At 62.4% G+C, this 56,657-nt stretch carries 53 protein-coding genes and 4 pseudogenes (1 of these 57 running past the window's edge); 39 read left to right on the top strand and 18 right to left on the bottom strand.

Annotation, left to right across the window (positions count from 1 at the left end; genetic code table 11):
* The 3 genes from ACSQ76_RS00285 to ACSQ76_RS00275 all read left to right on the top strand — a co-directional run.
* A protein-coding gene (locus ACSQ76_RS00285; protein WP_437154994.1) for an ABC transporter ATP-binding protein crosses the window boundary here: on the top strand, window positions 1-1,178 show its 3' portion. It extends 670 nt beyond the left edge of the window; the window shows 1,178 of its 1,848 coding nt (coding positions 671-1,848); its start codon lies beyond the left edge, outside the window; it ends in the stop codon at window positions 1,176-1,178.
* Between the two features lie 3 nt (window positions 1,179-1,181).
* The gene (locus ACSQ76_RS00280) at window positions 1,182-2,405 is read left to right on the top strand and encodes a class I SAM-dependent RNA methyltransferase (protein WP_437154993.1); all 1,224 of its coding nucleotides are present in this window, start codon (window positions 1,182-1,184) and stop codon (window positions 2,403-2,405) included.
* A gap of 78 nt (window positions 2,406-2,483) precedes the next feature.
* The gene (locus tag ACSQ76_RS00275; RefSeq protein WP_437154992.1) at window positions 2,484-2,993 is read left to right on the top strand and encodes a L,D-transpeptidase family protein; all 510 of its coding nucleotides are present in this window, start codon (window positions 2,484-2,486) and stop codon (window positions 2,991-2,993) included.
* A 9-nt stretch (window positions 2,994-3,002) separates the two neighbouring features.
* Here ACSQ76_RS00275 and ACSQ76_RS00270 read toward each other — a convergent pair whose 3' ends face one another.
* Window positions 3,003-3,521, bottom strand: coding sequence for a CAP domain-containing protein (locus ACSQ76_RS00270; RefSeq protein ID WP_437154991.1), 519 nt, complete (start codon window positions 3,519-3,521; stop codon window positions 3,003-3,005).
* Between the two features lie 169 nt (window positions 3,522-3,690).
* Between ACSQ76_RS00270 and ACSQ76_RS00265 the strand changes: the two genes are divergently transcribed.
* Window positions 3,691-4,287: a L,D-transpeptidase gene (locus ACSQ76_RS00265; protein ID WP_437154990.1), complete on the top strand. Its 597-nt coding sequence runs from the start codon at window positions 3,691-3,693 to the stop codon at window positions 4,285-4,287.
* A 242-nt stretch (window positions 4,288-4,529) separates the two neighbouring features.
* Here ACSQ76_RS00265 and hemH read toward each other — a convergent pair whose 3' ends face one another.
* On the bottom strand, window positions 4,530-5,591 hold the full coding sequence (gene hemH, locus ACSQ76_RS00260; protein WP_437154989.1) for a ferrochelatase: 1,062 nt from the start codon (window positions 5,589-5,591) through the stop codon (window positions 4,530-4,532).
* A 28-nt stretch (window positions 5,592-5,619) separates the two neighbouring features.
* Window positions 5,620-6,465, bottom strand: coding sequence for a methyltransferase domain-containing protein (locus ACSQ76_RS00255; protein WP_437154988.1), 846 nt, complete (start codon window positions 6,463-6,465; stop codon window positions 5,620-5,622).
* Between the two features lie 47 nt (window positions 6,466-6,512).
* Between ACSQ76_RS00255 and ACSQ76_RS00250 the strand changes: the two genes are divergently transcribed.
* The 4 genes from ACSQ76_RS00250 to ACSQ76_RS00235 are packed head-to-tail and all read left to right on the top strand — an operon-like array spanning window position 6,513 to window position 8,777.
* A complete protein-coding gene (locus tag ACSQ76_RS00250; RefSeq protein ID WP_437154987.1) occupies window positions 6,513-7,211 on the top strand; it encodes a double zinc ribbon domain-containing protein in 699 nt (232 codons plus the stop codon).
* Between the two features lie 35 nt (window positions 7,212-7,246).
* Window positions 7,247-7,504: a glutaredoxin 3 gene (gene grxC / locus ACSQ76_RS00245; protein ID WP_437154986.1), complete on the top strand. Its 258-nt coding sequence runs from the start codon at window positions 7,247-7,249 to the stop codon at window positions 7,502-7,504.
* Window positions 7,501-8,331: a carbon-nitrogen hydrolase family protein gene (locus ACSQ76_RS00240; RefSeq protein ID WP_437154985.1), complete on the top strand. Its 831-nt coding sequence runs from the start codon at window positions 7,501-7,503 to the stop codon at window positions 8,329-8,331. Before grxC ends, ACSQ76_RS00240 begins: the two co-directional genes overlap by 4 nt.
* The gene (locus ACSQ76_RS00235; protein WP_437154984.1) at window positions 8,322-8,777 is read left to right on the top strand and encodes a MarR family winged helix-turn-helix transcriptional regulator; all 456 of its coding nucleotides are present in this window, start codon (window positions 8,322-8,324) and stop codon (window positions 8,775-8,777) included. Before ACSQ76_RS00240 ends, ACSQ76_RS00235 begins: the two co-directional genes overlap by 10 nt.
* A gap of 9 nt (window positions 8,778-8,786) precedes the next feature.
* Here ACSQ76_RS00235 and ubiG read toward each other — a convergent pair whose 3' ends face one another.
* Window positions 8,787-9,530: a bifunctional 2-polyprenyl-6-hydroxyphenol methylase/3-demethylubiquinol 3-O-methyltransferase UbiG gene (ubiG, locus tag ACSQ76_RS00230; protein WP_437154983.1), complete on the bottom strand. Its 744-nt coding sequence runs from the start codon at window positions 9,528-9,530 to the stop codon at window positions 8,787-8,789.
* A 48-nt stretch (window positions 9,531-9,578) separates the two neighbouring features.
* Here ubiG and pip point away from each other — a divergent pair, with 48 nt between their 5' ends.
* The 5 genes and pseudogenes from pip to infB all read left to right on the top strand — a co-directional run bounded on the left by pip (window position 9,579) and on the right by infB (window position 16,085).
* A complete protein-coding gene (pip, locus tag ACSQ76_RS00225) occupies window positions 9,579-10,553 on the top strand; it encodes a prolyl aminopeptidase (RefSeq protein WP_437154982.1) in 975 nt (324 codons plus the stop codon).
* 177 nt (window positions 10,554-10,730) lie between these two features.
* A complete protein-coding gene (rimP, locus tag ACSQ76_RS00220) occupies window positions 10,731-11,303 on the top strand; it encodes a ribosome maturation factor RimP (RefSeq protein ID WP_437154981.1) in 573 nt (190 codons plus the stop codon).
* Between the two features lie 4 nt (window positions 11,304-11,307).
* A complete protein-coding gene (gene nusA, locus ACSQ76_RS00215; RefSeq protein ID WP_437154980.1) occupies window positions 11,308-12,933 on the top strand; it encodes a transcription termination factor NusA in 1,626 nt (541 codons plus the stop codon).
* 25 nt (window positions 12,934-12,958) lie between these two features.
* Window positions 12,959-13,584, top strand: a pseudogene (locus tag ACSQ76_RS00210) (RNA-binding protein).
* Window positions 13,585-13,589: 5 nt separating this feature from the next.
* Window positions 13,590-16,085, top strand: a complete 2,496-nt coding sequence (infB, locus tag ACSQ76_RS00205) for a translation initiation factor IF-2 (RefSeq protein ID WP_437154979.1) — start codon at window positions 13,590-13,592, stop codon at window positions 16,083-16,085.
* 119 nt (window positions 16,086-16,204) lie between these two features.
* On the opposite strand, the gene ACSQ76_RS00200 is transcribed toward infB, so the two are convergent.
* The 3 genes and pseudogenes from ACSQ76_RS00200 to ACSQ76_RS00190 all read right to left on the bottom strand — a co-directional run bounded on the left by ACSQ76_RS00200 (window position 16,205) and on the right by ACSQ76_RS00190 (window position 18,774).
* Window positions 16,205-16,603, bottom strand: coding sequence for a (deoxy)nucleoside triphosphate pyrophosphohydrolase (locus ACSQ76_RS00200; protein ID WP_306127285.1), 399 nt, complete (start codon window positions 16,601-16,603; stop codon window positions 16,205-16,207).
* Window positions 16,604-16,658: 55 nt separating this feature from the next.
* Window positions 16,659-17,887, bottom strand: a pseudogene (gene argJ / locus ACSQ76_RS00195) (bifunctional glutamate N-acetyltransferase/amino-acid acetyltransferase ArgJ).
* Window positions 17,888-17,889: 2 nt separating this feature from the next.
* Entirely contained in the window at window positions 17,890-18,774 is an 885-nt protein-coding gene (locus tag ACSQ76_RS00190; RefSeq protein WP_437154978.1) for a peptidylprolyl isomerase, read from the bottom strand.
* Window positions 18,775-18,959: 185 nt separating this feature from the next.
* On the opposite strand from ACSQ76_RS00190, the gene secA reads away from it, so the two are divergent.
* From secA to ACSQ76_RS00175, 3 genes and pseudogenes are all read left to right on the top strand, one after another.
* Entirely contained in the window at window positions 18,960-21,680 is a 2,721-nt protein-coding gene (secA, locus tag ACSQ76_RS00185; protein WP_437154977.1) for a preprotein translocase subunit SecA, read from the top strand.
* Window positions 21,681-21,789: 109 nt separating this feature from the next.
* Window positions 21,790-22,995, top strand: a complete 1,206-nt coding sequence (locus tag ACSQ76_RS00180; RefSeq protein ID WP_437154976.1) for a hypothetical protein — start codon at window positions 21,790-21,792, stop codon at window positions 22,993-22,995.
* Between the two features lie 22 nt (window positions 22,996-23,017).
* Window positions 23,018-24,575 (top strand): annotated as a pseudogene (locus ACSQ76_RS00175) (substrate-binding domain-containing protein).
* 3 nt (window positions 24,576-24,578) lie between these two features.
* Here ACSQ76_RS00175 and radC read toward each other — a convergent pair.
* The 3 genes from radC to dnaK form a co-directional block, all read right to left on the bottom strand.
* Window positions 24,579-25,337: a RadC family protein gene (gene radC, locus ACSQ76_RS00170; protein WP_437154975.1), complete on the bottom strand. Its 759-nt coding sequence runs from the start codon at window positions 25,335-25,337 to the stop codon at window positions 24,579-24,581.
* 168 nt (window positions 25,338-25,505) lie between these two features.
* Window positions 25,506-26,675, bottom strand: a complete 1,170-nt coding sequence (gene dnaJ, locus ACSQ76_RS00165; protein ID WP_306127292.1) for a molecular chaperone DnaJ — start codon at window positions 26,673-26,675, stop codon at window positions 25,506-25,508.
* Between the two features lie 65 nt (window positions 26,676-26,740).
* Complete coding sequence (gene dnaK / locus ACSQ76_RS00160; protein WP_306127293.1) at window positions 26,741-28,657, bottom strand: molecular chaperone DnaK; 1,917 nt, start codon at window positions 28,655-28,657, stop codon at window positions 26,741-26,743.
* 211 nt (window positions 28,658-28,868) lie between these two features.
* Between dnaK and ACSQ76_RS00155 the strand changes: the two genes are divergently transcribed.
* The gene (locus tag ACSQ76_RS00155) at window positions 28,869-29,477 is read left to right on the top strand and encodes an alpha-ketoglutarate-dependent dioxygenase AlkB family protein (RefSeq protein ID WP_437154974.1); all 609 of its coding nucleotides are present in this window, start codon (window positions 28,869-28,871) and stop codon (window positions 29,475-29,477) included.
* A 13-nt stretch (window positions 29,478-29,490) separates the two neighbouring features.
* Here ACSQ76_RS00155 and ACSQ76_RS00150 read toward each other — a convergent pair whose 3' ends face one another.
* Window positions 29,491-30,102, bottom strand: a complete 612-nt coding sequence (locus ACSQ76_RS00150) for a COG3650 family protein (RefSeq protein WP_437154973.1) — start codon at window positions 30,100-30,102, stop codon at window positions 29,491-29,493.
* Window positions 30,099-30,920: an ABC transporter permease gene (locus ACSQ76_RS00145; protein ID WP_306127296.1), complete on the bottom strand. Its 822-nt coding sequence runs from the start codon at window positions 30,918-30,920 to the stop codon at window positions 30,099-30,101. Before ACSQ76_RS00145 ends, ACSQ76_RS00150 begins: the two co-directional genes overlap by 4 nt.
* A gap of 139 nt (window positions 30,921-31,059) precedes the next feature.
* On the opposite strand from ACSQ76_RS00145, the gene cysQ reads away from it, so the two are divergent.
* The 8 genes and pseudogenes from cysQ to ACSQ76_RS00105 all read left to right on the top strand — a co-directional run bounded on the left by cysQ (window position 31,060) and on the right by ACSQ76_RS00105 (window position 40,053).
* Window positions 31,060-31,857, top strand: a complete 798-nt coding sequence (gene cysQ / locus ACSQ76_RS00140) for a 3'(2'),5'-bisphosphate nucleotidase CysQ (protein WP_306127297.1) — start codon at window positions 31,060-31,062, stop codon at window positions 31,855-31,857.
* On the top strand, window positions 31,857-32,657 hold the full coding sequence (locus tag ACSQ76_RS00135; protein ID WP_437154972.1) for a 3-deoxy-manno-octulosonate cytidylyltransferase: 801 nt from the start codon (window positions 31,857-31,859) through the stop codon (window positions 32,655-32,657). The genes cysQ and ACSQ76_RS00135 overlap by 1 nt, the downstream gene beginning before the upstream one ends.
* Window positions 32,658-32,773: 116 nt before the next feature.
* Window positions 32,774-33,673 (top strand): UTP--glucose-1-phosphate uridylyltransferase, encoded by a 900-nt coding sequence (locus tag ACSQ76_RS00130; RefSeq protein WP_437154971.1) that lies wholly within the window; start codon window positions 32,774-32,776, stop codon window positions 33,671-33,673.
* Window positions 33,674-33,692: 19 nt separating this feature from the next.
* Window positions 33,693-34,676 carry a UDP-glucose 4-epimerase GalE gene (gene galE, locus ACSQ76_RS00125; RefSeq protein ID WP_437154970.1) on the top strand — a complete coding sequence of 328 codons (984 nt, stop codon included), beginning with the start codon at window positions 33,693-33,695 and terminating at the stop codon, window positions 34,674-34,676.
* Between the two features lie 39 nt (window positions 34,677-34,715).
* A complete protein-coding gene (locus tag ACSQ76_RS00120) occupies window positions 34,716-35,738 on the top strand; it encodes a glycosyltransferase family 2 protein (RefSeq protein WP_437154969.1) in 1,023 nt (340 codons plus the stop codon).
* 182 nt (window positions 35,739-35,920) lie between these two features.
* Window positions 35,921-36,907 carry a glycosyltransferase family 2 protein gene (locus ACSQ76_RS00115; protein ID WP_437158127.1) on the top strand — a complete coding sequence of 329 codons (987 nt, stop codon included), beginning with the start codon at window positions 35,921-35,923 and terminating at the stop codon, window positions 36,905-36,907.
* A 13-nt stretch (window positions 36,908-36,920) separates the two neighbouring features.
* Complete coding sequence (locus ACSQ76_RS00110) at window positions 36,921-38,621, top strand: DUF5927 domain-containing protein (protein WP_437154968.1); 1,701 nt, start codon at window positions 36,921-36,923, stop codon at window positions 38,619-38,621.
* Window positions 38,622-40,053, top strand: a pseudogene (locus ACSQ76_RS00105) (sulfotransferase family 2 domain-containing protein).
* Here ACSQ76_RS00105 and ACSQ76_RS00100 read toward each other — a convergent pair.
* From ACSQ76_RS00100 to ACSQ76_RS00075, 6 genes are all read right to left on the bottom strand, one after another.
* Window positions 40,041-40,505 (bottom strand): PTS sugar transporter subunit IIA, encoded by a 465-nt coding sequence (locus tag ACSQ76_RS00100; RefSeq protein WP_306127304.1) that lies wholly within the window; start codon window positions 40,503-40,505, stop codon window positions 40,041-40,043. The pseudogene ACSQ76_RS00105 and the gene ACSQ76_RS00100 overlap by 13 nt on opposite strands.
* Before the next feature lie 48 nt (window positions 40,506-40,553).
* Window positions 40,554-41,117, bottom strand: a complete 564-nt coding sequence (gene hpf, locus ACSQ76_RS00095; protein WP_437154967.1) for a ribosome hibernation-promoting factor, HPF/YfiA family — start codon at window positions 41,115-41,117, stop codon at window positions 40,554-40,556.
* Window positions 41,118-41,345: 228 nt separating this feature from the next.
* Complete coding sequence (gene lptB / locus ACSQ76_RS00090; protein ID WP_437154966.1) at window positions 41,346-42,104, bottom strand: LPS export ABC transporter ATP-binding protein; 759 nt, start codon at window positions 42,102-42,104, stop codon at window positions 41,346-41,348.
* Window positions 42,105-42,602, bottom strand: a complete 498-nt coding sequence (gene lptA, locus ACSQ76_RS00085; RefSeq protein WP_306127307.1) for a lipopolysaccharide transport periplasmic protein LptA — start codon at window positions 42,600-42,602, stop codon at window positions 42,105-42,107.
* Window positions 42,599-43,222, bottom strand: coding sequence for an LPS export ABC transporter periplasmic protein LptC (lptC, locus tag ACSQ76_RS00080; protein ID WP_437154965.1), 624 nt, complete (start codon window positions 43,220-43,222; stop codon window positions 42,599-42,601). The genes lptA and lptC overlap by 4 nt, the downstream gene beginning before the upstream one ends.
* Before the next feature lie 2 nt (window positions 43,223-43,224).
* Complete coding sequence (locus ACSQ76_RS00075; RefSeq protein WP_437154964.1) at window positions 43,225-43,836, bottom strand: ribonuclease D; 612 nt, start codon at window positions 43,834-43,836, stop codon at window positions 43,225-43,227.
* Between the two features lie 129 nt (window positions 43,837-43,965).
* Between ACSQ76_RS00075 and ACSQ76_RS00070 the strand changes: the two genes are divergently transcribed.
* The 14 genes from ACSQ76_RS00070 to ACSQ76_RS00005 all read left to right on the top strand — a co-directional run.
* Window positions 43,966-45,771, top strand: coding sequence for an alpha/beta fold hydrolase (locus ACSQ76_RS00070; protein WP_437154963.1), 1,806 nt, complete (start codon window positions 43,966-43,968; stop codon window positions 45,769-45,771).
* A 213-nt stretch (window positions 45,772-45,984) separates the two neighbouring features.
* Entirely contained in the window at window positions 45,985-47,172 is a 1,188-nt protein-coding gene (locus ACSQ76_RS00065) for a tyrosine-type recombinase/integrase (RefSeq protein ID WP_437154962.1), read from the top strand.
* Between the two features lie 71 nt (window positions 47,173-47,243).
* Complete coding sequence (locus tag ACSQ76_RS00060; RefSeq protein WP_437154961.1) at window positions 47,244-47,453, top strand: helix-turn-helix transcriptional regulator; 210 nt, start codon at window positions 47,244-47,246, stop codon at window positions 47,451-47,453.
* A complete protein-coding gene (locus ACSQ76_RS00055; RefSeq protein ID WP_437154960.1) occupies window positions 47,450-48,073 on the top strand; it encodes a hypothetical protein in 624 nt (207 codons plus the stop codon). The genes ACSQ76_RS00060 and ACSQ76_RS00055 overlap by 4 nt, the downstream gene beginning before the upstream one ends.
* Before the next feature lie 97 nt (window positions 48,074-48,170).
* Window positions 48,171-48,350 (top strand): helix-turn-helix transcriptional regulator, encoded by a 180-nt coding sequence (locus ACSQ76_RS00050; RefSeq protein ID WP_437154959.1) that lies wholly within the window; start codon window positions 48,171-48,173, stop codon window positions 48,348-48,350.
* A gap of 103 nt (window positions 48,351-48,453) precedes the next feature.
* Window positions 48,454-48,840 carry a hypothetical protein gene (locus tag ACSQ76_RS00045; RefSeq protein WP_437154958.1) on the top strand — a complete coding sequence of 129 codons (387 nt, stop codon included), beginning with the start codon at window positions 48,454-48,456 and terminating at the stop codon, window positions 48,838-48,840.
* Complete coding sequence (locus ACSQ76_RS00040) at window positions 48,837-49,106, top strand: hypothetical protein (RefSeq protein ID WP_437154957.1); 270 nt, start codon at window positions 48,837-48,839, stop codon at window positions 49,104-49,106. Before ACSQ76_RS00045 ends, ACSQ76_RS00040 begins: the two co-directional genes overlap by 4 nt.
* Window positions 49,099-51,063 carry a bifunctional DNA primase/polymerase gene (locus ACSQ76_RS00035; RefSeq protein WP_437154956.1) on the top strand — a complete coding sequence of 655 codons (1,965 nt, stop codon included), beginning with the start codon at window positions 49,099-49,101 and terminating at the stop codon, window positions 51,061-51,063. The genes ACSQ76_RS00040 and ACSQ76_RS00035 overlap by 8 nt, the downstream gene beginning before the upstream one ends.
* A gap of 176 nt (window positions 51,064-51,239) precedes the next feature.
* Complete coding sequence (locus ACSQ76_RS00030; protein ID WP_437154955.1) at window positions 51,240-51,671, top strand: DUF5681 domain-containing protein; 432 nt, start codon at window positions 51,240-51,242, stop codon at window positions 51,669-51,671.
* Window positions 51,668-51,901 (top strand): hypothetical protein, encoded by a 234-nt coding sequence (locus ACSQ76_RS00025; protein WP_437154954.1) that lies wholly within the window; start codon window positions 51,668-51,670, stop codon window positions 51,899-51,901. The genes ACSQ76_RS00030 and ACSQ76_RS00025 overlap by 4 nt, the downstream gene beginning before the upstream one ends.
* Window positions 51,902-52,056: 155 nt before the next feature.
* A complete protein-coding gene (locus ACSQ76_RS00020) occupies window positions 52,057-52,524 on the top strand; it encodes a hypothetical protein (protein ID WP_437154953.1) in 468 nt (155 codons plus the stop codon).
* Between the two features lies 1 nt (window position 52,525).
* A complete protein-coding gene (locus ACSQ76_RS00015; protein WP_437154952.1) occupies window positions 52,526-53,803 on the top strand; it encodes a hypothetical protein in 1,278 nt (425 codons plus the stop codon).
* The gene (locus tag ACSQ76_RS00010; RefSeq protein ID WP_437154951.1) at window positions 53,803-56,397 is read left to right on the top strand and encodes a hypothetical protein; all 2,595 of its coding nucleotides are present in this window, start codon (window positions 53,803-53,805) and stop codon (window positions 56,395-56,397) included. The genes ACSQ76_RS00015 and ACSQ76_RS00010 overlap by 1 nt, the downstream gene beginning before the upstream one ends.
* A partial coding sequence (locus tag ACSQ76_RS00005) for a hypothetical protein (protein ID WP_437154950.1) occupies window positions 56,394-56,657 on the top strand: 264 nt, incomplete at its 3' end. The genes ACSQ76_RS00010 and ACSQ76_RS00005, both read left to right, overlap by 4 nt.

Here is a 56,657-nt window from a genome sequence, read left to right as displayed (position 1 = left end):
TAGTGGATGCCTATACCAACATTCATTCGGTGAAGCTGTTCGCGCACAATACGCGCGAGGTGGAATACGCCAAGGACGCTATCGAACACGCGCGGCAGACCTTTCAGAACGAAATGCGGATCTACACGGTGATGGACGTGGTTCTGACGCTGTTGAACGGTCTTTTGATCGTGGCGGTCGTCGGCTGGGCGTTCTGGTTGTGGATGCAGGGGCAGGCGAGTGTCGGCGTGGTGGCCGCGGCGACTGCGCTGACCCTGCGGCTGAATGCGATGACCGGGTGGATCATGTGGGCGCTGACCTCGTTTTTCCGGCAGCTGGGGGTGGTGGCCGAAGGGATGGAGACGATTGCCCAGCCAATCTCGCTGGTGGACGCCAAGGATGCCAGGCCGCTGGACATGCGGGACGGCCGACTCGAGCTGCGGGAGCTGACACACCATTTCGGGCGCGCGAGTGGCGGTCTCGACCGGGTTTCGCTGAGCATTCAGCCGGGCGAGAAGATCGGGCTCGTGGGTCGGTCGGGGGCCGGGAAATCGACCCTCGTCAAGCTGCTTTTGCGGTTTTACGATGCCGAGAAGGGCCAGATCCTGATCGACGGCCAGGACATCCGCGAGGTGACGCAGGACAGTCTGCGCGACCGGATCGGGATGGTGCAGCAGGACAGTTCACTGCTGCATCGCTCGGTGCGGGACAATATCCTGTATGGCAAGCCCGAGGCGAACGAGGCGCAGATGCTGGAGGCGGCGAAGAAGGCCGAGGCGCATGAGTTCATCCTCGACCTGCAGGATCCGCAGGGGCGCAGGGGCTATGACGCCCATGTGGGCGAGCGCGGGGTGAAGCTGTCGGGCGGGCAACGGCAGCGGATCACGCTCGCGCGGGTGATCCTGAAGGACGCGCCGATCCTGCTGCTGGACGAGGCCACCAGTGCGCTGGACAGCGAGGTGGAGGCGGCAATACAGGAGACGCTCTATGGCATGATGGAGGGCAAGACCGTGATCGCGATTGCCCACCGCCTGTCGACGATCGCGCAGATGGATCGCATTATCGTGCTGGATCAGGGTCGAATTGTCGAAGAAGGCGGGCATGCCGAACTGCTGGCGCAAGGCGGGCTTTACGCCCGGTTCTGGAGCCGTCAGTCGGGCGGATTCATCAATGCGGACGAGGACGAGGCGGCGGAGTAGGGCATGTCCGAATTCGTGATCGAACGGTTGGGGCATCTTGGCGACGGGATTGCCGAGGGGCCGGTCTATGTGCCCGGCGCGCTGCCGGGCGAGCGGGTGACCGGCACATTCGAGGGCAATGTGCTGCGCGATGTGAAGATCGTGGAGCCGTGCGGGATGCGGGTGAAGGCACCGTGCCGGCACTACAAATCGTGCGGCGGTTGCCAATTGCAGCACGCCGACGACGCCTTCTTGGCCGAGTGGAAGATCGGGATCGTGCGCGAGGCGCTGGCGGCGCAGGGGATCGAGACCGAGATGCGTGAGATCGCGGTTTCCCCTGCAAATGCGCGGCGCAGGGCCGGGTTTTCGGCGCGGCGCACCAAGAAGGGTGCGACGGCAGGGTTTCACGCCAAGGGATCGGACCTGATCGTGGAACTGAGCGAGTGCCACGTGTTGGCGCCGGAATTGCTGGAGGGCGCCCGAGCGGCGCAGGAGCTGGCCCGGATCGGCACCAGCCGGAAAGGCGAGTTGAGCGTGGCGGTCACGCTGTCCGAGGCGGGGCTGGACGTGCGCGTGGAGGGCGGCAAGCCGCTGGATGGCCCGCTGCGGATCGCACTGGCGCAACTGGCCGAGGCCGATGACCTCGCAAGGCTGGCCTGGGACGATGAAACCGTGGTCACCCGGCGACCGCCGATACAGGACTTCGACGGGATCGCCGTAACGCCGCCGCCGGGGGCGTTCCTGCAGGCCACCAAGGACTCCGAGCGGCTGTTGCAGGACGAGGTTGCGGCGATCTTGGCTGGAGCAGAGCCAGTTATCGACTTGTTCGCCGGCTGTGGCACCTTTGCCCTTCCACTGGCGCGGGAGCGGGCGGTGCACGCAGTGGAAGGCAGCGCGGTGATGACGCGGGCGCTGGATGAAGGGTGGCGGCACAGTGAACGGCTGAAGCAGGTCACGGTCGAGGCGCGGGACCTTTTCCGTCAGCCCATCCTGGCCGAAGATCTGAAGCGCTTTGGTGGCGTCGTGATCGACCCGCCACGGGCCGGAGCCGAGGCGCAGTGCCGTGAGTTGGCCGCGGCGCAGGTGCCCGTAATCGCCTATGTGTCCTGTAATCCGGTGACGTTCGCCCGCGATGCGGAGATCCTGACCGACGCAGGCTACGTGGTGGAGTGGGTCCGCCCGGTGGACCAGTTCCGATGGTCAGTCCATGTTGAGCTTGTTGCAGCAATTCGCCGCAAAATAAGCTGACCGGCGTAAATTTGAAATGACGCGGCGGGGTTGACGCTGTAAAACGCGATCAGGGACAGGCAACAGGTTTATCGAGCAATGAATCGCAGGAATTTCCTACTTTTGTCGGTCGCCAGCGCGTTTCTGACGGCCTGCGGATCCAAATTCAAATCGTATGACGGGCCGGAGGTGACGCAGGTCCTGATCAGCAAGAGCCGGCGGCGGATGTATCTTTTCCACCACAACAAGGTGCTGAAAGCGTATGACGTCGACCTGGGCTTTACGACAGCAGGCCACAAGCAGTTCGAGGGCGATGGCAAGACGCCGGAGGGCGATTATTTCATCGACCGGCGCAATCCGAACAGCTCGTTCCACCTGTCGCTGGGGATCTCGTACCCCAACGAGGCGGACCGTGCCTTTGCCAAGGCGCATGGCAAAAAGCCGGGTGGGGATATCTTTATTCATGGCGAGCCCAATGACCTGGGCTGGATCCGCAAACGCCGGTTGGGACGCGATTGGACCGCCGGGTGCATTTCCGTCCGGAACAAGGAAATGGAAAAGATCTATGCGATGGTGCGCACAGGCACCCCGATCCGCATCCTGCCGTGAGCGGTGGGCCTAGCGGCCCATCACCAGCGTCCACCAGATCTTGCCGTTGCGCTCCTGTTCCCACGAGAACCCCATTTCGCGGGCTTCGGGCGCCATGATGACCTGCTTTGTCGAGGGTTCGTCCATCCAGGCGGTCAGGGTCTCGAGCTCGGTTTCGTAGGTTTCCGAGATGTTCTCGCCCACCAGCTGCCCGGTGTAGCCGACGCGGCGGACACGATCGATCGGCGAGGAGCCGTCGGAGCCGAAATGCCAAGGGCGGTTCTGGACCGACATATCGCGCGAATGGGTGGCGGCGGCGGCGTTGAGTTGCGCGTTCAGCTGAACGGCAGGGCGCCCGGCGGCCTGGCGCAGGGCGTTGACGGCATCGAGCATCCGGTACTGGATCTCGGCGGTCTGGCCCGGGCGGATGCGGTAAACCTGGGGCAGCGGTTCGCCGTTCGGGCCGACGGCACCGGACTCGGGCGGCGGCGGAGCACAGGCCGACAAGAACACAAGTGCGGAAACCAGCAGGCCAAATATACGCGTCATCAGTGTCTACCACCCAGAAGTTCGTTCGACTCGCCTCTTAGCGTGGCTTGCGTGACGTTTCAAACCCACATCCGCCTCGGGTGGGCGAATGTTGCCGGTTTGATTTGCGACTGAGGCATTCGCGCCATAAGCTGAAAACAATGTACAAGCAGACAGTCGGGAGGCAAACATGTCCCGTGATCCCAAAACCTCGTTCAGCCGCCGTGCTTTTCTGGCCGGAACCGCCGCAGCATTTGGCGCGCCCGCGCTGGCCCAGACAGGTCCGACCACCACCGAGATGGAAACCAAGATCACCCAGTCGGTGCAGCGCAACATCTCGAGCTTTCGCGCCGCGGACTGGCGGCCGCATTTCAGCAGCCTGAGGAATGGCGCGATCCTGGTCGATATTTCGTCCCGCGCGCTGCATTTCTGGGACGAGGACGGGCAGACAAAATTCCTGTTCCCGTCGAGCATCCCGATGTCCGAGGAGTTGACGCGGCGCGGGCGCACCCGCGTGGTGCGCAAGGTGGAGGGGCCCGACTGGCGTCCGACGCCGTCGATGCTGAAGCGGAACCCGAACTGGCCGTCCTACGTGCCGCCGGGGCCGGACAACCCGTTGGGGACACATGCGCTGTATCTGGGATGGACCTATTACCGGATCCACGGCACGCATGACACGCGCAAGATCGGAAGGCGGTCCTCGAACGGGTGTATCGGGCTTTACAACGAGCATATTGCGCAGTTGTTCGCCCGGGCCGAGGTCGGCACGCAGGTTCTGGTGATCTGAGGCATTTTGCGCTGGAATAGAGACGAAGGAGGGCAGCGTTTCGGCGCTGCTTTTTCGTGGACGGGTCTCGCGTGAGCCCGCGCGGAATCAAGGCCGCAGGCCGCCGCGCGATCGCCAGACCGCCCCGGGCTGGCGATTGGGTCAGGTTGGCGCGTCGGTTCGAGGTCTTGCGGATGTGGCCGCCATAAACTGCCCTGAACACATGTCAGGTCGCCATTGCGCGGTCTGGCAATCGCGCAGCTCTAATCCAGCCAGCCCTTGAGGTTGTCCTCGATCACCGTGCTCAGCGCCTTGATATGGGCGTCGCTGTCGTTGAGGCAGGGAATGTAGAGGAACTCCTCGCCGCCAGCCTCCTCGAAGCTTTCCTTGATCTCTTCGTTGATCTCTTCGAGCGTCTCGATGCAGTCGGCGGAAAAGGCAGGGGCGATGACGGCGATGTTCTTCTTGCCGTCCTCGGCCAGCTTGGCGACGTGTTCGACCGTGTAGGGGCGCAGCCATTCCTCGGGGCCGAAGACCGACTGAAACGTGGTGGTGATCTGGGTGTCGTCCCAGCCAAGACGCTCCCTCAGAAGTCGCGTCGTTTTCTGACACTGGCAGTGGTATGGGTCGCCCTGTTTCAGGTAGCGCTGCGGCATACCGTGATAGGAGACGACGAGGATTTCCGGCTTCTTGTCAGTCTCTGCATAGGCCTTTTCGACCGATTGGGCCAACGCCTCGATATAGAGCGGATGCTCGAAATAGGGTTCGACCACGCGGGCGATGGGCTGCCAGGTTTCGTCCATCAGGGCGCGGAAGAACTGGTCATTCGCGGTAGCGGATGTGGCCCCGGCATAATGTGGGTAGAGCGGGAAGAAGAGGATGCGGGTGCAGCCGGCCTCGACCAGCGCGCGGACCTTGGACTTGGTCGAGGGGTTGCCGTAGCGCATGCAGAAATCGACCATGACGTTGTCGCCATAGCGCGCTTTCAGTGCTTCAGACAGTTTCGTCGTCTGGTCGCGGGTGATGGTCATCAGGGGGCTTTCGCCCTTGTCCTCGTTCCAGATGGATTTGTACGCCTCGCCGCTGGTGAACGGACGCTTCGACAGGATCACCAGTTGCAGAAGCGGCTGCCAGAGCCAGGGCGAATAGTCGATGACGCGGCGATCCGACAGGAACTCGTTCAGGTAGCGCCGCATGGACCAGTAGCCGTAATCGTCGGGCGTGCCGAGGTTGGCGATGAGAACGCCCGTCTTGGGCTCCGGAATGGCCGGATGGTCGGACGGGGCATGGACAGGACAGGTCTTGTTCTTGGCGGCGTCAAACATGGCGGGCGTCTTTTCTGGTCGGATTGGATCACGGACACATAAAGGATTGCGGTCGGTCGTCAATCTTTGAGGGGGTCTCGGACGTGCCGAGCGCATCGGCGAGACGTGTTGTCGCGCTGCCGGGGCGGAGGGGCTGCGGTTGGTCTTCGGACGGGGCCCAGCCAGTGAGGGTGATCAGTTCGAACGTGGCGGGGATGCGGCCGTCGGGGGTGCCGAAGGTCTCGGCGTAAAGGTCGGCGGCGCGCAGGAGGACGTCGCGGCGGGAGAAATTGCGCGGCCGGGCGTCGAGCGCGTTAGCCTCGCCCATGGCACGCAGGTCGTGCATCAGGGCGATGAGGCTTTCGTAGCTGGCCTCGAGCGGCAGGGTGTCGGCCACGGGCAGGGCAAAGCCGGCGCGTTGCAGGAGCGCGCCGAGATCGCGGATATCGCCCATGGGCAGGACCCGGGGGGAAAGGCCGCCGCGCAGGTCGGATTCGGCTTGGGCGAGGACAGCGCGCAACTGGTGCAAGGTCTGGCCGCCGAAGAACACCGCGATGAACAGGCCATCGGGGCGCAAGGCGCGGCGGCACTGGATCAGTTGGCCGACCGGGTCGTCGGCCCAGTGCAGGGACATGGCGTGCAGGATCAGGTCACGCGATTCAGGCTCTAACGCAAGAGTTTCGGCGTCTTCGATAATCTGCGCGTCGGGAAACGCGGCCTGCCACGGGTCGGGCAGGCCGGTGACAATGCTCGTATCCGTAAAGGATTTTTTAACGAAACTCAGCCGATCCTTGACCTCGTCGACCGCGGTCTCGTGCAGGAACAGCGCGGGGTTGCGGCTGGCCCGTTGGCGGTTGCGCATGAGGGCTGTGCGATCGGTGAGAGTTCTGGTCATGGTGGCTAAATAGAGTGGCTTTCGAGGCAATTCAAACGGCGCTTCGCGTGGTCTATCCCCCGCGCTGCACATTGTGTGGCGGGCTGGTGGACAGCGAGTTCGGCCTGTGCGGGCCGTGCTGGCGCGATACGCCGGTGGTGTCGGGGCTGGTCTGCGACCTGTGTGGCTGCCCCCTGCCCGGCGAGGAGGCGGTTGGGGACGCGCGGTGTGACGACTGCCTGCGGGTGGCGCGGCCCTGGCAGAAAGGGCGGGCGGCGCTGATCTACAAGGACAACGCGCGCAAGCTGGTGCTGGCGTTGAAGCATGGCGACCGGCATGACGTGGTGCCGCTGGCGGCGACCTGGATGAAGCGGGCGGCGGGACCGCTGCTGGTGCCGAACTGCCTGTTCGTGCCGGTGCCGCTGCACTGGACGCGGCTATTGAAGCGGCGGTTCAACCAGTCAGCCCTGCTGGCGCAGGCGGTGACGAAAGAGGTGAACGCGGCGTGGTGCCCCGACGTGCTGGAGCGGGTGAAGCGCACGCCGTCCTTGGATGGGTTGGGAATGGAGGCGCGGTTCGCGACGCTGGATGCGGCGGTCGGCCTGCGGCAGGGGCGGCGCGTGAGGATACAGGGGCGCGCGGTGATATTGGTGGATGACGTGATGACGTCGGGCGCGACGCTGGCGGCCTGCGCGGGCGCCTTGCTGGCGGGAGGCGCGGCGGAGGTCAGGACACTGACACTGGCGCGCGTGGTCAAGGATGCTTAAGTAGGGTCCAACCACGGAAAGGATTGGACCCTGTCATGAGACCCGTCGAAATCTACACCTCGCAGCTTTGTGGATTCTGCCACGCGGCCAAGCGGTTGTTGTCGCAAAAGGGCGTCGAGTACAACGAGATCGACGTGGGGCGGGAGCCCGAGAAGCGGGCCGAGATGACGCAGCGTGCCAAGGGCGGGCGGACGGTGCCGCAGATTTTCGTGGGGGACGTGCATGTGGGCGGCTGTGACGAGCTTTACGCGATGGACCGGGCGGGCAAGCTGGATGCGTTGCTGAAGGCATGAAAACGGCTCTGATCCAGCTGAATTCGTCCGATAGCCCGGACGAGAACCTGCCGGTCACGCAAGGCTTGATCGACGAGGCGGCGGCGGGGGGCGCGGGGTTCGTGCTGACGCCGGAAGTGACGAATTGCCTGTCGGCGAGCCGGACGCGGCAGAAGGAAGTTCTACGCCACCAGGAGGACGACGCGACGCTCGCGGGCCTTCGGGAGCAGGCGGAACGGTTGGAGATCTGGCTGCTGATCGGGTCGATTGCGGTCAAGACGGATGACGCTGACGGGCGCTTTGCCAACCGGTCTTTTCTGATCGACTCCAAGGGCGGGATCGCGGCGTGGTATGACAAGGTTCACATGTTCGACGTGAAAGTTTCCGAGACCGAACAGTACCGGGAATCGGCCGGCTATCGCCCGGGCGACCGGGGTGTGATGGCGGAGACGCCGTTCGGCACGGTCGGCCTGACCGTATGCTATGACCTGCGGTTTCCAAAGCTGTACCGGCGGCTGGCGCAAGCGGGCGCGGAGATCCTGACAGTGCCGTCGGCCTTTGCCGTGCCCACGGGTGAGGCGCATTGGGAGACGTTGCTGCGTGCGCGGGCGATCGAGACGGGGTGCTACGTTCTGGCCCCGGCACAGACCGGGCAACATTCGGCCACGCGGGGCAAGGAACGCCGCACTTATGGGCATTCGCTGGCCGTGGGGCCGTGGGGTGACGTATTGGCAGATGCCGGAACGGCCCCGGGTGTGGTATTCGTGGATGTGAACCGGGACGAGGTGACCCAGGCACGGGCGCGGATACCGGCAGTAAACAGTGAGGTCGATATCACTTGGTCGTAACCACGGATAACACGCTGCATTCGATTGCCGTTTCGCTGTTCAGCGAGGTTCTGGCAAACGAGCAGCTGATCCGGAGCCGGCTGAGCCGGGTGCTGCCGAAAGGCATGGAGATCTCGCATTTCTCGGTGCTGAATCACCTGGCGCGGGCCAATGGCGAGCGGAGCCCGGCGCAGCTGGCCAAGAGCTTTCACGTCACGCGCGGGGCGATGACCAACACGCTGAGCAAGCTGGAATGGGCCGGGTATGTGCATATCCGGCCCGACTGGGACGATGCGCGGCGCAAGATGGTGTCGATAAGTCCCGCTGGTACGCGAGCGCGGGACGCGGCGATTTCGGCCATCATGCCGTTGATCACCGAGGTGGTGAGCGAGCTGGGCGAGGGCAACGTGCGTGCCACCCTCCCCGTGCTGCGCGAAATGCGGGCGAAGCTGTCGGACGAAAGTTAGGCTCTACCCTTAGGGTTTCAGGCTGGTCGTGACGTAGTTCACGGCCAGGTCGCGATCCGACAGGGACCAGGACCAACTGAGCGGGTTGAAGACAAACCCCTTGCGGTCGACCGGGTCGAGGCCTGCGTCGCGCAAAAGACCGTACAGCTCTTCCGGGGTAATGAACTTGGTCCAGTCATGGGTGCCTTTCGGCAGCCAGCGCATGATGAACTCCGCCCCGACGATGGCGGCGGCAAAGCTCTTGGCGGTGCGGTTGAGGGTGGAGCAGATGTGCAGACCGCCCGGTTTCAGCAGGCGCTGGCAGGCGGTGAGATAGGTGGCAGGGTCGGCCACATGCTCGACCACTTCCATGTTCAGAACAACGTCGAACTGCTCGCCCGCCGCTGCCAGATCCTCGGCGGTGGTGTTGCGGTAGTCGATGTCGAGGCCGGATTGTGCGGCGTGGACCTGTGCCACGGGGATGTTACCCGCTGCGGCGTCGGCGCCGACGACCGTCGCGCCAAGGCGGGCCATCGGTTCGGCAAGCAAGCCGCCACCGCAGCCGATATCCAGAAGCCGCAGGCCGGTGAAGGGTTTCGACGTTTTCAGGTCGCGGTCGAATTCGGCGGCGATCTGCGACGTAATGTAATCCAGCCGGCAGGGATTGAGCATGTGCAGCGGCTTGAACTTGCCGTTCGGGTCCCACCATTCGGCGGCCATCGCCTCGAACTTGGCGACTTCATCGGTGTCGATCGTGGTCGAGTTGGGTTGCATTCCGCGTTCCATGTGCTCAATGTCTCAGACGGTCTATATAGGGCATTCATGGACAAGTTTTCGAGCCAAAAGAACGCAGCGCAGTTCCTCTATCCGTCGATCGAGCCGTTCGACCGACGGATGATGGACGTGGGCGACGGGCACACGATCTATGTCGAGCAGTCGGGCAACCCCGAGGGCACGCCGGTTGTCGTGCTGCATGGCGGGCCCGGTGGCGGATGCAGCCCGGCGATGCGGCGGTATTTCGATCCGAACCATTACCGGATCGTGCTGTTCGACCAGCGCGGCTGTGGCCGGTCGAAGCCCCATGCGAGTGTCGAGGACAATACGACCTGGCATCTGGTGGCGGATATCGAGCGAATCCGGGATGCGCTGGGCATCGAAACGTGGATCGTCTTCGGCGGAAGCTGGGGCGCGACGCTGGCGCTGATCTATGGTCAGAGCCATCCCGAGGCGGTGGCGCATCTCGTGTTGCGGGGCGTCTTTACCATGACGCAGCGGGAGCTGGACTGGTTCTATGGCGGCGGTGCCGGGCGGTTCTGGCCCGAGACCTGGGCAAAGTTCAGAGCGCTGATCCCCGAGGATGAACGGGGCGACATGATCGGGGCCTATAACAAGCGGCTGTTTTCCGGCGACCGGGCCGAGGAAGTGCGCTTTGCCAAGGCGTGGAGCGCTTGGGAAAATGCGCTGGCGACGGTCAATTCCAACGGTCACAGCGGCGACAGCCCGGCGGATTACGCCCGCGCCTTTGCACGGCTGGAGAACCATTATTTCCGGCACGGCGGCTTCCTGGGGCAGGACGGTTACATCTACGATAACATGGACAAGCTGGCGGACACGCCCGGCGTGATCGTGCAGGGGCGGTACGACATGATCTGCCCGCCCGAGGCGGCGCACCGGCTGGCGGGGCTATGGCCCAAGGGCGATCTGCGGATCATTCCGGTGGCGGGGCACGCCCTGTCCGAGCCGGGGATCAGTGCCGAGCTGGTGAAGATCATGGACCGGATGGTGACCGGGCGATAAGGTCCTGATCGAGAGCATACCGGAGGCAGTTTCTGTATGTCCCGGCTTTAGCCCTTGCAGACTCATCCATCACGACGTATATGCCCTTTCAACAGCGGCGCGCTGGGGTCCACACCCGGCGCTCCACCGGGAAAGATCGACGGGCCGCGCGCCCGTTTTTTTGTGTTTGAAAGACCCATGAGCAACGACCTGATTGCGAAAACCTCGATGGATCGGCGGCTGGCCGAGATCGTCACCCCTGTCATAGAGGACATGGGATTCGAGCTGGTGCGCGTGCGTCTGATGGGCGGCAAGACCGCCACGCTTCAGATCATGGCCGAGCGGCCCGAGGGCGGCATCGAGGTGGACGAGTGCGCCGAGATTTCCACCGCCATCAGCGCCGTGCTGGATGTGGAAGACCCGATCGTCGATGAGTACACGCTGGAAGTGTCCAGCCCCGGCATCGACCGGCCCCTGACCCGGCTGAAGGATTTCGACGAGTTCGAGGGCTACGAGGCGAAGCTGGAGACCCACGAGCTGATCGACGGGCGCAAGCGGTTCAAGGGCGTTCTGGCCGGGACCGAGGGCGGCGAGGTGCTGATCAACGTCGAGGAAGGCACGATCGGGCTGCATTTCGATTGGCTGGCGGATGCCAAGCTGGTTCTGACCGATGAGCTGATCAAGGACATGCTGAAGGCGCGCAAGGATGCGGGCGTTCTGAACGAAGACAATTTTGACGACATAGAGACTGACTCGTCCGAGGAGACCTGAGACAATGGCTATTACCTCTGCCAACCAGCTTGAGCTTTTGCAGACCGCCGAGGCGGTGGCGCGGGAGAAGATGATTGACCCGGGCCTTGTGATCGAGGCGATGGAAGAGAGCCTCTCGCGCGCGGCCAAGAGCCGTTACGGCGCCGAGATGGACATCCGCGTCAGCATCGACCGCAAGACCGGCAAGGCGACGTTCACCCGCGTGCGCACCGTGGTCGAGGACGAGGAGCTGGAGAACTACCAGGCGGAGTTCACCGTCGAGCAGGCCAAGCAATACCTGGACGACCCCAAGGTCGGCGACACCTTCGTCGAGGAAGTGCCCCCCGTGGACATGGGCCGGATCGCCGCGCAGAGCGCCAAGCAGGTGATCCTGCAGAAGGTGCGCGAGGCCGAGCGTGACCGGCAGTACGAGGAATTCAAGGACCGGGCCGGCACGATCATCAACGGCGTGGTCAAGCGCGAAGAATACGGCAACGTCATCGTCGACGTGGGTGCGGGCGAAGCGATCCTGCGCCGGAACGAGAAGATCGGGCGCGAAAGCTATCGCCCGAACGACCGCATCCGGTGCTACATCAAGGATGTGCGCCGCGAGGCCCGTGGGCCGCAGATCTTCCTGAGCCGCACCGCGCCCGAGTTCATGGCGGAACTGTTCAAGATGGAAGTGCCGGAGATCTATGACGGCATCATCGAGATCAAGGCCGTGGCCCGTGACCCGGGCAGCCGCGCCAAGATCGCGGTGATTTCCTATGACAACTCGATCGACCCGGTGGGCGCCTGCGTGGGTATGCGCGGCAGCCGCGTGCAGGCCGTGGTGAATGAGCTTCAGGGCGAGAAGATCGACATCATCCCGTGGAACGAGGACCAGCCGACCTTCCTGGTGAACGCGCTGCAGCCCGCCGAGGTGAGCAAGGTGGTTCTGGACGAGGAAGCCGAGCGAATCGAGGTCGTGGTGCCCGAGGACCAGCTTTCGCTGGCGATTGGCCGTCGCGGTCAGAACGTGCGGCTGGCCAGCCAGCTGACCAACCTCGACATCGACATCATGACCGAGGCCGAGGACAGCGAACGCCGTCAGAAGGAATTCGAAGAGCGTACCAAGCTGTTCATGGACACGCTGGACCTGGACGAGTTCTTTGCGCAACTGCTGGTGTCGGAAGGCTTCACCAACCTCGACGAGGTCGCCTATGTCGAGATCGACGAGCTGCTGGTGATCGACGGCGTGGACGAGGACACCGCCAACGAATTGCAGGCGCGCGCCCGTGACGTTCTGGAAGCACAGGCCAAGGAGGCGCTGGAGAAGGCCCGCGCGCTGGGCGCCGAGGACAGTCTTATTGAATTCGAGGGCCTGACACCCCAGATGGTACAGGCACTGGCCGAGGATGGCGTGAAGACGCTGGAAGACTTTGCCACCTGCGCAGACTGGGAACTGGCGGGCGGCTGGACCACCGTGGACGGTGAGCGCGTCAAGGACGATGGCGTTCTGGAACCTTTCGAAGTGTCGCTGGAAGAGGCGCAGGACCTGGTGATGACCGCGCGGGTCATGCTGGGCTGGGTCGATCCGGCGGATCTGGAAGCCGAGGCCGAAGAAGATGCCGACGCCGAAAGCGAAACTTTCAAGGAGGCCGGGGCCTGATGCGTCAGGCCTCGTAGGCGCTGATATGGGGCGCGGTGGGCAGCCCAAGGACCGGACGAATGGTCCCGAGCGCAAGTGTATTGCAACGGGCGAGGTGCGTCCGAAGCATGGATTGATCCGGTTCGCCATCGGTCCCGAGGGGCAGGTGGTGCCGGATATCCTGGAGAAGCTGCCGGGCCGGGGCATCTGGGTAAGCTCGACGCGGCAGGCGCTGGAAACGGCCGTGAAGAAAGGGCTGTTTTCGCGCAGCGCCAAGCAAAGAGCGTCACGGTGCCCGAGGATCTGGTCGACCAGGTCGAGGCAATGCTGGCGCGGCGGGTCGTGGAACTGCTGAGCCTGGCGCGCAAGGGCGGGCAGGCGGTGGCCGGATACGAGAAGGTCAAGGACTGGCTGGCCAAGGAAGAGGCCGAGGTTCTGATCCAGGCCAGCGACGGGTCCGCGCGCGGGAAGACGAAACTGAGCACGCCCTATGGCGGCAGCTGGATCGGCTGGGTGACAGCGGATGAGCTGGGCCAGGCCTTCGGGCGTGAAACAAGCATCCATGCCGCACTCGCTGCTGGCGGTTTGTGCGAACGTGTTGTAGAGGAGGCGGCAAGACTCAAGGGCTTGCGCGTCACGGACGGGGACCGACCCCGCCGGAAAGGAAGTTGAGATAGATGAGCGACAACGACGGAAAGAAAACTCTGGGTGTACGTGGTGGCGGTCCTCGGTCGGGGAACGTGAAGCAGAGCTTCAGCCATGGCCGCACCAAGAACGTCGTGGTGGAAACCAAGCGCAAGCGCATCGTGAAACCCAAGCCGGGAGCCGCGGCGCCGTCGCCGGGTGGTGCCAAGCCGGGTACGCCGGGCGCGGGATCGAAACGCCCTGCCGGGATCTCCGATGAGGAGATGGAACGCCGGATGAAGGCGCTTGCCGCCGCGAAGGAACGCGAGTCGGAAGAGGCCGCGCAGCGCGAGGCCGAAGCCCGCGAACGCGAGGAAGAAAAGCAGCGCAGACGCGAGGAAGCCGAGGCCAAGGAGCGTGAACAGCGCGAGGCCGAGGAACGTGCCAGGGCGAAGGCCGACGAGGAAGAGCGCAAGAAGCGCGAGGAGGCAGATGCCGCCAAGCAGGCCGCTGCCGCTGCCGCAGCTCCTCCGGTCGAAGACCAGCAGACCCGCCAGCCCAAGCAGGCCCCGCGCGGCAAGGCGCCCGAGCGCGACCAGCGCGGCGACGATGGCCGGGGCCGTGGCAAGGGCCGCGACGATGGTGGCCGCCGGTCCGGCAAGCTGACGCTGAACCAGGCGCTGTCGGGTGGCGAAGGTGGCCGGCAGAAATCCATGGCTGCCATGAAGCGCAAGCAGGAACGCGCCCGGCAAAAGGCGATGGGCGGCGCGCAGGAGCGTGAAAAGGTCGTGCGTGACGTGCAGGTGCCCGAGGCGATCGTGGTCAGCGAGCTGGCCAACCGGATGGCAGAGCGCGTCGGCGACGTGGTGAAAGCGCTGATGAACAACGGCATGATGGTCACGCAGAACCAGTCGATCGACGCCGACACCGCCGAGCTTATCGTCGAGGAATTCGGTCACCGCATCGTGCGGGTCAGTGATTCGGATGTCGAGGACGTGATCGATTCGGTCGAGGACAAGGATGCAGACCTGCAACCGCGCCCGCCGGTGATCACGATCATGGGTCACGTGGACCACGGCAAGACATCGCTTCTGGACGCCATTCGCGACGCAAAGGTGGTTGCCGGCGAGGCCGGGGGCATCACCCAGCATATCGGTGCCTACCAGGTGACGACCGACAGCGGCTCGACGCTGAGCTTCCTCGATACGCCGGGTCACGCCGCGTTCACCAGTATGCGGGCGCGTGGCGCGCAGGTGACCGATATCGTGGTCCTGGTGGTGGCGGCCGACGATTCGGTGATGCCGCAGACCATCGAGGCGATCAATCACGCCAAGGCCGCCAAGGTGCCGATGATCGTGGCAATCAACAAGATGGACAAGCACGAGGCGAACCCCGACAAGGTGCGCACCGAGTTGCTGCAGCACGAGGTGATCGTCGAGGCGATGTCGGGTGACGTGCAGGATGTCGAGGTGTCGGCCCAGACGGGTCAGGGCCTTGATGAACTGCTGGAAGCCATCGCGCTTCAGGCCGAGATCCTGGAGCTGAAGGCGAACCCGAATCGCGCCGCCGAGGGTGCCGTGATCGAGGCGCAGCTGGATGTGGGACGTGGCCCCGTGGCGACCGTTCTGGTGCAGCGCGGGACGCTGAAACAGGGCGATATCTTCGTTGTGGGCGAGCAGTACGGGAAAGTCCGTGCGCTGATCAACGACCGGGGCGAGCGTGTACAGGAAGCCGGGCCGTCGGTTCCCGTGGAGGTTCTGGGCCTCAACGGCACGCCAGAGGCGGGCGATGTCCTGAACGTGGTGAAATCCGAGGGCCAGGCCCGCGAGATCGCAGAGTACCGCGAGAAGGCCGCGAAGGAAAAACGTGCCGCTGCCGGCGCAGGGACCACGCTGGAACAGCTTCTGGCGCAGGCCAAGGAGAACGAGAACGTCAAGGAACTGCCGATTCTGGTGAAGGCCGACGTTCAGGGTTCCGCAGAGGCGATCGTTCAGGCGATGGAGAAGATCGGCAACGAGGAAGTGCGCGTGCGCGTGCTGCACTCGGGCGTCGGCGCGATCACCGAATCCGATATCGGCCTGGCCGAAGCGTCGGGTGCGCCCGTGATCGGCTTCAACGTGCGGGCCAATGCGCCGGCGCGGAATTCGGCCAACCAGAAGGGTGTCGAGATCCGCTATTACAGCGTGATCTATGACCTCGTGGATGACGTGAAGGCAGCTGCGAGCGGTCTGCTGGGCGCGGAAATCCGCGAGAACTTCATCGGTTATGCCGAGATCCGGGAAGTCTTCAGGGTCACGGGTGTCGGCAAGGTTGCCGGCTGCCTGGTCACCGAGGGCGTTGCCCGCCGGTCGGCCGGTGTGCGCCTGCTGCGCGATGACGTGGTGATCCACGAAGGCACGCTGAAGACGCTGAAGCGCTTCAAGGACGAAGTGTCGGAGGTGCAATCGGGCCAAGAATGCGGCATGGCGTTCGAGAATTACGACGATATCCGCCAAGGCGACGTGATCGAGATTTTCGAGCGCGAGGAAGTCGAACGGAACCTCGATTAAGCCTTGTCAGAGACTGTTTTCGGGAAAGGGCGGCCTTTTGGGTCGCCCTTTTTCGCGTGCTGGACCCAAGTCTTTTCTGAAAAGACTCCGCAAAAGCTTTCAGAAAGCTTTTGCGGAGATCAGAGCCAGTCGCGGAGGATCGGGATGAGCGGCACGTCCGCGGGCGGCATGGGATAGTCGCGCAGGGCGTTGGGGCGGACCCATTTCAGGGCCTGTTCTTCACGGGATTGCGGCGCGCCTTCCCATTTGCGGCAGGCGAAGAGAGGCATCAGCAGGTGAAAGTCGTCGTAGCTGTGGCTGGCGAAAGTCAGCGGGGCGAGACAGCTTTTCCACGTGTTGATACCAAGCTCTTCTTCCAACTCGCGGATGAGCGCGACCTCGGGTGTCTCGCCCGGTTCGACCTTGCCGCCGGGGAATTCCCAGAGGCCGGCCATGGGTTTGCCCTCGGGGCGTTGCGCCAGCAGGATGCGGCCGTCGACGTCGATCAGGGCGACGGCAGAGACCAGAACAGTTTTCATTGTCGCAATCCCGGACGGAAAACCGGAGGCCACTTTTCCTGTGATTGCTTCGGTTTCATGACCTGTAGTCGGCGTTGATCGAGATGTAACCATGCGTCAGGTCGCAGGTCCACACATGGGCCGTGCCGCCGCCAAGGCCGAGATCGACATGAATCGTGATCTCTTGGTTCTTCATGTGGGCGGCGCCGTCTTCCTCGCGGTATGCGGGACTAACCCAGCCTTTTTCGGCCACGAGCGTGTCGCCGAACCAGATCGAGAGCGTGTCGCGATCCGCCGGGGCGCCGGACTTGCCGATGGCCATGACGATGCGGCCCCAGTTGGGATCCTCTCCGGCGATGGCGGTCTTGACCAAGGGCGAGTTGGCGATGGCCAGACCGTGGGTCTTGGCGTCCTTGTCGCTGGAGGCGCCGGTGACGGAGATGGTGACGAATTTGGTGGCGCCCTCGCCGTCGCGCACGACCTGGTGGGCGAGATCGAGCATAACGCCACGCAACGCTTCCATGAAGCCGACGCTTTGATCGGTGACGCGCACGCCCGACGCGCCGGTTGCGGCGACCAGCAACGTGTCGGAGGTGGAGGTGTCGCTGTCGACGGTGATGCAATTGAAGGTCTTTTCGTTCAGCGCCGAGACCATCTGTTGCAGATGCTCGCGGGCAATGGCGGCATCGGTGAAGATGTAGACAAGCATGGTCGCCATGTCGGGCGCAATCATGCCAGAACCCTTGGCGATGCCGGCGATGCGCACTTCCTGCCCGTCGATCGTGATCGTGGCGGTGGCGCCCTTGGGAAAGGTGTCGGTCGTCATGATCGCACGGGCGGCATCCTCGATCCCGTCGGATGAGAGCGTGCCTGCGAGTTCGGAAAGTTTCGCGGTGATGCGCTCGTGCTTCAAAGGCTCGCCAATGATGCCCGTGGAGGAGCTGAAAATACGCGATTCCGGCAGGGATAGAGTCTTCGCCACCGCATTTGTCACCGCCTTGACGGCCTCGACCCCGTTGCGCCCGGTGAAGGCGTTGGAATTGCCGGAATTGACGATGATCGCGGCCCCCTCTGCGGACTGGAAAGCGATCTTTTCCTGGCAGTCAAGCACCGCGGCGGAGCGCGTCGCGGACCGGGTGAAGACCCCGCCATGGCCGTTCCGGGGGCCAGCCGTGCCAGCATCACGTCCTTGCGGCCGGCATAGCGCACGCCGGCCTGGACGCTGGCGAATTCCACGCCGCCTATGGCGGGAAGATCCGGAAACGCGGCAGGCGCCAGTGGCGAAACGGCGAGGGTCTTGGCCATTGTCAGTTCTCCAGAAGTTCGAGATCGGTGATGACGTTGGGGTCGATCTCTTCAAGGTCGACCTGGTCGATCTCGGCGTCGGATCTCAGGCCCTCGATAAAGGATTGGAGCGCGCCTTGCTGAATCTGCGAGGTCAACTCTTCGCGCACGGTGTCCAGCGCGGGGCGCTCCTTGTTGCGGGTCTCGGCCAGGGTGATGACATGCCAGCCGAACTGGGTTTCGACGGGATCGGAAACCTCGCCGGGTTCGAGCGCCGCGACGGCATCGAAGAAGGGCGCGACCATGTCGCCGGCACCGAACCAGCCGAGATCACCGCCCGACGCACCAGAAGGACCGGTGGATCTTTCGCGGGCCAAAGCGGCGAAATCGGCGTCACCTTCGAGGGCGGTTACCAGTTCCTGCGCCTCCTCCTCGGTTTCGACGAGGATATGCGAGGCGCGATACTCCGTTTCCTGAACGTCGGCGGGGTACTGTTCGTCATAAGCGGCTTGCAGGTCCTCATCTGACGGATCCTGCTCGATCACACCGGCCATGACCTCGCCGGCGATGATGGCGCGTTCCTCGTTCTCGATCGAGACGCGGCTGCGCAGGGACGGCTCGCCCTCCAGAGACTGTTTCAGCAGGGTGTGCTGGATGAGTTGGTCGACGATGCCCTGCAACAGCATGTTGGGCGGGAACTGGTCGTATTGCTGCGGCAGGGTGGCACGGAGCGCGATGACATGGGCCAGCGTGATTTCGGTGCCGTTGACGGTTGCGACGACCTGCGACGGATCGGCGGCAGGGGCCGCGTCAGGCTCTGTTTCGGCGGTTTCCTGCGCCCACGCTCCTTGGGCCAGCATCGCGGCGGTACAGGTGGCGGCGAGGATCGATTTGATCGCATGTGACATGGAAAACCCTTTGCTTTCTCGCGCCGGCAGCGGCGCGTTGTGACGTTGACAGTCCATGAGCGGCCCCTTACATCGCCTTATGATCAAAGGCAGGGCCGTCCCCTTGGGCCCGTTCTAGGGCGGTGCGGCGGACGGGGCAAGCGATTGCCATTCACGAGATAGCGAAAGACCGGAACGGATAGGATATGCTGGGTATTGGAACGGTTGCCAAAAAGATCTTTGGCACCCCGAACGACCGCAAGGTCAAGACGACCCGCCCGCTGGTGGAGAAGATAAACGCGCTGGAGCCCGAGTACGAGGCGCTGGACGACGCCGGGCTGATCGCCAAGACCCAGGAATTCAAACAACGTGTCGCGGATGGCGAGAAGCTGGACGCGATCCTGCCCGAAGCCTTTGCCAACTGCCGCGAGGCGGCGCGCCGGACGCTGGGCCTGCGGGCCTTTGACGTGCAGTTGATGGGCGGGATTTTCCTGCACCAGGGCAATATCTCGGAAATGAAGACGGGCGAGGGCAAGACCCTCGTGGCGACCTTTCCCGCCTACCTGAATGCGCTGACGGGCAAGGGCGTGCATATCGTCACGGTCAACGACTACCTTGCCAAGCGGGATGCCGAGTGGATGGGCAACGTCTTTTCCGCACTGGGGATGACCACGGGCGTGGTCTATCCGCAGCAGCCGGATGACGAGAAGAAAGGCGCCTATGCCGCCGACATCACCTATGCCACCAACAACGAGCTTGGCTTCGATTATTTGCGCGACAACATGAAATCGAGCCTCGAGGAGATGGCGCAGCGCGGGCATTATTTCGCCATCGTCGACGAGGTGGACAGCATCCTGATCGACGAGGCGCGGACGCCGCTGATCATCTCGGGCCCGGCGCAGGACCGCAGCGAGCTGTACGTAACGGTCGACGGGTTGATCCCGAGCCTGGAAGAAGACCATTACAAGATCGACGAGAAGACCAAGAACGTCACCTTCACCGACGAGGGCAACGAGTATCTTGAAGAGCTTCTGCATCAGAAAGGTCTGCTGGAGGAAGGGCAGTCGCTTTACGACCCCGAAAGCACGACCATCGTGCACCACATGAACCAGGGCCTGCGGGCGCACAAGCTTTTCCTCAAGGACAGAGACTATATCGTGCGCGACAACGAGGTCGTGCTGATCGACGAATTCACCGGCCGGATGATGGCCGGGCGGCGGTTGTCGGACGGTCTGCACCAGGCGATCGAGGCCAAGGAAGGCTGTGACATCAAGCCCGAGAACGTGACACTGGCGCAGGTGACGTTCCAGAACTATTTCCGCCTTTACGACAAGCTGTCAGGCATGACCGGCACCGCCGCGACCGAGGCCGAGGAATTTGCGCAGATCTACGGGCTGGGCGTGGTCGAGGTTCCAACGAACAAGCCGATTGCGCGGGTCGACGAGGACGATGCCGTCTATCGGACCGCGCAGGAAAAATTCGATGCGATCGTCGCCTCCATCAAGGAAGCGCACGAAAAGGGTCAGCCGATCCTTGTCGGCACGACCTCGATCGAGAAATCCGAGATGCTGAGCGAGCTGCTGAAGAAGGCGGGGGTGAAGCACAACGTGCTGAACGCGCGCCAGCACGAGCAGGAAGCGCAGATCGTCGCGGATGCGGGCAAGCTGAATGCTGTGACCATCGCCACCAACATGGCCGGGCGCGGCACCGACATCAAGCTGGGCGGGAACCTTGATTTCAAGATCATGGAGGCGATTGCCGCCGACCCGGACGCGGACCCGGAAGAGCTGCGCAAGCGGCTGGAAGCAGGGCACAAGGATGACGAACAGGCGGTGATCGATGCCGGTGGCCTGTTCGTGCTGGCCACGGAACGCCACGAAAGCCGCCGGATCGACAACCAGCTGCGCGGCCGGTCGGGCCGCCAGGGCGACCCGGGGCGGTCGGCGTTCTTCCTGAGCCTCGATGACGACCTGATGCGCATTTTCGGCTCTGAACGGCTGGAAAAGGTGCTGTCGACCCTGGGCATGAAGGAAGGCGAGGCGATCATCCACCCGTGGGTGAACAAGAGCCTGGAACGCGCGCAGGCGAAGGTCGAGGGGCGCAACTTCGACATCCGCAAGCAGCTGCTGAAATTCGACGACGTGATGAACGAGCAGCGCAAGGTGATCTTCCGCCAGAGACTGGACATCATGGAAGCCACGGACCTGTCGGAGATCATCAAGGACATGCGCGGCGAGGTGATCGACGACCTGATCGACCAGTACATGCCGCCCAAGACCTATGCCGACCAGTGGGACATGGAAGGGCTCTATGCCGCCGTGATCGAGCGGCTGAACCTGGATGTGCCGGTGATGGCCTGGGGCGACGAGGAAGGCGTGGACGACGACGAGGTCGCCGACCGCCTGGAAGAGGCCGCCGAAGAGATGATGGCCGAAAAGACCAAGGCGTTCGGCCCGGAACAGATGCGGATGATCGAGAAACAGGTTCTGCTTCAGACCATCGACAGCAAATGGCGCGAGCACCTTCTGACGCTGGAACACCTGCGCAGCGTCGTTGGCTTTCGCGGCTATGCGCAGCGCGATCCTCTGAACGAGTACAAGAACGAGGCGTTCCAGCTGTTCGAATCGATGCTGGACAGTCTGCGGCAGGACGTGACGCAGCAGCTGGCCCGGATCCGTCCGATGACCGAAGAAGAGCAGCAGCAGATGCTGCGAGACCTGCAGGCGAAACAGGCCGCGGCGACGCCCAGGCCCGCCCAGACCGAAGAGCGCGAACCCGGCGCAGTGACGCTGGATGAGCCCAAGGGCGCGGCTTTGCCAGGTTTCGACGAGAACGATCCGACGACCTGGGGCAATCCCGGCCGGAACGAGGCCTGCCCGTGCGGATCGGGCAAGAAATTCAAGCATTGCCATGGGCGGCTTGGCTGACGCCCCGGCACGTCACAATCCGGCCCAAATGACACCCTCAGGCTGCCCTCAAGGAGCCACTTTCGCCAGATAGCACTCTCTCGACCTATGGCAGGTGTGGGAGATCGTGATGATCAAGTTAGGCAATCCGAAACGTATCGTCATGGCCGGTGTGACCCTGAGTTGCGCCCTTGGCATCGGATATATCATGCAGTCGGGCCCCGACCGCGGCGTGACGCCGGAGAAGAAGCCCGAAGTCACGGTGACGTCCGCCAAGGCGTTCGCGCAGGCCTTTGTCGAGGAAGCTCCGCAACCTCAACGGGAGGCGGCCGCGCAGGCACCTGTGATGACCCCGGCCGATCAAGAGATCGGCGATACCGCCGAGACCGGGGCGCATGACGCGCTCGAGTTTGCCGACGACCCCGGAAAAGAGCAGCTGTTTCAAGGAGCTGCGGTGACGAGCGAGCAGAGCTTCGAGGCCGAGGGCCTTGAGATCAAACGCGTCACCCTGACATCGGCCGAACCGGTTCCGCCGGCCACCGCGCCGCAGCCCGAGGCGTTGCCCGCCGCGCCGCTGCACCAGGCCGCGTTACAAGATGCGCCAATCCAGTCGCTTCCGCGGGAAGAAAAGGCACCGGCCCTTGCCGCCTGTCATGGTGGGATCGAGATGACGGCGCGCCCCGCCGCCGCGGCAATGGTTCAGCTGGATCTGACAGCACCGTGCCAGGCGGACACGCAGTTCACGCTGCACCACAACGGAATGATGTTCAGCGCGATTACCGGTGTCGACGGCACATGGTCTATGCAGGTGCCGGCACTGGCACAGAACGCGGTATTCATCGCGGCTTTCGACAACAGCGAGGGTGCGGTGGCGAACGCGATTGTCGACACGCTGGATTATTACGACCGTTACGTCGTGCAATGGCAGGGCCGCAGCGGGATGGAGCTTCATGCCATGGAGTATGGCGCTGATTATGGCGAGCAGGGCCACGTCTGGTACGATGCCGCGCGTGATGCGGCCAGCGCGGCGAGCGGCGAGGGCGGGTTTCTTCTGCGCCTTGGCCACGGGGTGATCGAGGAGACGACCCTGATGGCGGAGGTCTATACGTTCCCGAGCCGGGACGCTGTGCGCGACGGTGAGGTGCAGGTCAGTCTCGAAACCGAAATCAACGCCGCGAATTGTGGTCGTGATATCGAGGCGCAGACACTGATCAAGCCCGGGGCCGGCGAGATCTCGGCCCGGGACCTGACGATGGCGATCCCGGAGTGCGACGCCGTCGGTGACTTTCTGGTGTTGAAAAACCTGTACGAAGACCTGAAGATCGCGCGCAACTGAACGCTGCGATCAGAGGGCATCCATGAAAATGCTACGTGCGGCGGCTTTCGCCGCACCTTTTCTTTTGCGGGCGCTTTTCCGGCAGGGGCGCAGGACGTGACGCTGACGTCGCGGGACGGGAACGTGGAGATTTCCGGTGACCTGCTGGGATTCGATGGCGAATTCTACCGGGTCGAGACGATCTATGGCGAGCTGACGGTGGATGGCTCGGGTGTGGATTGCGCCGGGCCGGGGTGCCCCAACCTGGATACCTATGTGGCCGAAGTGGTGTTTTCGGGGGCGCCGACCATCGGGCGGTTGTTGATGCCGGCGCTGGTCGAGGCGTTCGCGATCCGCGAAGGCTATGACATGGCGCGCGACACGCTGGAGGATGGCAGCGTTCTGTTGTCGATCCATGACCCCGGCGAGGGTCGTGTCGTGGGCGAGTTTCTGTTCAGGCTGACGAATTCCGACGAAGGCTTTGCCGACCTGATCGCGGACGTGGCGGACATTGCCATGTCGATGCGAGAGATCCGTCCGCAAGAGGTGCGTCTGGGCAAGGACGCGGCGCTGGGCGACATGTCGGCAAAGGGGCGCGGGCGGGTCATGGCGCTCGAGGCGCTGGTGCCGGTGGTGGCGCCGTCAAACCCGGTGCAGCAGGTGACGTTGACGCAACTGGCCGAGGTTCTGTCGGGCAAGATAGACAACTGGAACGCGCTGGGCGGGCCGGACGCGCCGATCGCGGTGCATATGTTTGAGGCGCGGTCCGGGCTGGGACAGGCCAGCGAGGATCTGGTGCTGCGTCCGGCGGGCGCCAGTTTCGCCGAGACTGTGATGCGGCACGCGGACGGCGTGTCGCTGGCCGATGCGGTGGCGAACGACCCCTTTGCGCTGGGCCTGACGGCGCGGGCGGAGACGGGAAACACGCAGGTTCTGGCGTTGAGCGGGGAATGCGGGTTTGCCCTGCGCGCCACGCGGCGGGGGGTCAAGACAGAGGATTACCCCTGACGGCGCCGATGTTCCTGTACCTGCCCGCGCGGCGATTGCCCAAGCTGGGACGGGATTTCCTTGCCTATCTGAAGGACCCGTCGGCGCAACTGGTGATCCGGCGGGCCGGTTTCGTCGATCAGGCGCCCGAGGAAATCGGGATCGACGAGCAGGGTGACCGCTTTGCCAACGCGATCGCCCAGGCGGGCGAGGAGGTGGGGTTGGAGGAATTGCAACGTATGGTGGCGGCGTTGACGCCGCTCGAGCGGCTGACCACCACGTTCCGCTTCGAGGCCGGGTCGGCACGGCTGGACGCGCAGTCTCGGTCTAACGTGGCGCAATTGGCGCGGGCGATGGAGGTCGGCAAATATGACGCGCGGCGGTTGATCTTCGTGGGGTTCAGCGACGGGGCGGGCCCGGCCGAGAACAACCGGCGGATCGCGCTACGCCGGGCCGAGGCGGTGCGGAGTGCCGTGATCGCGGCGGCGGAGACGGCGAACATGGACCGGATCGGCATGGAACTGGAAGCCTTTGGCGAGGCGATGCCGATGGCGTGCGATGGCACCGGATGGGGCCGGCAGATCAACCGGCGGGTCGAGGTGTGGGTGCGATAGGGTCTATATCAGGCCTTCGCTGCGAAAACTCGTCTCGCAGGATTTGCCGATGATGATGTGATCGTGCAGCGTGATGCCCAGCGCGTTTGCCGCGGTTTCGATCTGGCGTGTCATGTCGATATCGGACTGGGATGGCGTGGGATCGCCCGAGGGGTGATTGTGCACGAGGATCAGCGCGCTGGCGTTAAGATGCAGCGCGCGCTTGACCACCTCGCGGGGGTAGACCGGCACGTGATCCACGGTGCCGCGCGCCTGTTCCTCGTCCGCGATGAGGGTGTTGCGGCGGTCGAGATAGAAGATGCGGAATTGTTCGATATCCCGGTGCGCCATGGCTGTGTGACAGTATTCCAGCAGGGCGTCCCAGCTGGAGACGATGGGGCGCTGGGCCACGCGGGAGCGCGCGAGGCGATGGGCGGCAGCCTCGACGACCTTGAGCTCGCAAATTACGGTTTCGCCCACGCCGGGCACGGTTTCGAGCTGGTCGAAGGGGGCGGAGATCACGGCGTTGAAACTGCCGAACCGGTCGAGCAGGACATGGGCCAGCGGTTTGACGTCGCGCCGGGGAATAGCGCGGAACAGGACGAGTTCCAGCATCTCGTAATCGGGCAGCGCGTCGGCACCGCCGGACATGAAGCGGTCGCGCAGGCGCTTGCGGTGGTCGCGGATGTAAGAGGGTTGCTTGCCAGACCCGGCGGGAACAACAACCTCGTCGCTATCAAAGAGCGGCAGGGTCATTTCCTTGAAGGCGCGCGAGTCGGACATGCGCCTGACAGTGGCGCGGGAAGGTTAGTGAATGGTTAATGTCGGAAGAGAGGCCCCGGGTCAGGCCCGGGGCGGGGCTTTGCGGTGGCGCGATGCCATCCCGGACCTGATCCGGGATCTCATGCAGTCAGAGATCCGCAGGTCAGACCCGTGGATGACGTTAGTGCTCTAGCTTTTCATCGAGTCCCAAAATCCCTTCACCGATTTGAAGAAGCTCTTGGTTTCGGGGTTGTTGTCTTCTGACAGCGTGTCGAATTCCTTGAGGATTTCTTTCTGCCGCGAGGTCAGGTTGACGGGTGTTTCCACCGCCAGTTCGATGAACATGTCGCCGTGACCGCCGCCGCGCAGGGCGGGCATGCCCTTGCCGCGCAGGCGCATCTGTCGGCCAGATTGCGAGCCTTCGGGGATCTTGACGCGGCTACGGCCGCCGTCGATCGTGGGCACCTCGATATCGCCACCGAGCGCGGCCTTGGCGACCGAGACGGGCACGCGGCAGAAGAGGTTGGTGTCCTCACGCTCGAAGATCTTGTGCGGCGCGACCTCGATGAAGATGTAGAGGTCGCCCGCAGGACCCCCGCGCATTCCGGCCTCGCCTTCACCGGCCAGGCGGATGCGGGTGCCGGTTTCGACGCCCGCGGGGATGTTCACCGACAGCGAGCGGTCCTTCTGGACGCGGCCCTGGCCGCCGCACACGTTGCACGGATTCTTGATGATCTGGCCCAGGCCCGAGCAGGTGGGGCAGGTGCGTTCGACCGTGAAGAACCCCTGTTGCGCACGGACCTTGCCCATGCCCGAACAGGTCGGACAGGTGGTCGGCTCGGCGCCGCCTTCGGCCCCGGAGCCGTCGCAGGCGTCACAGGCCACCGAGGTGGGTACGTTGATGGTTTTCTGCAGGCCGCGATAAGCCTCGTCGAGGTTGACGCGCAGGTTGTAGCGCAGGTCGGCGCCGCGCGCCGCACGCTGGCGTCCGCCAGGGCCGCCACGTGCACCGCCGCCCATGAAATCGCCGAAGAGATCGTCGAACACGTCGGAAAACGCGCTGGCGAAATCGCCCTGACCGGGACCGGCCCCGCCGAACCCGCCGCCGGGACGTGCGCCCGCGCCGGTGCCACCCTCAAAGGCCGCGTGGCCGAAGCGGTCATAGGCCGCCTTCTTCTCGGCGTCCTTCAGGATGTCATAGGCCTCGCCCGCTTCCTTGAATTTCTTCTCGGAATCGGGGTTGTCCTTGTTGCGGTCGGGGTGCAGCTCTTTGGCCTTGGTGCGGTAGGCTTTCTTGATCTCGTCGGCGCTGGCGCCCTTGGAGACGCCAAGAACCTCGTAATAATCGCGTTTGGCCATCGGATTTCTCCTTTGTATCGGAGAGCAGGGGGCACAGATGCGCCCCTTGCCTTTCCGTTTGACGCTTAGGCGCGCTTATCTTCGTCGAGGTCCTCGAAATCGGCGTCGACGATGTCTTCATCGTCCTTGCCCATTTCATCGGCCGCGGCAGGCTCGTCGTCGCCGTCTTCCTGGCTGGCCTTGTAGATCGCCTCGCCCAGTTTCATGGCGGCCTCGGTCACGTTCTGGATGCCGGCCTTGATCTTGTCGGCGGAGGCATCTTCTTTCTCGAGGTCGTCCTTGAGGGCCGAGATGGCCAGTTCGATGGCCTCGATGGTGGACGGGTCCACCTTGTCCGAATGCTCTTCCATCGACTTCTCGGTCGAGTGGATGAGGCTTTCGGCCTGGTTGCGGGCCTCGACCAGAGCGCGACGCTCCTTGTCGGCGTCGGCGTTGGCCTCGGCGTCCTTGACCATCTTCTCGATGTCTTCCTCTGACAGACCGCCCGATGCCTGGATCGTGATCTTCTGTTCCTTGTTCGTGCCCTTGTCCTTGGCCGATACAGAGACGATGCCGTTGGCGTCGATGTCGAAGGTCACCTCGATCTGGGGCATGCCGCGGGGAGCCGGCGGAATATCCTCGAGGTTGAACTGACCCAGAAGCTTGTTGTCCGCGGCCATTTCACGCTCGCCCTGGAAGACGCGGATCGTCACGGCCGACTGGTTGTCTTCGGCGGTGGAGAAGATCTGCGACTTGTTGGTCGGGATCGTGGTGTTGCGGTCGATCAGGCGGGTGAAGACACCGCCCAGGGTTTCGATGCCGAGCGAGAGCGGCGTGACGTCCAGAAGGACGACATCCTTGACGTCGCCTTGCAGAACACCGGCCTGAATGGCGGCGCCCATGGCGACGACCTCGTCGGGGTTCACGCCCTTGTGCGGTTCCTTGCCGAAGAACTTGGTCACTTCCTCTACGACCTTGGGCATGCGGGTCATGCCGCCGACGAGAACGACCTCGTCGATGTCGCTGGCCGACAGACCGGCATCCTTGAGCGCGGCCTTGCAGGGCTTGAGCGAGTTGGTGATCAGGTCGCCAACCAGGCTTTCCAGCTTGGCGCGGGTCAGTTTCATGACCATGTGCAGCGGCTGGCCGTTCGAGCCCATCGAGATGAACGGCTGGTTGATCTCGGTCTGGGACGAGCTGGACAGCTCGATCTTGGCTTTCTCGGCCGCCTCTTTCAGACGTTGCAGCGCCATCTTGTCCTTGGTCAGGTCAACGCTGTGTTCCTTTTTGAACTCGTCCGCAAGGTAGTTGACGATGCGCATGTCGAAGTCTTCACCACCCAGGAACGTGTCGCCGTTGGTGGACTTGACCTCGAAGAGGCCCTCGTCGATTTCGAGGATTGTCACGTCGAAGGTACCGCCGCCAAGGTCATAGACCGCGATGGTCTGCGTGTCTTCCTTGTCGAGGCCGTAGGCAAGTGCGGCCGCGGTCGGCTCGTTGATGATGCGCAGCACTTCGAGACCGGCGATCTTGCCGGCGTCCTTGGTGGCCTGACGCTGGGCGTCGTTGAAATAGGCGGGCACGGTGATGACGGCCTGAGTCACTTCCTCGCCGAGATAGCTTTCGGCGGTCTCTTTCATCTTGCCGAGGATGAAGGCCGAGATCTGGCTGGGCGAATACTTGTCACCCTTGGCGCGCACCCAGGCGTCGCCATTGCCACCGTCGATCACTTCGAACGGCATGTTCTTCTTGTCCTTGGCCAGATCGCTGTCGTCCTCGCGGCGACCGATCAGGCGCTTGACGCCGAAGATGGTGTTTTCAGGGTTGGTGACAGCCTGGCGTTTCGCCGGCTGGCCGACAAGGCGCTCGTCATCGGTGAAGGCGACGATCGAGGGGGTGGTGCGGGCGCCTTCGGAGTTCTCGATGACGCGGGCCTGGCTGCCATCCATGATGGCGACGCAGCTGTTGGTGGTTCCGAGGTCAATACCAATGACTTTGGACATGTTTTTCGATCCCTTCTGTTCTTAAGGCGATTGAGGGGCGACCGGACCCGTCAAAGGCATCTGGCCACCATATGAGTTGCAGATCCCGAAAGCGGTTCCTGCGCTTCGGACGGTATATAGGCAGGGGAATATGACGCTGCAAGCGGTTGAAAAGCGCTGAATCGCAGGATTCGGCTTTTAATTTCCCGGATTCGATGGAATCCCGTTGGGCATGACCGACGAGACGCTGGAGATACGCGGCTTCCGTATTTTCAAGGGATTCCTTGAAGCGGCGGAGCAGGCCGCGCTGGTGGAGACGATCCGGGGCGTGGTGCGCGCCGCGCCGCTGTTTTCGCCGATGACGCCCTATGGCAAGCCGATGCGGGTCAGGATGACCTCCGCCGGGCGCTATGGCTGGGTGTCGGACCGGCGTGGGTACAGGTACGAAGACCGGCATCCCGAGGGCATGGCCTGGCCGCCCATTCCCGACGAGGTTCTGGCGATCTGGCGCGAGTTGGTGAGCGGCGAGCGGATGCCGGATTGCTGCCTGGTGAACTTCTATGACGCCGATGCGCGGATGGGGATGCACCAGGACCGCGACGAGGCCGATTTTAGCTGGCCGGTGCTGTCGGTGTCGCTGGGCGACGAGGGGCTGTTTCGGATCGGGAATACGACCCGGGGCGGCAAGACGGAATCGCACTGGCTGCAGTCGGGGGACGTTGTGGTGATGGGCGGCGACGCGCGGCTGACCTATCACGGGATCGACCGGATCAAGCCGGGCACCTCGATGTTGCTGGACAAACCGGGGCGGATCAACCTGACCTGCCGGGTGGTGGATTGACGGCCCCGGGCGGTCAGCGCGCAAGGTTGCAGCAGCCGGTCAGGAAGGTGACGCCGGACTCTTCGGTGACGAAGAGATCGACGCTCATTCCATAGGCGCGGTCGGACATGCCGTCGGTGCAGGCGTCACGCTGGAACATGAAGGTGAAGACCTGTGTCTGCGCCTGTCCGAAGATGGCGTAGTGGTCGGTCCGGTTTTGGGACGTGACCGGTTCGAGGGTCGCAACCGTGATCGGCTCGTCGTCCATGCGGTCGAGCGTGGCCGTGGCGGTGCGGTCGATCGCGAGAGACCAGAACGGTTCGGTTCCCGTGCAGATCAGCGGGCGGGGCAGCTGATTGTCGGGCTGATCCAGGCGCCGGTCGAGGAAGCGCACAGCGACCCAACCCGACGCCTCGTCCACGTTGACGCGGGCCCATTCGCGGGTTTCGTCGAAGGCCACCACCTCGATGAAGCTGGCGTCGGCGTTCAGCTTGGCGATGATGGAATTGCCCACACCGGGCCCGGCGCGGACGTTCAGCACGTCATCCGCCGCTACGCCGGACACGTCGTAGAATGCCGGCAGAGATTGGGCCTGCGCGAAAGTTGCACAGAGCAGAAGCAGGCAGGCGGAGACAAGGCGTTTCATCGGCGGGCATACCAGCTGCTGGAGGCGAATTGACGGGTGTAGAATTCCGCCAGAAGGCCGATGGTGACCAGAACGCACCCCACGATCAGGGCGTATTCGACACTGGTGTTGCGCGGGAAATAATTTGCAAAGACATATCCGCGGCACTGGTCGATGGCATGAAAGAGCGGGTTCCAATCGAACATGGCCAGCATGTAGCCGGGCAGCGTGTTAGCGACGAAAAGCTTGCCCGAGGCGATCATGTTGGCGCGGGTATAGACGATCTGGATCAGGTTCACGGCTGTCGGAAACCAGGGTTTCGCCGCCATGATCAGAAGGCCGACGCCGCAGCCGGTGAACCATGCCAGCAAAAGCATGCCGAACGCGCCGATGGGATCGTCGATCTCGATCCGCGTAAAGGCGGTGTGATAGACGAAAAGGATGATCAGCGCCGACAGGACCTGAATATAAAGCGCGCCCAACGCGGCGGAGGTGATCGATATGATCGTGTTCATCGGCGCGTGCTGCATCATCGGCGAGGACGGTCCGGCCGCACCCGCCACCGCGCCCAGCGCCTTGACATGCGTGAGAAAGAGGAACACGCCGGACATCATGTAAAGCAGGAAGTCGCCGCGCAGCTTGGCCCCGCGCAGACCCAGGACAGAGAACATGAAGTAGAAGGCAAGAACGAAGATGATCGCGGTGCTGATGTTGACGAACAGCGCCATGAACGCGTTGCCATGGGTGCTGCGCACGTCGCGGACCGTGGTGTGATAGATCAGCTCGCATATCGTCGTAACCGACGAAAGCAGGGATTTCTTGCGCGTGTTCTGGAACATGACCTGTCTGAAGCAACCGCCTTGTGCTGAAATTCTCGCACGGAATTCTTGCTGTCCCGTTAGTGACATATCATAAGGGGCGCGCAGCGGTCCCGCAACAAACGCCTTTGCGGGCCAAACAAAAGAATTGGAGCGGGCCTTGGATTACGACAAACTTGTCACGGTCATGCGGCGCCTGGCGCTGGAAGCCGGCGATCGCATCATGGATATCTACGACGCCGACGATTTCGACGTGAAGGTGAAATCCGATGACAGCCCGGTCACCGCGGCGGACGAGGCGGCGGACAAGATCATCTCGGACGGGCTGCGGGCGGAGTTCCCGGACGTGACCCTGATCACCGAGGAACAGGCCGCGACCCATGGCGAGCAGGCCGAGACGTTCCTGATCGTCGATCCTCTGGACGGAACCAAGGAATTCATCCACCGCCGCGGCGACTTTACCGTCAACATCGCCTATGTCGAGAATGGCACGCCGACGCGCGGTGTGGTGTATGCGCCGGCGAAGGGGCGGATGTTCTTTACCCGTGGCGACGGGGTTTCGGTAGAGGAAACCGGCCCATTCGCGCGGCACAGGACGGGAGCACTGACCGAGATCGGCGTGTCCGATCCGGACAACGCGGCGCTGATGGTGGTGGCCAGCAAGTCGCACCGGGACCAGGCGACGGATGATTACATCAACAAATATGCCGTGAAGGATATGAAGAGCGCGGGGTCTTCGCTGAAGTTTTGCCTGATCGCGACGGGCGAGGCGGATATCTATCCGCGTTTGGGCCGCACAATGGAGTGGGACACCGCCGCCGGGCACGCAGTGCTGCTGGGCGCCGGTGGGCGGGTGGTGCGCTTCGACGACCAGAGCCCGCTGGGCTATGGCAAGGCGGAGTACGCCAACCCGTTCTTCATTGCCTACGCGCCCAAGGTTGAGCTTAAGCCCGCCTGATGAGCGTGCTGGTGGTCATCCCGGCGCGTTACGCCTCGAGCCGGTATCCGGGCAAGCCGCTGGCCATGCTGCGCGGCGCGGACGGCACCGAGAAAAGCCTGATCGAACGCAGCTGGCTGGCGGCCACCAGCGTTTCGGGCGTCGACCGGGTGGTCGTGGCCACGGACGACGCGCGGATCGAAGCAGCGGCGCACGGCTTTGGCGCAGAGGTGGTGATGACGTCGCCCGACTGCGCCAACGGGACCGAACGCTGCGCCGAGGCGCTGGGCAAGCTGGGCGGCGACTACAAGATTGTCGTGAACCTGCAGGGCGACGCGCCGCTGACCCCCATTTGGTTTGTCGAGGACCTGATCGCGGGGATGCGCGAGAACCCGGAAACCGATGTGGCCACGCCGGTGCTGCGCTGCGACGGGCGCGCGCTGAACGGTTTTCTGGAGGATCGCGCCAATGGCCGGGTGGGCGGCACGACGGCCGTTTTCGGCCGATCGCGCCACGCGCTCTATTTCTCGAAGGAAGTGGTGCCTTATACGTCGCGCGTGTATGACGACAAAGAGGACACGCCGGTGTTTCACCATGTGGGGGTCTATGCCTACCGCCCCGAAGCGTTGTATGCATATGGTGCCTGGCCGGCGGGCCCGCTGGAAACCCTGGAAGGGCTCGAGCAACTGCGCTTTCTGGAGAACCGGCGGTCGATCCTGTGCGTCGAGGTCGAGGCGCGCGGCCGACAATTCTGGGAACTTAACAACCCGGAAGATATTGAGAGGATAGAAGGCATGATGCGAACTATGCACATGTCGTAGGCAAGGCGAGGAAACGAGCCCGAATTTCATAGGGTTGCCACATTGAGCCGGTTGTATTCCGGCGCGTGACGTGGGTTTTCTTCTGACGAGTGCCGACAGCGGCTAAGGAGCTTTAGATGCGTAAAAAACTTACCAAGGCGATTTTCCCCGTGGCCGGGCTGGGAACGCGTTTTCTACCGGCGACCAAATCGGTTCCGAAAGAGATCATGACGCTGGTCGACCGCCCGTTGGTGCAATACGCCATCGACGAGGCACGAGAGGCCGGAATCAAGGAATTCATCTTTGTCACCTCGCGCGGCAAGGGCGCGCTGGAGGACTATTTCGACAATGCGCCGCAGCTGGAACAGGAATTGCGCAAGAAAGGCAAGGAAGAGCTGCTGGAGATTCTGAAATCCACCAACATGGACAGTGGCGAGATTGCCTATACCCGCCAGAACAAGGCGCTGGGCCTGGGTCACGCGGTATGGTGTGCGCGCCGGCTGATCGGCAACGAGCCTTTCGCGGTGATCCTGCCGGACGACGTGATCGCGGCGGAAAAGTCGTGCCTGGCGCAGATGACGGAGGCATTCAAGGAAACCGATGGCGAGAACAACATGGTCGCCGCAATGGAGGTTCCCGCGGACAAGGCCTCGGCCTATGGCGTTCTGGACATCAAGGAAGACATGGGCCGGATGGTCACCACAAAGGGTATGGTCGAGAAGCCGGCAGCGGGCGAGGCACCGTCCAATCTCGCGGTGATCGGACGCTACATCCTGACGCCCACGGTCTTGCAGAAGCTGAACAAGAAGCAGACCGGCGCCGGCGGCGAAATCCAGCTGACCGACGCCATCGACGCGGCGCGCGACGAGGGCGAGGAGGTCTTTGGCTTCCGTTTCGAGGGCGAGCGGTTCGACTGCGGCTCGAAGGCGGGCTTCCTTCAGGCGACGGTCGCGTTCGCGCTGAACCGCCCGGAACTGCGCGACGACCTGCTGAGCTATATCACGGACGTGGTGCAGCCCGCCAAGGCGGCGCAGTAACGAAGGAGCGCGGCAGCTCGTGCCGAATGTACTTGTCACCGGCGGCGCGGGCTATATCGGCTCTCATGCCTGCAAGGCTCTGGCCACTGCCGGATATACGCCGGTCACTTATGACAACCTGAGCACCGGGTGGGCGGACGCCGTCAAGTTCGGTCCGTTCGAGCGTGGAGACCTGCGCGACCGGGGGCGGCTGGACGCGGTCTTCGCCGCCTATCAGCCGGTCGCGGTGCTGCATTTCGGGGCGCTGAGCCAAGTGGGCGAGAGCATGCGCGAGCCGGGGCGCTATTGGGACAACAACGTCACGGGCTCGCTTGTCCTGATGGAGGCGGCGGTGGCGGCGGGTTGTGAAAAGTTCGTCTTTTCCTCGACCTGTGCCACCTATGGCGACCAGGACAACGTGGTGCTGAACGAGGACAGCCCGCAGGCGCCGATCAACGCTTATGGCGCGTCGAAACGGGCGATCGAGGACATGCTGCGCGGTTTCGAGGCGGCGCACGGCTTGCGGCACGTGATCTTTAGGTATTTCAACGTGGCCGGAGCCGACCCCGAGGCCGAGGTGGGCGAGTTCCACCAGCCCGAGACGCATCTTGTGCCGCTCATCCTGGATGCGATCGACGGGCGACGCGATGCGCTGACGATCTTCGGCACGGATTACGATACGCCTGATGGCACGTGCATCCGGGACTACGTGCATGTCTGCGATCTGGTGGATGCGCATGTGCTTGGCCTCAAATGGCTGGAGGACGACAAGGACAGCCGGGTTTTCAACCTTGGCACCGGCAGCGGTTTCTCGGTGCGCGAGGTGATCGAGCACGCGCGCGACATCACCAAAAAGAACGTGCCCGTGGTCGAGGGGCTACGGCGCCCGGGGGACTGCACCAAGCTTGTTTCGGGATCGGAGCGGGCCTTGTCAGAGTTGGGCTGGAAACCCGCACGCTCGACCCTGGACGAGATGATCCGCGATGCGTGGCGGTGGCATCAAACTGGACATTACGAGAAATAAAGCCGACCTTGCCAGACAACGAAGAGGTCAGGCAAGACGATGAGCGTGCTTTCGGAGGCATGGACCGCGTACAGGCTGCGATGGAAGCGTCGGCGCCTTTTGTTCCGCGCCTTGCGCAAGCGGCGGCAGTTGCGCCCGGTGATGGACCGCACCAACCGGGTCGCGCCTGGGGACATCCTGTGCTTTTCCACCGTCCGAAACGAGGCGGTGCGGCTACCTTATTTTCTGGAGCATCACCGGGCGCTGGGTGTGCGCCATTTTCTGTTCGTGGACAATGACAGCGACGACGGCACGCGCGAATATTTGCAGGCGCAGGAAGACGTGTCGCTGTGGCGGACAAAGGCCAGCTACAAGCTGTCACGCTTTGGGGTCGACTGGCTGACCTGGCTGCAGATCAGGCACGGACACGGGCATTGGTGCCTGACGCTGGATGCCGACGAGATCCTGATCTATCCGCATCACGAGACGCGCCCCTTGCCTGCGCTGGTGGAAAGGCTGGAGCAATCGGGGCGCGACTCGTTCGGGGTTCTAATGCTGGACATGTATCCCAAAGGGCCGCTGGCGCAACATGACTATGCTGCCGGGGCCGATCCTTTCGAGCGGTTGTGCTGGTTCGACGGGGGCAACTACATGATCCGGCGAAAGCCGGACCTGCACAACCTTTGGATCCAGGGCGGGGTGCGGGCGCGCAGGTTCTTTGCCGACCGGCCCGAAAGGGCGCCGACGATGGGCAAGATGCCCTTGGTGAAGTGGAATCGCCGATATGCCTATGTCAGCAGCGCGCATTCCCTGTTGCCGCGCCGGTTGAACCGGGTCTACGACGAGGGTGGGGGCGAGCGGCTGTCGGGGGTCCTGCTGCATACGAAGTTCCTGAACACGGTGGTCGACCGCTCGGCCGAGGAAAAGCGGCGGCAGGAGCATTTCGCCAACAGCGACCTTTACGACAGCTACTATGACGCGCTGACCGAGAACCCCGATCTGTGGTGTCCGGCCTCGACGCGGCTGATCGGGTGGCGCCAGCTGGAGGCGATGGGCCTGATGTCGAAGGGCAACTGGATCTGAGGACCGGAATTGTTTGCGTTTTGGAAACAACTGCTTATACCGGCGGAAGGGGACCGGAACCGGCGATTTCGGCGGTGTACGATTGTGGAAAAGAATGTATTAACACGGAGCGTGTATGTTGGCGGCCGGTCAGTTCGGTGGCCCAGAGGATGTGAGTGGTGAGTTTGTTGCAGTCATATGCCATGCGGCTGCGCCGGAAGCGGCACAGGGTGCGTGCCTTCCGCAAGCATTTTTCGCTCAAGCCCGTGGTGGACCGCACGCGCAAGATCCGTTCCGGCGATATCCTGCTCTTCAGTACCATGCGCGACGAATTCGTGCGCCTGCCGTTTTTCCTGCACTACTACCGCGCCCTTGGCGTGTCGCATTTCCTGATCGTCGACAATGATAGCAGCGATGGCGGCAGAGAGTTCATGGCCGACCAGCCCGACGTGTCGATCTGGACCACCAAGGCCAGTTACAAGGGATCGAAATTCGGTGTCGATTGGCTGAACTGGTTGCAGCGCAAATATGGCCACGGGCACTGGACGCTGGTGGTCGATCCCGATGAGCTGTTCATCTATCCGTTCTGCGACACGCGGCCCATCCGGGCGCTGACCGACTGGCTGGACACCAGTCAGGTCAAATCCTTCGGTGCGATGCTGCTGGATATGTACCCCAAGGGGCGCATCGACGAGGTGCGATACCTGCCCGGGCAGGACCCGCTGGAAATCGCGGGGTGGTTCGACCCCGGGAACTATGTGATCGAAAAGAACCGGCAATACGGCAACCTGTGGATCCAGGGCGGGCCGCGCAGCCGGGTCTTCTTTCCCGACCGGCCCAAAAAGGCCCCCGCGCTGAACAAGACGCCGCTGGTGCGGTGGGACAAGCGGTACACATATATCAGCTCGACCCACACGCTTTTGCCGCGGGGACTGAACCTGACCTATGACGAGTGGGGCGGGGAAAAGGCCAGCGGGATCCTGCTGCATGCGAAGTTCCTGAACACCTTCACCGCCAAGGCGGAGGAAGAGTTGCAGCGTGGCCAGCACTATGCCGGCAGTGTCGAATACAAATCATATGCCGAGAAATTTCAGGACAGTCCCGACCTTTGGTGCAAATGGTCCGAAAAATATATAAACTGGCGGCAGTTAGAAATTCTTGGGCTGATGTCCAAGGGAAACTGGGCATGAGGATGGGCAGAGGGTGAGCGTCGGCATCATAATGCTGGTCCACACGGCCTTTGACCGGGCCGAGCAGGTGGCGCGCCATTGGGCCGCGTCGGGCTGTCCGCTGGTCATTCACGCCGACCGCAACGTGCCCAACGCGACCTACCGTAAATTCGTCAACGCCCTGTCCGACCTCGACCAGGTGGAATTTGCCAGGCGCCACCGCTGCGAATGGGGGACATGGGGGCTGGTGGCGGCGACGCAGGAAGCGTCGGAAATAATGCTCAAGAGTTTCCCGGAAGTGCGGCACGTCTACCTCGCGTCCGGCTCGTGCCTGCCGCTGCGCCCGGTGCAGGAACTGATCGACTATCTGGCAGATCGGCCGCAGACCGACTTCATCGAAAGCGCCACGACCGCGGATGTGCCGTGGACGATCGGGGGGCTGGATCACGAGCGGTTCACGCTGCGCTTTCCGTTCTCATGGCGGCGGCATCGCAAGCTGTTTGACCGCTATGTCGCGCTGCAACGCAAGGTCGGCTACAAGCGGCGCATTCCCAACGGGATCGTGCCGCATATGGGCAGCCAGTGGTGGTGCCTGACCCGCCAGACCCTATCGGCCATACTGACCGACCCCGAGCGGGCGACCTATGATCGCTATTTCAAGCGTGTGTGGATCCCCGACGAGAGCTATTTCCAGACGCTGTCAAGGCTCTATTCAAGGCAGATCGAGAGCCGGTCGCTGACCCTGTCGAAGTTCGACTACCAGGGCAAGCCGCACATCTTCTACGACGATCACCTGCAATTGCTGCGGCGCTCGGACTGTTTCGTGGCGCGCAAGATCTGGCCCTTTGCCAATCGGCTCTACAACGCGTTCCTGACCGATGCGGCGGGTGCTATGAAGCGCACGGAGCCCAACCCCGGCAAGATCGACCGGATCTTTGCCAAGGCGGTGGAGCGGCGCACGCGGGGCCGGCCCGGCCTGCTGATGCAGAGCCGGTTCCCGGTGGAGGGGCGTGAGAACGGGCTGACCTGTGCGCAATACTCGGTGTTCGAGGGATTCAGCGACCTGTTCGAGAATTTCGAGCCCTGGCTGGCCAAGGTGACGGGCACGCGCGTGCATGGGCACCTGTTCGCACCGGAACGGGCCGAGTTTTCCGATGGCCAGACCGTGATGAACGGCGCGCTGAGCGACAGTGCGAAGCTGCGCGACTACAATCCGCAAGCATTCCTGGCGAGCCTGATCTGGAACACGCGGGGCGAGCGGCAGTGTTTCCAGCTGGGGCCGCGCGATAATATCAAGGATATCGAGTGGCAACTGGCCAGGGACCAGAACGCGCAGATCTCGGTGATTTCGGGCGCTTGGGCGGTGCCGCTGTTCAAGTCGAACATGAACTTCGCCGATATCCGGCAGGAGGCCGCGCTGTTGCAGCAGGTCGAAAGCAAGCACCTGGACGTGCTGCGCTCGCAATGGGGCAAGGCACGGGTGCGGATCTGGACCATGGCGGAATTCATCGAGGCCCCTATGGAGCCCTTGCAGACCATCATCGACGAGATTGGCAAGCAAAGCGTGCATGGCCTGGCGGAGGTGCCGAAGATGGCCGACCTGACCGGGTTCGGGCAGTTCCTGCAGAACCTCAAGAACCAGGGGATGCATCCCTACCTGATGGGCGATTTCCCGGTGGAGCATCGCCTGCACGAGCCGCAGGGGCAAACGCGCAAACCCTACCTGGTGCGATGAATGGCATTCAATTTCGACTACTTCGTGGTGTTCGCCGAAATGCGCACCGGCTCGAACTTCCTTGAGGCGAACCTGAACGCGTTCGAGAGCTTCGAGTGCTTTGGCGAGGCGTTCAACCCGCATTTCATCGGCTATCCCAACCGCGACGAGATCGCCGGCGTGGCGCAGATTACGCGGGACGCGGACCCGATGCAGCTGATCAAGGCCGTCAGGGACACGCCCGGCAAGTTGGGCGGGTTCCGGTATTTTCATGACCATGATCCGCGCATTCTGGAGGTGATGCTGGACGATCCGCGCTGCGCCAAGATCATCCTGACGCGCAACCCGCTGGACAGCTATGTCAGCTGGAAGATCGCGCAGGCGACGGGGCAGTGGAAGCTGACAAACGTCAAGCGGCGCAAGGACAGCCAGGTACGGTTCGACAAGGCCGAGTTCGAGACGCACGTGACGAAGCTGCAGGAATTTCAGGTGCAGTTGCTGAACCGTCTTCAGGCCGCGGGGCAAACGGCGTTCTACATTGCCTACGAGGACCTTCAAGATCTCGACGTGCTGAACGGGCTGGCGAAATATCTGGGCAGCGACGAGCGGCTGGAGGCGCTGGACGCGTCGCTGAAAAAGCAGAATCCCAGCGCGCTGGAAGAAAAGGTGTCGAATTTCAGGGATATGGAGCAGGCATTTTCCGGGCTGGACCCGTTCAACCTGACCCGGACGCCCAATTTCGAGCCGCGCCGGGGGCCCGGCGGTGCCTAGCTTCGTGACCGGGGCACATGCAGCGCTGCTTTACATGCCGATCCGGTCGGGGCCAGAGGCGGAAGTGTGCGCGTGGCTGGCCGGGCTGGATGGCGTGACGGTCAAGGATCTGCCCACGCAGCTGAACCAGAAGGGCCTGCGACAGTGGAAACGGCGCAAGCCGGGCCACCGCAGCTTTACCGTCTTGCGGCATCCGGTGGCGCGGGCCCACGCCGCGTTCTGCGGCAAGATTCTGCAAACCGGGCCGGGGTGTTTGGCCGATATCCGCAAGACATTGCGCAATTTTCACAAGCTGCCACTGCCGGGGCAAATGCCGGACGAGGGTTATGACCTCAGGGCCCACAAGCTGGCCTTTGGCGCATTCCTGCAATTCCTGAAGGCGAACCTGGCGGGTCAGACCAACATCCGGGTGGATGCGCATTGGGCGACGCAGGCGTCCATCATGCAGGGCATGGCGCAGTTCAGCGTTCCGGACGTGGTGTTGCGCGAGGATGAGCTGGCCGAGGGGTTGCCGCAGCTGGCAGCCTCGGTCGGGTACGAGACCGCTGAAGAACCGAGATCTGCGCCGGCAGACCAGCCCTTCGCGATTGAAGACTTCTACGATGAAGAGGTCGAGGACCTTGTCGCGGACATCTACCAGCGCGACTACATGATGTTCGGGTTCAAACCTTACGCGGCCTGAACCGACTGCGCCTCGGTGATGATGGTGTGCAGCGTCGCCGGATCGTCATTGGCGCGAAGCTTGGCGCAGATCGCCGGATCGCGCAGCGTGCGAGACACCAGCGCCAGCGCCTTGAGGTGCTCGACGCCGGCATCCTCGGGCGCGAAAAGGGCGAAGGCAAGGTCGACCGGCTGGCGGTCGACCGAGTTGAAGTCGATCGGGGTTTCCAGAAGGACGAGCGCACCGACGACCGTATCGATGCCGGACAGACGGGCATGGGGCAGGGCGACACCGTGCCCGACGCCCGTCGGACCAAGATTTTCACGCTCGATAAGCGCGTCGACCACGGCCTGATGATCGAGGCCGTAGACCGACTCGGCAATGCTGCCCAGTTCGTGCAACAGCCGCTTTTTGCTGGACACGGAGGAATACACCCGAACCGCGTCAGGCCGCAAAATCTGAGAGAACTGCATTCAGCTACGCTCCATCGGCGGCCGGCGCCGCCTTGCTTGCTCGATCGTTTATGGGTCGATCCATCCGATGTTGCCGTCATCACGGCGATACACGACGTTCAGCCCATTCTTACCTTCATTTCGGAACACGAGCACCGGTGCGCCGGCAAGCTCCATCTGCATGACGGCTTCTCCGACCGACAGAGAGGGAATGGGATGTTCCATCTCTGCTACGATAACCGGCTGAAGGCTTTCTGGTTCCGATTCTTCCCCTTCGCTTTCGGAGGCGAGGATATAGGCGGAAGCCTGAGAAAGTTCAATAGGTTCCGCCCGGTCGCGATGATGGTCCTTCAGACGCCGCTTGTAACGGCGCAACTGCTTTTCCAGTTTATCGCTGCACCCGTCGAAGGCGGCGTAGATTTCGTGCGCGTTGGCCTTGGCCGTGGCCGTCATACCCGTGGACAAATGCACCGTCGCCTCGCAGACGAACTCGCTCGCGCTCTTGGAAAAGATGACGTGTGCGTCCGTGGGGCGTTCGGCATATTTTTCCACAATGGAGTTCAATTCGTTCTCGACGTGCGTCTGCAAAGCCTGGCCGACATCGATTTGTTTTCCACTGATTTGATAGCGCATTCAGAACCTCCAACATGTGAACAGAAATAACCTTGGGGCGGTGTTTCGCCCTGATTCAGGTCAAATCTGTGAGGGATAAAATGACGTTTTCTGTGTGCTCGGCCTCGGCCCAGATGATGGGTCGCTCAGCTCGAACAGTGCAAAAACTGAAAGCGTCATGCCCTTATTTGATCCGCGATATGGGCTACTTGTCAATGGACATTGCGTCAGCAGGCGGCGCAAGATCGCTCAGGATATACGAAAATTTTCGCCCAGGTAGACCCGGCGGACGTTCTCGTTCGACACGACCTCGGCGGGCGTGCCGGACATCAGCACCTGCCCGTCGTGCAGGATATAGGCGCGGTCGACGATCTCGAGCGTTTCGCGCACGTTGTGATCGGTGATCAGCACGCCGATGCCGCGTTTCTTGAGATCTGCGACAAGATGACGGATGTCGCCGACCGAGATCGGGTCGACCCCGGCGAAGGGTTCGTCGAGCAGAAGGTACCTGGGCCGCGCGGCCAGGCAGCGGGCGATTTCCACCCGGCGGCGTTCCCCGCCCGACAGCGCCAGCGCGGGTGCGCGCCGCAGGTGCTCGATGGAAAATTCCGACAGCAGCTCCTCGAGCCGCTCGCGGCGCTTGTGGCGCGAATCTTTCGAGATATCGAGGATTGCCATGATGTTGTCCTCGACCGACATGCCACGAAAGATCGACATTTCCTGCGGCAGGTAGCCCACGCCAAGCTTGGCGCGGCGGTACATCGGCAGGGCGGTGACATCGCGCCCGTCGATGCGCACATGGCCGCCCTCGGGATAGATCAGGCCCGCGATGGCGTAGAAGGTCGTCGTCTTGCCCGAGCCGTTGGGGCCAAGCAGCGCCACGACCTCGCCCTGGCGCAACGACAGGGTCACATCCCTGATGACCACTCGCTTCTTGTAGCTCTTGCGCAGGTTTTCAACGGCAAGGCCGGTGCTTTCGTGAGCGATATGCAGGTCGGGCTTGGACATTTACTGGTTGCCGCCTTCGGGTTGCAGGATGGTCTTGACCCGGCCGGTGACGCGGGCGGTCCCGGCGCGGGTGTCGACGAACATCCGCTCGCCGGTCAGCGCGTTGGGCCCCTGCACCAGCAGGACATCGCCTTCCATCTCGATCAGACCGGTGTCGACGTTGTAATCGGCCTGAGACGCCTCGGCGGCATCCTCGCCACTGACCAGCGTGACGCCTCCGGTCGCCTGAAGCTGCTCGATCCCGCTTTGATCGGCCTTGTAGACGACCAGCACGCGCGGTGCCGAGAGGCGCATTTCGCCTTGTCCGATCAGCACGTTGCCAGTGAAGACCGCAGTGCCATCCTGCTGGTTCACGTCCAGATTGTCGGCCGTGACCTCGACAGGCAGGGTGCTGTCCTGCGCCGTGTTGCCGAAGGCCACCTGCGCCCCCTGGGCGAGAGCGCCCAGCGGCAGGCAGAGCAGAATGAATGGAATCAAAAGGCGAAACGAATGGGTCACTGTTCGATGTCCTCGGCGGGCTGGGGCGTATATATCAGCTTCACCCCATCGGTGAAAAGCAAATGTGCCGCGCCGGTTTCCTCGTCTCCGGTCAGCACCATGCGTCCGGCGCTGAGGTCGCCGGGCGGACCCGTGCCAGAGATCTGGCCCGGCGTTTCGGCATAAAGCACGTCCAGCCTGGCATCGAGGCGTTCGGTCCTCACCTTGTAGCCGGTGGTGGTGTCGACGTGGACATCGCCGATCAGCGAGGCGTTCAGATCGGATTGGTGCATGCTGGCGCGGTCGGAGGTCACCGTCACGACGCTGCCCGACGCCAGGCGCATCTCGGCGGTGACATCCTCGGCATTGATCAGGCGCGGATCCTGCGGGTTGGGCCGTGCGGTTTCGGCCGTGACCATGATCTCGTCCCCGCCGCGGGTGACGCCGGCGAAGGCAGCATTGGTTGCGCCCTGTTCCTGGGCGCGCTGCTCGAGGTCGATCTCGGCGATGGGAATGGATTTGGTTGGGTCGATATGGCGCGAGATCAAGAACAGGGTCGACAACAGGCCAAGCGCGGTCAGGGGCAGGATGATCTTCATCCATGCCACGAGCCGCGAATAGAAATTGTCGGTTGTTGCCATGATCAATGCGCGAAAATGTCCGTCTCCGGCCAGCCCGCAAGGTCCAGCCGGGCGCGCGTGGGCAGAAAATCGAAACAGCTTTGCGCAAGCTCGGTACGGCCTTCGCGGGCCAGCCGCGCATCGAGTTCGGACCGTAGCTGGTGCAGATAGAGAACGTCGGATGCGGCGTAGTCCAGCTGGGCCCCGGTCAGTTCGGGCGCGCCCCAGTCCGACGATTGCTGCTGTTTCGATATGTCGACGCCAAGCAGTTCCTGAAGCAGGTATTTCAGGCCGTGGCGATCGGTGTAGGTGCGGATCAGCTTGCTGGCGATCTTTGTGCAGTAGACAGGCGCGGCGAGAGCCCCGAAAGCGTTGAACATCGCAGCGATGTCGAAGCGGCCGAAGTGGAAGAGCTTCAGCACGCTCGGATCGGTCAGAAGACGCTCCAGATTGGGTGCGCTGGTCTGGCCCTGCATCACCTGAACGATATGCGAATCGCCGTCGCCGCCCGACAGTTGCACCACGCAAAGCCGGTCGCGGTGCGGGTTGAGCCCCATCGTTTCACAGTCGATTGCGACGACCGGACCGAGGTCGAGGTCGTCTGGAAGATCGGATTTGTAGAGATGATTGGCCATGGTCCGCCGGGGTTGCTTGAAACGTATATAGGGCGCTGCCGCGCAATGTGAGCCTGCTTAAGCGAAAAGCTGCGTGTGCTCAATGAAAAGCCGGGACATCGCCCGCTTAGGACAGGTCACGATCAAACCGTGCCGGAGGATCACGACGCCCCGGAGAACCGGCAAAGTGTCGACCTCGCCTTTGCGATCCTGCGATCCGAGACGACCTATCCGGCCCCGGACCCTCTGGTTTACCTGCATGGCGGGCCCGGGATCGGTAACCTGAACAGCGGTCTGAGCTTCATGGCGGACGCTTTTGCGCCGTTTCGTGCCAACCGCGACGTGATCATCTTCGATCAGCGGGCCGCCGGCATCTCTTCGGGCAGCGTGGTCTGCTACGAGCAGATTGCGCAGAATGTCAGCCAGGTCATTACCGAGGAGACCGGCGCGCTGAAGGCCGACCCGGAGGGAAGCCCCGTGGTCAGCCAGTTCCTGAAGGACTGCCTGTCGGAGATCGAGGCGGACGGCACGGATCTTTCGAAATACAACACGCGCCAGAACGCGCTGGACGTGCCGATGATCCTGACCGCGCTGGGCTACGAGGAGTGGAACCTTTACGGCATTTTCTACGGTACCAAGCTGACGCTGGAGGTGTTGCGCAGTGCGCCCGAGGGTGTCCGGTCTGCCGTGATAGACGGGGTCGCGCCACCGTGGGTCCGGCTCTATGACACGCTGACCCTGCCACTGGCGGAGTCGATGCAGCGCCTGGTCGAGGATTGCGCCGCGGACATGGCCTGTGACACGGCCTATCCCGATCTGGGCGAGGTGCTGCGCGACGTCCTCGCGCGGTCGACGGCGGGGGACCTGGTGGTCGACGGCTCGACCATTCCGCTGCAACTGGTGCTCAACTTCTTTTCGCAACGCAACGATCGGTTCAACCTCGGCTCGCTCACGCCGTATATCCCCGCGATGGTGTACGAGTTGCACAGGGGCGACGACACGCCAACGATCGAAATGGTCGTGAAGGACTGGGATTTTTCGGTGCCGCAACAGGATGCGGACGCGGTTCTTGCGGCACGGCGGGACGACCTGACCGAGCAGCAGGTGCATCTTCTGCAAATGGCGCTGGGCGATGCCGCGATTATCGACGATGCCACAACGGCGCTCGGGATCGCCGTGGCTGACCTGCGCCGTCAGTTGCGCCGTGACCGCGTGCTGGGCCCGATGCCGGGATTGTTCGATGCCGAGTTGTCTGCCGCCGTTCCCGACACGATCGTGACCTCGGATGCCGCCCGCGCGACGCTGGAAGGGTATTCGGCGTTGCAGCTGGGTGCGCCGACGCGCGAAAGGTTGTCAAAGTTCGTCGAAACGCATTTCGAGGGGCCGCATCTTTCGCGACTGCTCGCCATAGTCGAGGCCATGACCGACGAGGAGATCGCCGCGGTCTTTGCCGACGCGGCGCAATCGGTGCAGACGCATACGTTGGAATTTCAGCAGAACTCCATCGATCTGATGCTCTATGCATGCCAGGAGGACATGCCCTACAATACGATGGAAGGTTACCGGCAGACGTCCGCGGAACAGCCTTTTGACGTGACGGCGTTTTTCGATGGAGCGGCGGCGGGTGTCTATACGGTTTGCACTGCGTTCACATCAACCCAGCGCGAAAATTGGCACGAGGTGGTGGAAAGCGATATTCCCACCGTCTCGATCGGGTCCGGATGGGACACGCAGACCGCTGCAAGCTGGGCGAAAGAAGCCACGCGCGGTCTGACCAATGCGCAGCACTTCTTCATCGCCGAGGCCGGTCACGGCGCGTTGGCCTATGTCGATTGCGTCGGAGACATGACCGCAGCCTTTGTGAACGATCCGACCCGGACGCTGGACAATTCCTGCGTCGAGGCGACAGCGGTTCCAGCGTTCCATATCGCACCGTGGGTCGACACGGCGCAGTAAACGCCCAAGCGAAACGGCGCCTGCTTGTCAGAACTGCAATCTGCCCGGGAAGGTGGTGCCGCTGAAGGGCATTGAAACCCTATATCATGTGGTTCCAATCTGTGTCACACACCCCGGTTTTTCAATAAAAACGGTAACTTCATCGTTTCATGCTGTTTCATGCTGTCGCGTTCTATACTATATATAGAGGTGGATTAAGAGGGGGACAGATATTTGCCCGCGCAACACAAGCTATCAGCCGCCAAGGTCAAGAATGCGAAACCCGGCAAGTATTCCGATGGCGCTGGTCTATGGCTCCACAAGCGTGAGGACGGCGGGGCTCAGTGGGTTCTCCGTGTCACTGTCCACGGCAGGCGCAGGGAAATGGGTCTCGGTGCCCTGAGCGATGTCAGCCTGAAAGAAGCTCGCGATTCTGCCGAGCGCTGGCGGGCCGTAGTGCGGGACGGGAAAGATCCGATCAAGGAACGAGAGCGCCTGCGCCGCGATGCGATGCGCGACGACCACACTCTATCCTCAGTGGCCGTGGAGGCATTCGAAGCCAAGAAGGCCGAATTGAAAGGCGACGGCAAGGCAGGCCGATGGTTCACTCCCCTCGAACTGCACGTCTTGCCGAAGATTGGAAAAGTCCCGGTCGAGGATATCGACCAGCGCGACATCAAGAACACCCTGGCACCTATCTGGCATACGAAGTCAGACACCGCGAGAAAGGCTCTAAACCGGCTTAACATCACCTTGAAGCATGCTGCTGCCATGGGACTCGATGTTGACGTTCAGGCAACGGAAAAAGCCAAGGCGTTGCTGGGCAAGTCCCGACATGAAGCACGCAATATTCCAGCGCTGCTTTGGCAAGAGGTGCCAAGCTTCTATAAAAGCCTTTCCGAGGGAACAGTGACGCACCTGGCCTTGAGGCTCCTGATTCTGACAGCTCTGCGCTCCAAGCCGATCCGGTTCTGTCGTCTTGATGAGATTGAAGGCGACGTGTGGACCGTTCCCGCCGAAAACATGAAGTCGCAGAAGGGATATGAACAGGAATTTCGGGTACCGCTGTCCGCAGAGGCCTTGGCCGTCATCGAGCAAGCCAAGCCGCTGGCGCGGGATGGCTACCTGTTCCCGAGTGTGCGTAGGGGCGTTCTCTCCGACGCGACGATGAGTGCATTGATGAAACGGCGCGGCATGGACGCCCGCCCGCATGGCTTCCGATCCAGCTTCAGAACCTGGTGCGCAGAGGCAACGAGTACGCCGGAGAACATTGCCGAGGTGGCTTTGGCGCACGTGACCGGAACGAAAGTTGCCCGTGCCTATCGCCGCACGGATTTCCTCGATCAACGCCGTGTTTTGATGGCCCGTTGGGCGGATCATGTCACCGGCGAAAACACAAGTGAGGTGTTTCGATTTGCCTAATTTTTGGGCATTAATTCTGCTTAAACCTTCCTGTGCCAGATTGCGGACAGTCCTAGAAGAAAGGTTTTAGAATGACGGACAAAATTCTTCGCTGCCGGGAAGTGCAGCACGCAATCGGTCTTAGCAGATCCACGATATACCGGATGATCGAGCGCGGTGATTTCCCGCGACCCCAAAAGCTTGGCCTGCGCGCCATTGGCTGGCGGGAAAGCGCGATTGAGGGTTGGATTGCTGATTGCGAGGCTGAGCCGTCATACACTTTTCGGGGTTGCCCACGATGAGTACCAAGATTTTTCCAGAGGTCATTGATGATGGTCACGAGCCACATCGGAGATTGGCTTGGCGTCTCAATTGTTCCGAAGAACTGATCGACGCCTGCTCGAAAGGGCTAGGGGTGCCAGAATGGATTTCGTCAAAACATATCGATCAAGTCAAAGAGGAAATCGATGCCCTCAACAAAGCCCGACAGTCCGCAAAGAACCTGGCTAGGCATTTGTCCCGGTTGGACCCTGAGAGCCAGCAGCTTCTGGTCCAAGCGGGTTGCATCACAATGTACCAGATTGACAAACTAGCCGAAGAACTAGGCCGAGACATCGGACAGTTGGATAAATTCAGAGCAACTCATCCGCGTCCCGGAGGGAGGAATCCAGCTGCTTATGCGGTCGCGAAATTAGTTCATCGGGCCTTCCGGGTTCTGGGAAAGCCGATAACGTGGGGCGTCTTCGAAGGGTCGCCAAGTACAGAGTACGGTCAAACCGTTGACTATGCTTTTGGCCTTTTCGGAATCGACAGCGACTGGCGGCGACCAGCAGAGGCTGTCCGGAGCGAGTACCTTCGCCGTCAAATGAAAACGAGCAACGCCATCGCAGCGTTTAAGGCAAACCAATTCAAAGAGAATTAATTTGGAGTTGGCATTTAGACGAAGCTGAACCCCGGAGAGCATAATAGGTCCAGAAGGGACACTGTTGGGGTGTTCCAGCAAGCAAGAGGCCCGAACGATGAAATATCTCAGCTTCAGCGAACTTCGCCAAAAGCTCGGCGGTCGCGGACGGTCAACGGTCTACAGGGACATCGAGGCAGGACGACTGCCCAAGCCCATCAAACTAGGCGGACGGCTGTACTGGATTGAGCGCCAGGTTGATGAGGCCCTGATCAGTCATCTGCAGGAAGCAGCGTGAAAGAAAACCCCACCCAAAGGTTCGGGCAGGGGCGGTATCTATCTGTGCGTACACATAGAAGATAACGCATCCGGCCCGTTCCTTCAAGACAAAGGTAACGAGCATGAATAAGAAAACAGACACTAAACCGCCTCAAAACACCCAATGGATCATTTCGAGGCTTGATCTACCGCGCCGTCGAGGCGGCGCGCGCTACGAGGTGCAACACGCGGACGGTGAGCGTGAAACCATCACCTTGAGCAATCGCAAAAGGCAAGTACTGGACGCGCTGGTCCGCAGCCCAATTTACTGCGCCAGCCCGGTTCGCCTGTCCGACATCGTTCTGCTTCTGCGGAATGAAAACGGGATCAACATCGAAACCGAATTCTTCCAGGAGAATGATGGGATCGAGAACACACGCTTCGGCATCTACGTCCTTGTAGACCAGGTGCGCTACCTCGGCGAAACCAGCACTGTCGCCAGTCCCGCTGTGGAAAGTGAGGCGGCATGACTGAGTGTTCACGTAAACCCGAGGATGACCTGAGGGGTTATGTGGAGGTCCGCGAAGGTTGGGGCGAGGAAATCGCCCCATACCGCTACCTGACGGTCTACTACGTCTATGACTGGTCCCGCCACCGGGACAGCGCGGCAATCGTCGGCAGCTTCGACACACGCCCCAAAGCTATCGCGTTCGCAAAAGAGTGGGCCGAGACGCATGGGCGAAACCTGGCGACGGCTGAGGTCATCCCCCTACGGAGGGAGGTTGCCCATGGCTGAACAGAACCTTCTGGCCTCGCGTCCGGTCGACGCTGCCCTGGACCTCGCTGCTAAGGGGTTTCCGGTCTTTCCGTGCGGGCAAGACAAGCGGCCACTGGTCAAGTGGACCAAAGAGGCGACGACAGACCCGCAGAGGGTCGAAAGCATGTGGCGTCAGCATCCCTACGCGATGATCGGGCTGCCGACAGGGCCTAAGTCCGGTCTCTACGTCATAGACCTCGATGTGGACAAGAACACCGGCGAAGCGGTTGGAGAAGCCAGCCTGAGCGCCCTTGGAATGGCCGACCTGATGGCTGAGGGCTTGAGCGTGTGCACCCCAAGCGGAGGGCGGCATATCTACTTCAGGCATCCGGGCGAAGGTTTCGGAAATTCAGCCAAGCGGCTCGGCAATGGCATAGATACCAGGGGAGACGGCGGCTACGTCATTGCTCCAGGATCCCAATTCGGAACCGACAGTTACCGCGCTGTCACCGGCAATCTTGACAAGGCGACACTGCCCGCCCTGCCCCAATCTGTGCGCGACCTGCTAGAGACGCCAAAAAAGGCATCGGAAGTTTTACACCTTGATGTCGGCAACCAATCCGCATGGGCCGACGCCGCGCTGTCAGGCGAACTCGGGAAGCTGATGGCGGCTCCGGAGGGCAGGAGAAATGATACCCTGAACACGGTGGCTTTTCGCCTCGGGCAAATCGTCGGTTCAGGACGGCTTGACGACTCACAGGTCCGTTGTCGGCTTCTTGGATCGGCCCAAGCAATCGGCTTGCCCGAGCAGGAAGCCATAGCCACCATTGAAAGCGGTCTGTCGGCGGGCATGCAGCACCCCCGCGAACCCTCTGGTGGCGAGGGCAACATGGCGCGGGCTGCCGCAATTTACCCTGCAGATGATGACAAGGAATTTATATGCGCCGCCTCGCTGGACGGCGTTCCCGTGCCCCCGCGCGAATGGCACGTGCCGGATATCATCCCTGCCGGAACCGTTACGTTGCTCAACGGCGATGGCGGTACAGGGAAAAGCTTGATTGCGCTCCAGTTGGCCGTAGCAACGGCGTTAGGTCGCCAATGGCTTGGACAGGAGTGCAAGAGCGGCACGGTCCTGTTCGTCAGTGCTGAGGACGACAAGAACGAACTGCACAGGCGGTTGGCAGATGTCGTCGCTGCAGAGGACATAACCTTCAGCGACCTCGACAAGCTCGTATTCCGTAGCTTGGCAGGCAAAGACGCGCTTCTCGCCTGCCCAGAGGGCAAAACGAACATCCTGAATGAAACGCCGCTGTTCCAAGTCATGGAACACTGGATCAGCCGCTATCGCCCGTCGCTTGTGGTATTTGACACGTTGGCCGACCTTTTCGGCGGGGATGAGAACAACCGAGCACAGGCCCGCCAGTTCATCGGGATATTGAAAGGCCTCGCTCTGAAACACGGGACGACCATCCCGTTGCTGGCTCACCCCTCGCTTTCTGGCATGGCCAGCGGCTCTGGGAGTTCCGGTTCGACGGGCTGGAACAACTCGGTTCGCTCACGCCTGTATTTCCGTCGGCTCAGGTCCGACGGTGAGGAAATCGATCCGGATGCCCGCGAGCTTGAAGTGATGAAGGCCAACTATGGACCTGCAGGTATCGTCCTGAAACTCCGGTGGCAAAACGGCGTATTCGTCACCGACACTTCGCAAGGCGGAACCCTCGACCGCATGGCGGCGGACGCCAAAGCGGAACGCGTTTTCCTGCGCCTTCTGGACGAATACACGGCACAAGGCCGTTTCGTTTCAGCCAGCCCATCCAGCACCTATGCCCCGGCTGCGTTCCAGGGGAATCCGAATGCCGAGGGGATGACAAAACGGGCCTTCAAGATGGCCATGGAAAGGCTGTTCCAGCGCGGGGTTATCACGGTGGCCGAGCACGGAAGTGGGGCCAAGGCCCGCAATCACATCGCCAGAAAAACGGAGCGCCAGGATGACTAGGGATAGGGTGCAACGCCGGTGCAACGCCGGTTCAACGGGGGGTGCAACGAGGGGTACAACGCCCGTGCAACGCCCGTGCAACGGGGTGCGACACACTCCCCTATATACCCCACTGGCGTTGCACCCGCCCTTGGCGGCGGGGTGCACGCCTCCGCTAGCCAGAAAGGCAGGGCGTGATGGCACGTAAAAACGCCTCGACAACGTACACCGACAAGACCGGCAAGTTTGCCGAGGGCAACCCTGGCCGCCCCAAGGGCGCACGCCACAAGACAACCCGTGCGGTCGAGGATCTTCTGGACGGAGAGGCCGAGGGTCTGACCCGCAAGGCGGTGGAATTGGCCCTCGAAGGCGACACGACCGCTCTACGCCTCTGCATGGAGCGCATAGCGCCCGCCAGGAAGGACACACCGGTCAATTTCGACCTTCCCCCCATGAAATCCGCCCAGGACGCCTCACAGGCCGCTCAGGCGGTCCTACAGGCCGTCTCAGAGGGTCAGCTAACCCCGCTGGAAGGCGCAAGCGTCATGGCGCTGGTGGAGGGCTACCGGAAAGCTCTGGAAACGACCGAACTGGAACAACGCATCGCAGCATTGGAGGCCACGAAATGACCGGGATCAGAAACAGGGTGGAACGACTGGAGCGGCAAGCGGGCTCGGGCCTCGTGGTTGCCCTTCTCAACGAAGAAACGACCCCTGGGTCATCCGACTGCGCATTCGTCGTCGTCGATGGACGCACGTGGCAGCAAGAGCCTGGCGAGGCCGATGCCGATTTCGTCGCACGCGTCCAGTCCGCAAACCGCAACGTGGTCGTGCTCGAAGCTGACGCAATCAACTTGTGACGGGCCGGGAAGAAGGAAGGGATACAGCATGAACCTGAGACACCGCATCAAAGCGCTGGAAACGCAAAACAGCCGACAGCCCTCGCCGGAGGGTGAAGGCAAACGGCGGCTAGCCGAATACCTAGACCGCATCGCTGAGCGGCAGGAACCGCCCGATGACCCCGAACGAGAACGTGCGTCCGAATTTCTCAAAAACGAATGGCCCGCAATCTTGGAGCGCATCCGTAGGAAAGCTGGAGGCAAGCATGTCGATTAAGAGAAGAATCGAAAAGCTTGAGGGCGCGAACGGCACTGGCTTCGAGATGCCGATATTCCTGGTGTCTTTCGTCGCTACGCAGGACGAAGACGCGGAATGCTCTTTGGCGCTCACGTCCGGCATGAAGTTCAAACGAACAGACAGCGAAACCGAGGGCGAATTCCTCATGCGGGTCTACGCGTCTCGTTGCGCGGACAAACCCATCGAACACCAGACAGACGATGAACTGGAAATCCTCGTTGCATCACAAGACGAGGAAGCAGCGCTTTCCCTGAGAAAGACAGGGAGCATTCCCGACGATGTTCTGAACACCGTCATCAACCGGCTGAAGGAAACAGCCTCACAGGAAAGAAATCAGGAGCAGTAAAATGAATATGGACGCCCGAATTATTCTAGGCGGTCAAAGCCCGGATCTGGTCAATACCCTCGCGCGGTCTACACAGGCGGCAGCACTGACCAACCAAAACCAGCGCAGGAACGCCTTGGCTGACGTCTACCGGACCCAAGGCCCTGCCATCATGCAAGGTGATCAGAACGCGCTGAACGCACTGTCACAGGTGGATCCGATGGCCGCAATGGATGTGCAGAGCAACCGTCTGGGCATGGAGCGGACCCGCCAGAGCATGCAGATTGATCGTGAGAAAATGGCGATGCTGCGTGACGAAGCGAAGCGCCAGGCCCGACTTGATGCGGCCAACCTCTCAGCAGAGCAGCGCAAGGCGACGGCTGACAAGCTCTCAGGTATCCTTCGTGGTGCGGCTGCGATGTACCAAGCGGGTGACCGCGATACCTACAATGCGTGGGTGCAGCACAACGGCCTTGACCCGAACCAATATCCGTTCGAGCAATTCCCTGCGCACCTCGCGCAGGCCACAGGCACCATCGAGGCGCTGACAGAGGTTCAGGAGTATGCCCAGGGGCCGCAAGATCCCGCAGCCATGCAGACCCTTCGTATCCGGGCGCAAGAGGCTGGCCTTCAACCGGGCACGCCGGAATACCAGGAGTTCATGCGCACGGGTGGACGCCCCGCAGAGTTCACGGAATTCGAGGGCGACGGTTTCAGTTATCGGACGGGCGTTGGTTCGCCCCCGGCAAGCAATGATCAACCGATCCCAACGACTGATGTTGAAACGCCGGATGAAGAAGCGGTCGGAAATGAAGCGTTTGGCCTGGAAGGCATATTGAAAGGCGTTGCGAACACCGTGACTGACGTTACGACTGGCACCGAAGCGTTCCCGGAGGCGGCGCGTCAATCCCGACTGTTTGCGGACCTCGAAACTGACCTGCTCGCGAAAATCTCGCAAAGCTTCGACCGCCAACCTGCGCAGCGATACATGGAAATCATCCGGGACACGCTTCCCCGCGCCGGAAACCTTACGCAAGGTCCGGCAGGTGCGCGAAACCGCATGAACGAATTACGGCAGCGGTTCATGGACGACCTTGCAACCCTGGAGCAGCAGGAAAAGGTTATCAGCCCGCAGAATCGCCGTGAAATCAGCGAAATCAGGAGCAAGGCCCTCGCTTTGCAGCAGGTCATTCGTCGGATTGATCGGGGCATTGCCAGCCTCGATGAACCCGGCACTGGCGGCGAAATCTCGCAGGAAGACCGCGAGTACCTCGAAAGCCTTGGACTGGAGGTCGACTGATGGCCACTTATGAAACCCTCATTACCAAATCTAAAGAGCTGAACGCTGCGGGCAGAAAGGACGACGCGCGCCGCGTGGCTGAAATCGCGCTAAAGATGCGGAAGGGTCAGCCGCAGGATCAATCCGACCCGATGGCGTTCGTGAACAAGGGCATTGCCCGCACGGTCGGCGGGGCTGTGGATCTGCTCAATCCCTTCGATGAGCCGCACGCGCTCAATCCATTTGACGAAGGTACAGGATCGGCTGCGCAGGGCCTGGAGAACGTCATGGAGGCGGGCGGTATTCGTGTCGCAGACCGTGACCCGCAGAACCTCATTGAGAGCTTTGCGCTTGGCACCGGGGACGCCGCAGGCTCCCTTCCCTCTGTTGCACTCGGGTTGAGAATGCTCAGCCAGGCGGGTGGAGCGGTCGGGCAGTATGCAGACGATGCCTTGCGCTCCATTTCCTCGAAAATGGGTGTCGGCGCGGAAATGACGGCAGGCGGCGTGTCACGCGTGGCCGAGGATGCGGCGGAAAGGGCCGGTGCCCCGGAGTGGGTGCAGAACACAGCGGCTGTAGCGGCCCCTGTGGCGGCTGCGGGCACGTTGGCGGGCTTGGGGCGCGCAGCAGGCTATACGGCGTCCAGGACGCCCATGGGGGCTCTTGCGGGGCGTGTGAAGGCGGAGATGGCCCCTTACACCAAGAGCGGCGCAACGGAAGTGGCGCGGGAGCGCGTTCAGACCCTTGCAGGTGGACCGGAGCGCGCAGATGAGTTGGGCCGAGGCATCAACCCGGATGATGAGTTTGGTTTGACGCCCGCGCAGCAGACCGGCGACCCGAACCTGTTGGCGCTGGAAGACCTGGCCGCACGGCAAAGCGTTGATGTTCGCGAACGCGTTGCGGAACAAGGGCGGCGCACGCAGCAAGTCGGCAGGGAACAGGTCGATGCTCTTGGGGGCGACGTCGAGGACACACAGCGTTTCTTTGCGAGGCAGCGCCAGGACTTCAAAAAGCGAATTGAAGGACAGGTAAACGATGCCCTCTCACAGGCCGACACGCGACTTTCCGAATTGCGGTCCCGCCAACTGGAAGGCGACATTAGCGATGACGTGGTTCGCGCCGTTGATAATGCGTTCAGCACCGCAAAGCTGGAAGAAGCGGACCTTTGGGCCGAGGTTGATTTTTCGGAAATGGTGCCGACGACAAACGCAAAGGCAACTGCGCAAAGCATCATTGAAGATACGCCATTTGCACTGCGCGGCATCATTCCCCGCGAAGCCAGAGACATCCTGGAGGCCGATCAGGTTTTCGGGGATCAGGCTTCGGTCAAGGAAATGCACGGTGCGTACTCGGCGCTACGCCAAAAGGCGCGGGAATTGCGTGCGCAACAGGAGCCGAACAGGCGGCAAATCGCGCTGACGGACAGGCTGGCGGATTCACTGCTGGAAGATATGGGCGCGTTTGATGGCTCGACGGCGGCAGGTGCGGCTATGAACCGGGCGCGTGCCTATTCAGCGGGAATGCACGAGGTTTTCGACCAAGGCGCGGTCGGTCGGATCACGCAGCAAAAACGGTCTGGCGAAGCTGCCGTTGAACCGGAGGCCGCACTGCGTTCGACGGTTGGGCGTGGTGGTCCGCAGGGCGCAAAGGATGCAGAACGGCTTTCGCGTGCGGGTGGCGACCGGGCGGATTACGGCATTGAAGAATTCGTAAAAAGCCGGTTTGGCGAGAAAGCCTTTACCGCGAGGGGTGAATTTACAAGCGCAGGTGCGCGTGGTTTCATGCGGAAGAACGAGGAATTGCTGCGCCGTTACCCGGAGCTGCGGGCCGAATTGCTGGAAGCCGTGGGTCAGCGGGAAACGGCAGAAAGCCTCTCGGCGCGCATGTCGCGACGGATAGCCGACATAGAGAATGCAAAGAGAAGCGCCACCCAAAAGTTCCTTGGGGAACAGCCAGAAAAAGCCATAGGGGCATTGTTCAATGCGCAGAACCCGACGCGGGCGGCGCGTCTCACAGCCAACGCGGCCCGCAAAGACAAGAGTGGGGCGGCTACTCGCGGCCTTAAGGGTGCTGTTGCTAAGTACCTGATTTCCAGCGCCAGCAAGCATGTGCAGGGCGAGACGGTGTTCTCGGGTAATGCACTTGCGGCAGAAATCGAAAAGCCCGAAATCAAGCGCGTCATCAATCAGATCATGACGGAGAACGAGCGGGCGCGACTGCGCACGATTGCCCGCGCTCTTTCCAGGGCAGAGAACGCCCAGGCCAACGCATCCAACGTGGGCGAGAGCCTTTCAGGTGCACAGGCAAACCAGATGCTTTCCACAATCGCGCGCATCATTGCGGCACGACAGGGCGCGCAGCTTGGCGGTGGCTCAGGTGGATCGATTCAGACTGCACAGATGGCGTCCAGTCGAACGCGGGACATGCTGAACCGCCTCGCATCTGACAAAGCTTCGCAGCTTATCTCAGATGCCATCACGGATCCCGATTTGATGAAGGCCCTGCTGCGCGGACGCGGCACGGCGAAGGCGCAGGATGACTTCGTGCCGTACCTCCTGCCCTACGTGATTGGCGGCGCGGCTACAGTCGCGGCAGAGATGGAGGAAAGCAGATGACCGGATTTGCCAAGCGTGTTGCCCGATTGGAGGGCAACCGCACTTCCACGAAAGGCTGGGTTCTTGCGAACGCCCCCGCGAATTGGCCGGAGGAGAGATGCCTGAGGCGAGCCTTCGAGTTGCTGCAGGATGACCTCGATCAGGCCGATGCGACGGTGGATGTCCGCAGGCAGGAAGGTCTGTCAGACGTATCTATCGTGTACGCCACAGAAGACCTGTCCAGAGCGCTGAGGAGCGTGGCTGACCAGCGAAGGCGTATT

Origin of the sequence: Roseovarius sp. B08, assembly GCF_051417955.1 — a bacterium.
In the GTDB taxonomy this organism is placed as follows: Bacteria; Pseudomonadota; Alphaproteobacteria; order Rhodobacterales; family Rhodobacteraceae; genus Roseovarius.
This window is presented reverse-complemented; position numbering and strand designations above follow the sequence as displayed.

Coding starts and splice junctions, on each gene's coding strand:
- ACSQ76_RS00280 (WP_437154993.1), top strand. CDS start 1,182: ATGTCCGAATTCGTGATCGAACGGTTGGGGCATCTTGGCGACGGGATT.
- ACSQ76_RS00275 (WP_437154992.1), top strand. CDS start 2,484: ATGAATCGCAGGAATTTCCTACTTTTGTCGGTCGCCAGCGCGTTTCTG.
- ACSQ76_RS00270 (WP_437154991.1), bottom strand. CDS start 3,521: ATGACGCGTATATTTGGCCTGCTGGTTTCCGCACTTGTGTTCTTGTCG.
- ACSQ76_RS00265 (WP_437154990.1), top strand. CDS start 3,691: ATGTCCCGTGATCCCAAAACCTCGTTCAGCCGCCGTGCTTTTCTGGCC.
- hemH (WP_437154989.1), bottom strand. CDS start 5,591: ATGTTTGACGCCGCCAAGAACAAGACCTGTCCTGTCCATGCCCCGTCC.
- ACSQ76_RS00255 (WP_437154988.1), bottom strand. CDS start 6,465: ATGACCAGAACTCTCACCGATCGCACAGCCCTCATGCGCAACCGCCAA.
- grxC (WP_437154986.1), top strand. CDS start 7,247: ATGAGACCCGTCGAAATCTACACCTCGCAGCTTTGTGGATTCTGCCAC.
- ACSQ76_RS00240 (WP_437154985.1), top strand. CDS start 7,501: ATGAAAACGGCTCTGATCCAGCTGAATTCGTCCGATAGCCCGGACGAG.
- ubiG (WP_437154983.1), bottom strand. CDS start 9,530: ATGCAACCCAACTCGACCACGATCGACACCGATGAAGTCGCCAAGTTC.
- pip (WP_437154982.1), top strand. CDS start 9,579: ATGGACAAGTTTTCGAGCCAAAAGAACGCAGCGCAGTTCCTCTATCCG.
- rimP (WP_437154981.1), top strand. CDS start 10,731: ATGAGCAACGACCTGATTGCGAAAACCTCGATGGATCGGCGGCTGGCC.
- nusA (WP_437154980.1), top strand. CDS start 11,308: ATGGCTATTACCTCTGCCAACCAGCTTGAGCTTTTGCAGACCGCCGAG.
- infB (WP_437154979.1), top strand. CDS start 13,590: ATGAGCGACAACGACGGAAAGAAAACTCTGGGTGTACGTGGTGGCGGT.
- ACSQ76_RS00200 (WP_306127285.1), bottom strand. CDS start 16,603: ATGAAAACTGTTCTGGTCTCTGCCGTCGCCCTGATCGACGTCGACGGC.
- ACSQ76_RS00190 (WP_437154978.1), bottom strand. CDS start 18,774: ATGTCACATGCGATCAAATCGATCCTCGCCGCCACCTGTACCGCCGCG.
- secA (WP_437154977.1), top strand. CDS start 18,960: ATGCTGGGTATTGGAACGGTTGCCAAAAAGATCTTTGGCACCCCGAAC.
- ACSQ76_RS00180 (WP_437154976.1), top strand. CDS start 21,790: ATGATCAAGTTAGGCAATCCGAAACGTATCGTCATGGCCGGTGTGACC.
- radC (WP_437154975.1), bottom strand. CDS start 25,337: ATGTCCGACTCGCGCGCCTTCAAGGAAATGACCCTGCCGCTCTTTGAT.
- dnaJ (WP_306127292.1), bottom strand. CDS start 26,675: ATGGCCAAACGCGATTATTACGAGGTTCTTGGCGTCTCCAAGGGCGCC.
- dnaK (WP_306127293.1), bottom strand. CDS start 28,657: ATGTCCAAAGTCATTGGTATTGACCTCGGAACCACCAACAGCTGCGTC.
- ACSQ76_RS00155 (WP_437154974.1), top strand. CDS start 28,869: ATGACCGACGAGACGCTGGAGATACGCGGCTTCCGTATTTTCAAGGGA.
- ACSQ76_RS00150 (WP_437154973.1), bottom strand. CDS start 30,102: ATGAAACGCCTTGTCTCCGCCTGCCTGCTTCTGCTCTGTGCAACTTTC.
- ACSQ76_RS00145 (WP_306127296.1), bottom strand. CDS start 30,920: ATGTTCCAGAACACGCGCAAGAAATCCCTGCTTTCGTCGGTTACGACG.
- ACSQ76_RS00135 (WP_437154972.1), top strand. CDS start 31,857: ATGAGCGTGCTGGTGGTCATCCCGGCGCGTTACGCCTCGAGCCGGTAT.
- ACSQ76_RS00130 (WP_437154971.1), top strand. CDS start 32,774: ATGCGTAAAAAACTTACCAAGGCGATTTTCCCCGTGGCCGGGCTGGGA.
- ACSQ76_RS00120 (WP_437154969.1), top strand. CDS start 34,716: ATGAGCGTGCTTTCGGAGGCATGGACCGCGTACAGGCTGCGATGGAAG.
- ACSQ76_RS00115 (WP_437158127.1), top strand. CDS start 35,921: ATGCGGCTGCGCCGGAAGCGGCACAGGGTGCGTGCCTTCCGCAAGCAT.
- ACSQ76_RS00100 (WP_306127304.1), bottom strand. CDS start 40,505: ATGCAGTTCTCTCAGATTTTGCGGCCTGACGCGGTTCGGGTGTATTCC.
- hpf (WP_437154967.1), bottom strand. CDS start 41,117: ATGCGCTATCAAATCAGTGGAAAACAAATCGATGTCGGCCAGGCTTTG.
- lptB (WP_437154966.1), bottom strand. CDS start 42,104: ATGTCCAAGCCCGACCTGCATATCGCTCACGAAAGCACCGGCCTTGCC.
- lptC (WP_437154965.1), bottom strand. CDS start 43,222: ATGGCAACAACCGACAATTTCTATTCGCGGCTCGTGGCATGGATGAAG.
- ACSQ76_RS00075 (WP_437154964.1), bottom strand. CDS start 43,836: ATGGCCAATCATCTCTACAAATCCGATCTTCCAGACGACCTCGACCTC.
- ACSQ76_RS00060 (WP_437154961.1), top strand. CDS start 47,244: ATGACGGACAAAATTCTTCGCTGCCGGGAAGTGCAGCACGCAATCGGT.
- ACSQ76_RS00055 (WP_437154960.1), top strand. CDS start 47,450: ATGAGTACCAAGATTTTTCCAGAGGTCATTGATGATGGTCACGAGCCA.
- ACSQ76_RS00050 (WP_437154959.1), top strand. CDS start 48,171: ATGAAATATCTCAGCTTCAGCGAACTTCGCCAAAAGCTCGGCGGTCGC.
- ACSQ76_RS00045 (WP_437154958.1), top strand. CDS start 48,454: ATGAATAAGAAAACAGACACTAAACCGCCTCAAAACACCCAATGGATC.
- ACSQ76_RS00040 (WP_437154957.1), top strand. CDS start 48,837: ATGACTGAGTGTTCACGTAAACCCGAGGATGACCTGAGGGGTTATGTG.
- ACSQ76_RS00035 (WP_437154956.1), top strand. CDS start 49,099: ATGGCTGAACAGAACCTTCTGGCCTCGCGTCCGGTCGACGCTGCCCTG.
- ACSQ76_RS00030 (WP_437154955.1), top strand. CDS start 51,240: ATGGCACGTAAAAACGCCTCGACAACGTACACCGACAAGACCGGCAAG.
- ACSQ76_RS00025 (WP_437154954.1), top strand. CDS start 51,668: ATGACCGGGATCAGAAACAGGGTGGAACGACTGGAGCGGCAAGCGGGC.
- ACSQ76_RS00020 (WP_437154953.1), top strand. CDS start 52,057: ATGACCCCGAACGAGAACGTGCGTCCGAATTTCTCAAAAACGAATGGC.
- ACSQ76_RS00015 (WP_437154952.1), top strand. CDS start 52,526: ATGAATATGGACGCCCGAATTATTCTAGGCGGTCAAAGCCCGGATCTG.
- ACSQ76_RS00010 (WP_437154951.1), top strand. CDS start 53,803: ATGGCCACTTATGAAACCCTCATTACCAAATCTAAAGAGCTGAACGCT.